Source organism: Pandoraea sp. PE-S2R-1, from assembly GCF_002179865.1.
GTDB lineage: Bacteria > Pseudomonadota > Gammaproteobacteria > Burkholderiales > Burkholderiaceae > Pandoraea.
Map to the genome: position 1 here is coordinate 630404 of NZ_NGUR01000015.1, position 56983 is coordinate 687386.

Below are 56983 nucleotides of genomic sequence, written 5' to 3' on the forward strand. Positions count from 1 at the left end.
CGACATGGTCTACCGCTCCAAAAAAACATCCCCGCACAGGCGGGGATTGGAAAAACGACGGCATCGGGCGAACCCGGCACCGCCGACGGTCATCAATGCTTTTCAGGTCAGCGCGCCGGTCACTGTGCCAGCAGCCACTTGCCGTTTTCGATCTTGACCATCACGCGGGCGCGCTGATCGAGCCCCAGGTGATCGGTCGCGCTCATGTTGATCACGCCATTCGTGACATGCACTTCCTTGCTCTGTTCGAGCGCGTCGCGCAGTGCCTTGCGGAATTCCGGCGTGCCCGGCTTGGCCTTTTGCGCTGCGATCGGAATCGCGCGTTGCAGCAGAATGCCGGCGTCCCACGCATACGAACCGAACGCCGCGACGGTACCGGCACCGTACTTGGCTTCGTACTTCTTGATGTAGTCGAGGGCGACGGTCTTGGCCGGGTGATCGGCCGGCAGTTGCGACGCCACCAGCACCGGGCTGGCCGGCAGGTAGGTGTTGTTGCAGTCCTTGCCGCAAACACGCAGGAAGTCGTTATTGCCCACACCGTGGTTGTGGTACACGAGGCCCTTGTAGCCGCGCTCGGCCAGCGCCTTCGGCGGCAACGCCGCCGGGGTACCGGCAGCACCCACGACGACGGCGTCAGGGTTGGCCGCCATGATCTTCAGGATCTGACCGGTCACGCTCGGGTCGGTACGCGCGAAACGCTCGTTGGCCACCATCTTGATCTTTTGCAGCGCGGCGAACTTGGCGACTTCGTCATAGAACGCCTCGCCCAGCGCGTCGCCCTGACCGATGAAGGCCATCGTCTTCACGCCATGACGGCTCGCATGCTCAGCGATAGCGGAAGCCATCTGCGCGTCGGTCTGCGGCGTCTTGAACATCCAGTACCGCTTGGCGTCGACCGGCTCGATGATGCGCGCGGACGAAGCGAGCGAGATCGTGGGCGTGGTGCCGCTGGCGATCACGTCGAGCATGGCCAGCGTGTTCGGCGTGATCGACGAGCCGATGATCGCGTCGACGTGGTTCTCGGAAATGAGCTTCTTGGTGTTCTGGACGGCGGTCGTGGTGTCCGAGGCGTCGTCGAGAATGATGTAGTCGACCTTCTGGCCACCGATTTCGGTCGGCAGCATGGTGATGGTGTTGCGCGCGGGAATGCCGAGTGAGGCGGCCGGGCCGGTGAGCGAAATGCTCACGCCGATCTTCACCTGAGCGGCGGCACCACCGGCCAACGCCAGCAACATCGCGCCCAGCAGTGCAGTGCGCACGGGGTTTCGCATGAAAAGTCTCCAATCCAATTCTGGTCGAGCCCGCGCTGTGTTGTTTTCTTGCGTAAAGCGCCCGGGACGGACACCTCGCGCCGCGCCGGCGAAAGTCAGAGCCAGCCCGTGATCCCGGTAGGGGTACGAACCGACTCAAGGAGACAAAGAATAGCGGAGCCAGAATTGCCAGCCATATCCGGGTTCACCCTATGCCGGTGACTTTCGACGCGTCGGGATAGGCCGGCGAGCGCGCTGAAGCACCCGCCGACACCGACCCGCATGCCACCGGCAACCCGCGATTACTCGTCGAGCGGCGCCACCGCCTGATCGATGGCCCCGAAGATCGACTTGCCCTGCGCGTCGAACATTTCAATGCGGACACGATCGCCATAGCGCATGAACTGCGTCTCGGGCGCACCCTTCTCGATGGTCTCGAGCATGCGCTTCTCGGCAATGCACGCGCTGCCCCGGCTGCGATCCTTGTTCGAGATCGTGCCCGAACCGACGATGGTGCCCGCGCGCGCATTGCGCGTCTTGCACACGTGCGCCACCAACTGGCCGAAGTCGAACACCATGTCTTCGCCGCATTCGGGCGCACCGTACTTCTTGTCGTTCCACTTCACCGTCAACGGACGATGAACGCGCCCGCCGCGCCACGCGTCGCCCAGTTCGTCAGGCGTGATGGCGACCGGCGAGAACGCCGTCGCGGGCTTGCTCTGGAAGAAGCCGAAACCCTTGGCCAGCTCGGCCGGAATCAGGTTGCGCAGGCTCACGTCGTTGACCAGCATCAGCAGGCGCACGCCTTCGAGCGCGCGGGCCGGGCTGGCGCCCATCGGCACCTCGGAGGTCACCACGGCAACTTCGGCCTCGAAGTCGATGCCGAAGTCTTCCGAAGCACACACGATGTCTTGCGTCGGCCCAATGAAGTCGTCGCTGCCGCCTTGGTACATAAGCGGGTCGGTCCAGAACTCGGGCGGCATTTCGGCACCGCGTGCCTTGCGCACCAGTTCGACGTGGTTCACATAGGCCGAACCGTCCGCCCACTGATACGCGCGGGGCAGCGGCGCCATGCAGTCGGCCGGGTCGAACGCGAAGGTGTTGCGGGCACGGTGGTGATTGAGCGCGTCGTACAGCGCTTGCAGTTGCGGCGCGTAGAAAGTCCAGTCGTCGAGCACGCGTTGCAGCGTGGGGGCCACGGCGTCGGCAATGCAAGCGCTCGACAGATCGCGCGACACGACGATCAGTTGACCGTCGCGCGTGCCGTCCTTACGGGTAGCGAGTTTCATGTGATGGTGTCTGCGGGCGGTCTCAGGCCCGATAGAATGGCGCGTGAAGCCGACGATTCTACCTGAGGGCATCGCCCGCGCTGCCCTTCGAAAATCCGGGGAAATCGCGCGGGCAGCACCGGTGGCCACCTCGCACAGCCACCGCGACGAGGAAAACAGAGACATGAAAACCAAGACTGCGGACACCCGTAGCGCCAAACGCACTGACCTTGCCGACGACGTCGATCACGCGGATCACGCCGATCAGGCCGACCACGGCGACGACACGAGCGCCGCCCCCGAAGAGGAGAAGGCGCGCTCGGGCATTCAATCGATCGAAGTGGGCTTCCGCCTCATCGAGGTACTGACCGACGCCTCGAACGCGATGATGCTGCGCGATCTCGCTCACGCGGCCGACATGAATCCGGCCAAGGCACATCGCTATCTCGTGAGCTTCCAGCGGCTCGGCCTCATCGTGCAAGACCCCGTGAGCGGACGCTACGACCTCGGCCCGTTCTCGCTGCGCATGGGGCTCGCCCATCTGGCCCGCATCGACGCGTTCAAGGCGGCGCGCTTTGCGTTGGGGGAATTGCGCGACGCCATCGACCAGACCGTGGGCATCGCCGTCTGGGGCAATTCCGGTCCGACCGTCGTCCATTGGCTCGATTCGACGTTCCCGATGCGCGTCCCGCTGCGCTTGGGCGATGTGATGCCGATGCTCGAATCGGCTGCGGGGCGCTTGTTTGCCGCCTATCTGCCCACCCGGCAGACGGCACCGCTCATCGATACCGCGCTGGCCACGCTGCAACACGCGTCGCGCCATCATCTGCCTGCCACGCGTGCGCAGTACGATGCCGTGCTCGATGATGTGCGCGCCCACCGCGCCGCCCGCGTGGAGGGCACGGTGCTGCCGTCGGTGAATGCCTTCTGCATGCCGGTGTTCGACGCGACCGGACAGTTGGTGATGGGCCTCATGGCGCTGGGCCCGGAAAGCCGGTTCGACGCCAGTTGGGGCGGTCCGATCGACACGGCCCTGCGCACGCTGGCACAACAACTCTCCGCCGATCTCGGACAGGCGCACGCGCCCCGGCACCCGGCTGCGACTTGACCGGAATTTGACCGGAATTTGACTGGAACCTGACCGGCGCGACGGCGGGCGGCGAACGCACGGTAATCATCCAGAACCGCAGGCGGGCGTGCCGGTCGAACCAGATGCAACGCAATATGAGATGCTGACGGCCTGACTATCCGTCATTCCGTCGTTCTGGCCTACTGATTCGTGTCCTTGCCTGCCAACCGCCCGCCTCGCCAAGCTGCGCCCGATGCCCCTGCCGACGCCGCCACCCGGGCACCGGCCGGTCCGACGCCGCCCGCACGGCCCCGCAAGCGCTGGCTGTTGTGGGTCTCGGTGGTGCTGGCAGTGTTTGCCGTGCATGTGCTCATCGCCCTCTGGGTGGCCGTGCATCGCACGACACTCGACGACACGCCGATCCCGAGCATTCCGATCACGCTGATTCCGCTCAAGCCCGTGGCGCCGCCCGCACCGCCTGCGCCACCCGAGCCGAAGCCCGCCCCCAAACCGCGCCCGAAGCCGAGCGCACCGCCCGCACGCCCCGACACGCTTGCCGCCCCGGAGACGACCGACGCCCCGGGGCCGCAGGCCGCGTCCACCACCGAAGCCGGCGAAGGCAACACGCCCGGCGCGCCGGCCAGTGGCGCCAGCGCCCCGCAGCCACCCGGCCCGGCTCTGACGGCCGCCGCCGCCAATGGCGACAAGTTCGACCCGCCGCCGTCGGTCACGCTCACGTACGACGCCCTCATGAACGGCGTGCGCAACCAGACCGGCGAGCTGCATTGGGTCAACAACAACGGCCACTATCAGTTGCGCGTCGCGGTGCCGATCATCTTCTTCGGCACGTTTGAATTCATCAGCGAAGGGGGTTACGACGTCAACGGCATCGCCCCATCGCGTTATGTGGAAAAACGGGGACGCCGCGCCGAATACACCACCGATTTTCACCGCGACGGCACGCCCACGCTGTCGTTCTCGCGCTCGGGCCAGTCGGTGCCGCTGGCCCCCGGCGCGCAAGATCGCTTCAGCGTGATGATGCAGTTGGCCGCCTACGCACGCGGCAACCCGGAGCGCTATACGCAAGTCGGCGTCACGCACGAGTTCACGGTCGTCGATACCGACAGCAGCGAGGTGTGGCCGGTGCAGTACGTCGGCAGCGAGACGCTGCAAACGCCGCAGGGGTATCTCGAAACCCGCCACTTCACGCGTCTGCCGCGCCGCAACGGCGACGAGCGGCGCGTCGACATCTGGCTCGCCCCGGCGCTCGACTGGCTGCCCGTACGGGTGAGGCAGGTCGAGCCGTCGGGCAACGAGTTCGAACTGATCTTCACGCAGAAGACGCAGCCCTGACACGCCCTACCTCGCCTGACATTCGCGACACTTCGTCCCAAACTGGCGACTCAATAGTGTTTAGATCGTCGAGTGATCTAGGATTGATGCGGCTTGTCGGGCGATCTGTTGCCGCACTGCTACGATTCGATGAGCATAAGTTCAACGTTCCTGACATAATCAGAAACATCCCACGGGATTGACGATAAAGGGCCGAACACGATGAAAGTAAGTGCTAACGGCGTATCGCTTCATTACGCGGTGGACGGCCACGGACCTTGGCTGACACTGGCGCATCCGTTGGGGGCGGACCTCACGGTCTGGGACGACCTCGTGCCGACCCTCGCCGCGCACTTCCGGGTCCTGCGCTACGACAGCCGCGGCCACGGCAAGAGCGACGCGCCGCATGGCCCTTACACCATCGCGCAGTTGGCCGCCGACGCGGCCGCCCTGCTCAATTCGCTGGAAATCCCGAGTACGCATTTCGTAGGCATCTCGATGGGCGGTGCCGTCGCGCAGCAGCTTGCGCTGGACGCCCCCGAGCGCATCGACAGCCTCACGCTGATCGACACGACGTCGGGCTACGACAAGGCCGATGCGGCGCTCTTTCGCGAGCGCGCGGTCAAGGCGCGCGACGGCGGCATGAAGGCGCTGGCCGACGGCACGATGGAGCGCTGGCTCGGCAAACGCTTTCGCAAGCACGAACCGGAAGTGACCGAACGCATTCGTCATCTGGTCGCCCATACCAACCCGGAAGGCTTTGCCGCCTCGTGCGAGGCCCTCGCCGCGTTCGACGTGCGGGCACGCCTGTCGGAAATCGCGCTGCCGACACTGGTCATCGTCGGTGAAAACGACCCGAGTACGCCGCCCGCCGTGGCCCGCCGCATCGTCGAAGGCATTGCGGGAGCACAGTTGGAGATCGTGCCCGACGCCGCCCACCTATCGATCGTGGAGCAGAAACAGTTAGTAACTAATGCGGTTGCAACGTTTTTGCAGGGAGCCGCATCTAACGTTTGAACCTGCACAAAGCAGGGGACTTCCTGAAATTGTGGAACTTGTCGATAAGGAGGACCAAAACCATTGAATTCGTCAGCCGGTGTGCCGATAAGCGAATCATGGGGTCATACCTCTTGAAATCGCGCCGCGTCGCCCCTATGTGGGTTACCAAGGACCATGCAGGAACACCAGGAGAGTTGCCATGCTCATGATTTACAACAGCCCGAATTACTATGTCGTCGAGTTTTCAGCCGATAACGGCAGTCACTCGCTGTCTGCGGGTGGGTATGAAATCGTGGACAAAACCGCTGGCCGTGAAATCTTTCTCGACGGCTCGCTTGCCCGGCAATTCCGTGAAGAAGTGCAGAAATTGATCGCCAGCGAGCCATCCGAGGACGAAGTCGATGAATTCCTCGGGCAGTTCGACACCTTCATGACGAACCCGGTCGTGCTCCACTGACGCAAACACCGTACGCGGTGCCGCCAGACGAAAAACCCTCGCCATGCGAGGGTTTTTTCATTCCGGCGAAGCTTGCTGCGATGTCAGAGTTTCTTCAGCGCATCAACATCTAAGCCGCTCAGCACTGTTCCCACGCCAGCCCATCGAAGCGCCAGCCGTTGACCGCATTGCGGTGATGGGTGGCGTTCAGATCGCCTTCGAAACCGTGCAGCACCCCGTAGACGTTCAGGAAGCCTGCCGCTTCGAGCGCCTCGCCCGCGGCCGAACTCCGGTTGCCGCTGCGGCAGATCAGCACGACGGGCCGGTCGCCACCGGCGCCTGCCAGCTTGCGCACGCTTTGCACGAAGTGCGGGTTGATCTCCCAGTCCGGGCCGTCGTTCCAGGCCACGTGGATGGCCCCTGCCGGATGCCCGACGAACAGGTACTCCATCTCGCTGCGGCAGTCGACGAACAGCGCGTTGGCGTTGGCTTGCAGAAACTTGTTGGCAGCACTCGGGAGCAGGAATTCCATGTCGTCGGGGTAGAGAGTCAATGTTTCAAGTCGCATTGCGGGCAGAAGCTCAAGTCACCGCAAGCGCGTGTGCGATATGTGTGCGAGGCGTCTGGCGCCCGCCCGGCGCGGCCCGCGAGCGAGCGGGATGCGCCAAAACCATTACAATTATAGGTTTTCCGGCCACTCCAAGGCGACGCTCGTCATGACCACCGCTTCCCCCTCCACCGCCAACGCTGGCGCTGGCACCACGCCGGCCGCCACCGTACAGCCGCCGACGCTCCGCTACACCCGTGGGCAAGCACTGCCGGCGTTGCTCGAATCGCGCATCCTGATTCTGGACGGCGCGATGGGGACGATGATCCAGCGCTACAAGCTCGACGAGGCACAGTATCGCGGCGAGCGCTTTGCCGACTTCGCGCACGACGTGAAGGGCAACAACGAGTTGCTCTCGCTCACGCGTCCCGAGGTGATCAGCGAAATTCACCGCAAGTACCTCGCCGCCGGCGCCGACATCCTCGAGACGAACACGTTCGGGGCAACGACGGTCGCGCAGAGCGACTATCACATGGAGCATCTGGCCGACGAGATGAACCGCGAGTCGGCGCGTCTGGCCCGTGAGGCCTGCGATGCTTACAGCACGCCGGACAAGCCGCGCTTTGCCGCCGGCGCCATCGGCCCGACGCCGAAGACCGCGAGCATCAGCCCCGACGTGAACGACCCGGGCGCACGCAATGTCGACTTCGACCAGTTGCGCGACACCTACTACGCGCAGGCCAAATCGCTGCTGGAAGGCGGCGTCGACCTGTTCCTCGTCGAAACGATTTTCGACACGCTCAACGCCAAGGCTGCACTCTTCGCCATCGACGAGCTGTTCGAAGACACGGGCGAGGTGCTGCCGATCATGATCTCGGGCACCGTCACCGATGCCTCCGGCCGCATTCTCTCGGGCCAGACGGTCGAAGCGTTCTGGAACTCGCTGCGCCACGCCCGCCCGCTCACGTTCGGCCTGAACTGCGCGCTGGGCGCCACGCTCATGCGTCCGTACATCGCCGAGCTGGCCAAGCTGTGCAACACCTACGTATCGGTGTATCCGAACGCAGGGTTGCCCAACCCGATGAGCGACACCGGTTTCGACGAGACGCCGGACGTGACCTCGGGCCTGTTGAAAGAATTCGCGCAGGCCGGTCTGGTGAATCTGGCCGGTGGCTGCTGCGGCACCACGCCCGAACACATCGCCGAGATCGCCAAGGCGCTCGCCGACGTCAAGCCGCGCCGCTGGCCGGCGCAGTACCGCAATGATGAGGATGATGCAGCATGAGCCAAACGCCCAACGTGCCACCGATGCGCCTGTCCGGCCTCGAGCCCTTCAATATCGGCGAGGGCACGCTCTTCGTGAACGTCGGTGAGCGTACCAACGTCACCGGCTCCAAGGCGTTCGCGCGCATGATCCTGAACGGCCAGTTCGACGAAGCGCTCGCAGTGGCCCGTCAGCAGGTCGAAAACGGCGCGCAGGTCATCGACATCAACATGGACGAAGCCATGTTGGATTCGAAGGCGGCCATGGTGCGCTTCATGAATCTGATCGCCTCCGAGCCCGACATCGCGCGCGTGCCGATCATGATCGACTCGTCGAAATGGGAAGTCATCGAAGCGGGTCTGAAGTGTGTGCAGGGCAAGGCCATCGTCAACTCGATCTCGCTCAAGGAAGGCAAGGAAGCGTTCCTGCATCACGCGAAGCGTATCCGCCGCTATGGCGCCGCCGCGGTCGTGATGGCGTTCGACGAGAAGGGGCAGGCCGACACCTACGCGCGCAAGACCGAAATCTGCCAGCGCAGCTATCGCGTGCTGGTCGACGAAATCGGTTTCCCGCCCGAAGACATCATCTTCGACCCGAACATTTTCGCGGTCGCCACCGGCATCGAAGAACACAACAACTACGCGGTCGACTTCATCAACGCCACGCGCTGGATCAAGGAACACCTGCCGGGTGCCAAGATCAGCGGCGGCGTGTCGAACGTATCGTTCTCGTTCCGGGGCAACGACCTCGTGCGCGAAGCGATTCACACCGTGTTCCTGTATCACGCGATTCAGGCCGGCATGGACATGGGCATCGTCAACGCCGGCCAGCTCGGCGTGTACGAAAACCTCGATCCCGAACTGCGCGAACGCGTGGAAGACGTGGTGCTCAACCGCCGCGAAGACAGCACCGAGCGTCTGCTCGAAATTGCCGACCGCTTCAAGGGCGGCGCGCAAAAGCGCGAAGAAAATCTCGAGTGGCGTAATCAGCCGGTCGAAGCCCGTCTGGCACATGCGCTGGTGCACGGCATCACGAACTTCATCGTCGAAGACACCGAGGAAGTGCGCCAGAAGATCGACGCCGCCGGTGGGCGTCCGATTCAGGTCATCGAAGGCCCGCTCATGGACGGCATGAACGTGGTCGGCGACCTGTTCGGCGCCGGCAAGATGTTCCTGCCGCAGGTGGTCAAGAGCGCGCGCGTGATGAAGCAGGCCGTGGCTCACCTGGTGCCGTTCATCGAAGAAGAAAAGGCGCGCATGGCCGCCGCCGGTGAAGACGTGCGATCGAAGGGCAAGATCGTGATCGCCACGGTCAAGGGCGACGTGCACGACATCGGCAAGAACATCGTGACCGTGGTGCTCCAGTGCAACAACTTCGAAGTCGTGAACATGGGCGTGATGGTGCCGTGCGCTGAAATTCTCGCCAAGGCGAAGGAAGAGGGCGCGGACATCATCGGCCTGTCGGGTCTCATCACGCCAAGTCTCGAAGAGATGGCCTACGTGGCCTCGGAAATGCAGCGTGACGAGTACTTCCGTCTGCGCAACATTCCGCTGCTCATCGGCGGCGCCACGACCTCGCGCGTGCATACGGCGGTGAAGATCGCGCCGCACTATGACGGCCCGGTGATCTACGTGCCGGACGCCTCGCGCTCGGTGTCTGTCGCCTCGAACCTGCTGTCCGACGACGCGGCGACCAAGTACCTCGCCGACGTGAAGGCCGACTACGAGCGCGTGCGCACGCAACACGCGAACCGCAAGGCCACGCCGATGGTGTCGCTCCAGACCGCACGCGAGAACAAGTTCAAGGTCGACTGGTCGACCTACGTGCCGCCCAAGCCGAAGTTCATCGGCCGGCGCGTGTTCAAAAACTACGATCTGGCCGAACTGGCGCAATACATCGACTGGGGTCCGTTCTTCCAGACGTGGGACCTCGCCGGCCCCTATCCCGCGATTCTCAACGACGAGATCGTCGGCGAATCGGCGCGCCGTGTGTTCTCCGACGGCAAGGCAATGCTCAAGCGCCTGATTCTCAGCCGCTGGATCACCGCCAACGGCGTGATCGCGATGCTGCCCGCCAACGTGGTGAACGACGACGACATCGAGATCTATACCGACGAGTCGCGCAAGGAAGTCGCCTTCACGTGGCGCAACCTGCGCCAGCAGAGCGAGCGCCCGGTGGTGGACGGTGTGCGTCGCCCGAACCGTTCGCTGGCTGACTTCATTGCGCCGAAGGACAGCGGTGTGGCCGACTATATCGGCGTGTTCGCCGTGACGGCCGGTCTGGGCGTGGACGCCAAGGAAGCGACCTTCCTCGCCGATCACGACGACTACAGCGCGATCATGCTCAAGGCGCTGGCCGACCGATTGGCCGAAGCCTTCGCGGAGTGCATGCACACGCGCGTGCGCCGCGACTTCTGGGGCTATGCAAGCACTGAGACGCTCGACAACGACGCGCTGATCAAGGAAGAGTACGTGGGTATTCGTCCCGCACCGGGCTACCCAGCCTGCCCGGAACACTCGGTCAAGGGACCGATGTTCCATTACCTGCAAGCCCACGAAATCAACATGAGCGTGACCGAATCGCTCGCCATGTTGCCGGCCGCGAGCGTGTCGGGCTTCTATCTCTCGCATCCGGACAGCACGTACTTCAGCGTGGGCAAGATCGGCCCCGATCAGGTCGAGGACTTCATGGAACGCATGGGCGTGGACGAAGCCACCGCGCGGCGTCTCCTCGCCCCGCAATTGTCGTAACGCGTCATCACGTCTGCATGGTCTGCATGACATAATCGCGGCGGCGTGCCCCGGCTCATCGATCTGACTCGTTGACCCGGGTGTCACGCCGCTGTCGCAACTTGGGCGTAGTGTCGCGCCCGATCAGGTTGCCGCATACCGGCCCTCTCGCCCCGCGCGGAGGGCCTGCACCGTGACCGTCATTTCGAGACGTCCCATGCACGCACTGCAAAACATCCAAAATTTCCAGCTCTATCCGCTGCTCAATACCCTGCTCTCGCTCACGGTCGCGTTTGTGCTCGGCAGCATCATCGGTGTCGAACGGCAGGTGCGCCAACGCACGGCGGGCCTGCGCACCAACGTGCTCGTGGCCGTGGGCGCCGCAGCGTTCGTCGACTTGTCGATGCGGCTGATGCCGGGCGACACGCGGGTGATCTCGTACGTGGTGTCGGGGGTCGGCTTTCTCGGCGCAGGCGCGATCATGAAGGACGGCGCCTCGGTGCGTGGCCTGAACACGGCCGCAACGCTCTGGGGATCGGCCGCCGTCGGCGCGGCGGCCGGCGCGAGCATGCTCTTCGAAGCAGTCATCGTCGCGGCCTTCGTGCTGGCGGCCAACACGCTGCTGCGCCCGGTGGTGAACCGCATCAACCGCGCGCCAATCAACGAAGCCACCGCCGAAGCCACTTACGCGCTGTCGGTCATCTGCGCCCGCACGACGCAACGCGAAGTGCTCGACAAGGTCGAAGCGTGGCTCGAAGCATCAAACTACCCGGTGCGCGCGCTCGACATCCACCCGTTTGGCGAAGCGGAAGTCGAAATCGAAGCGCTGCTGTTGCCCACGGCCGTCAAGGCGGGCGAACTCGATGCGCTCACCGACCATCTCGAGACGCTGCCGGGCGTGAATCAAGTGTTCTGGTCGAGCCGTTCGGACGACTGACGACTCCTCCCTTGCATCGCAATCTCCCACGCGAATTGCGGCCTTCGCGTGGGAAAAAGCCGAATTACAAACGATTACAAAGCCTTACAGCACCGTGGTTTGCGGACTCTTAGACTGAAATCTCACTAACGCAAGTGAGGCCTGCACCCAGTATCCCTACGATGTGCAGTGCAATGCAAAGGAGTCCATCTGATGAAAAAGCTGATCATTTCGGTTGCTGCCCTGACCCTCGCCGGTGCCTCGGCACTGAGCTTTGCCCAAGGTGCTGGCGGTGGCGGCGCAGCCGGCCCGGGCGGCGGCAGCACGACCGCACCGACGACGCCGATGCCGAGCCGGGCCGATCCGACTTCGCCGGCGGCCCCGACGCCGGGTGCACAGACCATGACGCCGTCGAACCCGCATCCGAATTCGCATGCGCAACAGCCGCGTCACAGCACCAAGAAGACGCCGAACAACGGCAACACCGGTAACGGTGCCACCAACGCGCCGGATAACGCACCGGGCAAGGCCCAGTAAGCATGCGGGGCGCTCGGGCGCCCCAATGCTTCCAGCCGGTCGAGCGTCACCACTGCATCATTGCGCCCCTCGCCCGGGGGTGACTTCTACCGGCCGGGCATAAAAAAAGCAGGCTCACGATTCGTGGCCTGCTTTTTTTTCGACCTCGCCGACGGGTTATCGGTTACCGGTTTCCCACATGACGGCGACGTTGAGCTTGTTGGCTTCGCGCAGCATGTCGAGCAACGGATACGCGCGTTGTGCGAGCCGCAGGCGGTTGTCTTCGTCGCGCTCGTCGGACTTCTTGCCCTCGCTTTCCTTCTTCGCCGCTTCGTTGTCTTCCGCAATCGCGGCTTCGAGCTTGGCGATCGCGCCGCTGGTTTCGTCATCCCCGATCGCCCCACGTTCGCCGAGCTTTTTGCCGACGAGACCGAGCAGATACTGTGCGAGATTTTCCAGCATGGTGATATTCGGTGACGCTTTCGACTTGAACGTTACCAGCATGGTTGCCTCCTTATTCGACTTATCCCCACTGCCGCTGCGCCCCCATGTCACGTAATGCGCGGGGCCGCGGGCACCGTGGAATCATCATACACCTGTTAAAATCCGGTGCTGACGATTCAATTGCCTGTCTGGACGCCGTCCGGACGCACCCGAAACACCCGCCATGCTACCCGCCCAAAAGAATGCTCTCGTCGCGCTGATCGGCGACGTCGTTACCGGCCTGCTGCCGACTGACGGCACCGCACCGGCCGCGCCGACGATCCTGCTGGAACGCCCGAAAGTCGCCGCTCACGGCGATCTGGCCTGTAACGTCGCGATGCAACTCGCCAAGCCGCTGCGCGCCAACCCGCGCGAGCTGGCGCAGAAGATCGCCGAAGCGATTCTCGCCGACGCACGCGCCAAAGGTCTGGTCGACGCTGTCGAAATCGCCGGCCCCGGCTTCATCAATCTGCGACTGGCCAATGCCGCCAAGCAGTCGGTGGCCAGCGCCATCCTGACCGAAGGCGCTGCGTTCGGCCGCCGTGCCGCCAGCAACGAAGCCGCTCCGGTGCTCATCGAGTTCGTCTCGGCCAACCCGACCGGCCCGCTGCACGTCGGTCACGGCCGTCAGGCCGCGTTGGGCGACACCATCTCGGCCCTGCTCGACACGCAAGGCCGCCCGGTGCACCGCGAGTTCTACTACAACGATGCCGGCGTGCAGATTCAGACACTGGCGACGTCGGTGCAGGCCCGTGCGCGCGGCTTCAAGCCGGGTGACGCCGAGTGGCCCGAGTCGGCCTACAACGGCGACTACATCGGCGACATCGCACAAGACTTCCTCGCCGGCAAGACCGTGCAGGCGTCCGACGGCGAGCCGGTCACCGGCAGCGGCAACGTGGAAGACATCGACTCGATCCGCGCGTTTGCGGTGGCGTATCTGCGCCGCGAGCAGGACATCGATCTGCAAACGTTCGGCGTGATCTTCGATCAGTACTATCTCGAGTCGTCGCTGTACGCCGACGGCAGCGTCGAGCGCACGGTACAGGCGCTCATCGATGCCGGCGTGACGTACGAACAGGACGGCGCGCTGTGGCTGCGCACGACCGACTACGGCGACGACAAGGACCGCGTGATGCGCAAGTCCGACGGCACGTTCACGTACTTCGTGCCCGACGTGGCGTATCACACGCGCAAGTGGGACCGCGGCTTCCACCAAGTCATCAACGTGCAGGGCTCGGACCACCACGGCACCATCGCCCGTGTGCGCGCCGGTCTGCAAGCGCTCGGCATCGGTATTCCGAAGGGCTACCCCGACTACGTGCTGCACAAGATGGTCACCGTCATGCGCAACGGCGAAGAGGTGAAGATCTCCAAGCGTGCCGGCAGCTACGTGACCGTGCGCGACCTGATCGAATGGTCGGGCGGCATCACGGCCGAGACGCCGGTCACCGACCCGGCCGCCCGTGAAGACGCGCTGCGCCGTGGCCGCGACGCCGTGCGGTTCTTCCTGATTTCGCGCAAGGCCGACACCGAATTCGTGTTCGACGTGGATCTCGCGCTCAAGCAGAACGACGAGAACCCGGTGTATTACGTGCAGTACGCGCACGCCCGCATCTGCTCGATCCTGACGCAGTGGGGCGGTGACGAGGCGCAACTGGCGAGTGTCGATCTGTCGCCGCTCGACAGCGAGCGCGCCCTCGCGTTGCTGCAATTGCTCGCCGAGTATCCGGACATGCTCACGCGTGCCGCCGAAGAACTGGCCCCGCACGCGGTGGCGTTCTATCTGCGCGATCTCGCGGGTGCGTTCCACTCGTTCTATAACTCGGACCGCGTGCTGGTCGACGACGCAACCGTCAAGCATGCGCGCCTCGCGTTGCTCGCGGCGACGCGTCAGGTGCTGCGCAACGGTCTGGCCGTGCTGGGCGTGTCCGCACCGGCCAAGATGTAACTCCAACCACTCCGGACCGGAAACGCAACGGAACTCTGTAAGGACGGAATCGACTCGATGGCAAACAAACGTCGTCAGCCCCGCCAGCGGGGCGGCACATTCCTGGGCATCGTGCTCGGCCTGATCGTTGGGCTGGCCGTTGCCGTCGTTGTTGCGCTCTACATTACGAAGACGCCGACCCCGTTCGTCGAAAAGACGCCGCCGCGCCCTGCCGACAACTCGCCGGCCGCGCAGCCGCCCGATCCGAACAAGTCGCTCCAGCCGCGAACCCCGCTGCCGGGCGCGGCCCCGGGTACTGTGACGCCGGACACCGCGTCGCAGCCGGCCGTCACGTCGCCGCTCGTCCCGGGCACGCCTGTCACGCCGGAAGCCACGGCACCAGCCGTGCCGGCCACGCCGGCCACCCCGCCGGCCAAGCCCTCGCCGGCCGACATCCTGAACGGCAAGTCGACCGTCCCGGTCGCGCCGCCGACGACGCCCCCGGCCAGCGCCACGGATAACGCCAGCACGGGTTATTACCTGCAAGTGGGTGCGTTCAAGTCGCAAAACGACGCCGAGCAACTGCGTGCCAAGCTGGCCCTGTCGGGCTTCGAAGCGAAGGTGACGCAGCGCGACGCCAACGGTCTCACGCTGTTCCGCGTGCGCCTTGGCCCGTACGGCAAGCTCGACGAGATGAACCACGTGCGTCAACGCCTGCAAGACGGCGGCTACGACACGGCAGTCATCCGTTTCACGAAGCAATGAACGAACGCAAGCGGCGTTGCGCCTGTCGCAACGCCGCTTGTTTTCCGATCGCCGAAGTCATGTGTCAAGCCGGTCGCGGGGGCATGCCGGTACAGCAAGTCATCGCAAAATGCCCCATCATGCGGGGGAATTTGGCACATTCGTCACGCTCGACACGTTGAACCCGGCGGATGCCGCCCGGTCATACGCAGTGGCGAATATGCCTTAATCCGGGATATGGTTTCGTAGATGCGCCGCAACACCAGCGCCGGCGCGCCTGCTTCACTCCTAAACAACGATCATGAAAAAACTTCTTGGTGCCGTTCTGATTTCTTTCGGGTTTCTCTCGGGTGCGGCCGTTGCCTCGCCGGAAGCCCCGGTCGCGGGGACCGACTATCTGACGATTCCGCAGCAACCGCTCACCGCGGGTGCCGGCAAAATCGAAGTGACCGAATTCTTCTGGTACGGCTGCCCGCATTGCAATGCGCTCGAGCCGACGCTTGAAAAGTGGGTCAAGGCGCAGGGCAAGGACGTCGTGTTCAAGCGCGTGCCGGTGGCCTTCCAGAGCCGCTTTGAGCCGCATACGCGCATGTTCATTGCGCTGACCGCGCTGGGCAAGGAAGCCGAACTCACGCCGAAGGTCTTCAACGAAATCCACGTCAAGCACAACTACCTGCTGACCAAGGAATCGCAAGCCGACTTCCTCGCGCAGTTCGGCATCGACAAGACGGCTTACATCAACGCCTACGACGCCGCCGGCAAGCCCGCCATGATGCGCAAGGAAACGCCGGTCGAACTGGCCAACAAGGCATGGCAGGACTACAAGATCGACGGCGTGCCGACGATTGCGATCCAGGGCAAGTACCTCGTCTCGCCGGCCACCTCGGGCGACGCGCTGCAAAAGGCCGGCAAGCCGGCCACGACCGAGCAGCAGACGTTCGACGCGGCCCTCAAGACGGCCGATTCGATCATCAATCAGATCCGCGCGAAGAAGCTCTAAGCTTCGCGCCTCACAAAGCCCGGCTCCGGCCGGGCTTTTGCGTTCATGGCGACACATACTGCATCACCGAAGGTCTTCATCACGGGCGCCTCCAGCGGGCTGGGCGAGGCGCTCACGCGGCATTACGCCGCCGAGGGCGCCATTCTCGGGCTGGTTGGACGGCGCGGCGACAAGCTCGCCGATCTGGCCGCCACGCTGCCGCATCCGCACGCCGTGCATTGCTATGCGCTCGACGTGCGCGATGCCATCGCATTGCGCGCCGCCGCCGAAGACTTCATGTCGCGCCATGGCACGCCGGACATCGTGATCGCCAACGCCGGCATCAGCCACGGCGTGAACACCGAAGACCCCGCCGACCTGCCGCATTTTGCGTCCGTCATGGACACGAACTGGATGGCGATGGTCGCTACGTTCAGCCCGTTTGTCGGGCCCATGCGCGCGGTGAAACGTGGCGCGCTCGTGGGTATCGGCAGCGTGGCGGGCGTACGCGGTCTGCCCGGGCACGGCGCGTACAGCGCGTCGAAAGCCGCGGCGATGACGTATCTGGAAAGCCTGCGGGTGGAGCTCCGCGCCGACAAGGTCGCCGTGGTGACGATTGCGCCGGGCTACATTCGCACGCCGATGACCGACGGCAATCCGTTCCCGATGCCATTCCTGATGGACGCCGACAAGTTCGCGCGCAAGGCCGCCAGCGCCATTGCGCGGCGCAAACGCTTTGTCGTGCTGCCGTGGCAGATGGGCCTGGTGGCCTGCCTGCTGAAGTGCCTGCCGCGCTGGCTTTATGACATGGCGTTCGCCAAAGCCCCACGCAAGCCGCGTATGGCAGACCGGCAGAAAGCGGCGGATGACACGCAAGCCGCGTCGAAATCGGACACCGATCCTTCCTGAGCCAGCGCTCACACGCGGGCGCCGCCTTACACGGCTTGGCACCCGCCCCCTCGCCTCTCCCCGCGCCCCATCCCTGAAACAGCCTCCCGCCAGCGGAATATTGACCCGTTGTGGTGCGTCGCGTACCTGCGCTAGAGTGGATAAGTCACTCAAACAGAGGTCACACACGGCGCACACACGTCACTGAACGGTTTTGCCGCCACCAGAGAGAGGCCATACCGGCGCGCGGATGCTGCCGGGTGAGGCTTCCAAGTGCGGCGCTCCCAACCAAGAGCAGGAGAGGCACATGCAGGCAACCCCCACCGGCACGCCGGTTATCGATCCGGCGCTGCGACGCAAGGCTGTGATCGGGTCTACGCTGGGCAACGCATTCGAGTGGTTCGACTTCACCGTCTACGGCCTTTTCGCCGTCGTCATTGCAAAACTGTTCTTCCCTGCCGTCGACGACACCAACTCGCTGCTCGCGAGCGTGGCATCACTCGGTGTCGCGTTCTTCTTCCGCCCGATCGGCGGTATTGCTTTCGGTCTCTATGCCGATCACGCGGGCCGCAAATCGGCGCTGTCGGTCATGGTGCTGCTCATGGCGCTGGGCACCGGCCTGATCGGTATCGCCCCGACCTACGCGACCATCGGCTTTGCGGCACCACTGCTGATTCTGCTCGCACGGGTGATTCAGGGCTTCTCCGCCGGGGGTGAATTCGGCGGCTCGACGGCCATGCTGATCGAGTTTTCGCCGCCGCACCTGCGTGGCTTCTACGGCAGCTTCCAGATGTGCTCGCAAGCGCTGGCCGTCGCACTCGCCGGGCTGTGCGCGTATCTGCTCAACACGGGGCTGACGAAAGAAGCGCTGGAATCGTGGGGCTGGCGTCTGCCGTTCCTGTTCGGGATTCTGATCGGTCCGGTGGGTTTCTACATTCGCCGCCGCATGACGGAATCGCCGGAGTTCCTCGCCTACGCCGCCGTGCGTGAACCCACGCGCCGCACGCCGCTCGCCGAAGTGTTCGCGAACCACTATCGCTCGCTGATCGCCGGCTTCGGTCTGACGGTGGCTGCAACGACGTCGTTCTACGTCACGCTGATTTACACGCCGATTTACGCTGTGAAGCAACTCGGTCTGTCGCAGGGTGCGGCCAGCTTGTCGACGTTTGTCGCCGCCATGCTGATCGCGTTCATGTGCCCGCTCACGGGCTGGATCTCGGATCGCGTGGGCCGCAAGCCGCTGATTCTGCTGTTCGTGCTGCTCTACGGGCTGGTGTCGTTCTGGATGTTCACGCGTCTGCACGGTGCGCCGTCGATGGGCAACTTGCTGCTCGCGCAGATTCTGCCGGCCGTTTGCATGGGCTTTGTGTGGGGTGCGTTCCCGACGGCCGTCACCGAGGTGTTTCCGGTGGGTGTGCGCTCGACGGGCGTGTCGATTCTCTACAACGTGTCGGTCATGCTCTTCGGTGGTCTGGCGCCGTTCTGGATCACCTACCTGATCAAGGCGACGCAAAACGAGCTGGCCCCGGCGTACTACATCCTGCTCACCGTGGCGATCAGCCTCGTCACGTACGGACTGCTCGGCCGCGATGGCCGTCACATTCCGTCGGCAGCACAGCACGCTTGATTGCCGCCAACGCGATGCCAGCGCCGCCACTGCGATGACTGACATGCGTTGTCGACCCGATACCCCGCTCTCGCGCCCGCGACAGCGGGGTTTTCTTTTTGGCCGCCGCAACGGCGCCCGGCACTGAGACGTCTGCCCCCATGTTCGAGTATCAGGATTGGCTGCCCTTCAAGTTTGCGTCGGCGCGACTGGATGGGAAGGTTCACGAGCGCACCGCCATCTTTATCGAGGCAACGCTGGCCGCGACCGGTCAGCGGGTGCGTTTTCAATGGGATACGGGAGCGCCGGCGAACCTGCTCTATGGGCGAGCCGCCGGTCCGGTGCTGGGTGTGGCTGACGATGCGTTGTCGACTTCATCCGCTGCATCGACCTCGTTGACCTCATCCACGCTACCCACGGAAATGGCGCTTATCTTCGACAGTGGACTGCGAATGCAAGTCCCGTTCGAAGCTCGGCCCGCATTGGGCAGTGCGCCGCGCTCGCCGGATGAGCCCCCGTTGATCGGCACGCTCGGCTACGCGTTCACGCGTGGGATGGCTATTGCAATCGACTATCGCGAGCAACGGATTTACTGGCTTAACCCGGAGCAAACGGACGCATTGATCTCGCGTTGGCCGGCACATTTCTCGCAATACCGGGAAAGCGCGGGCAACCTGCGCGACAAGATTCTGGTGGACTACGCCGCCCCGGCGTTCAGCGGGCTGGCGATTTTCGATACGGGGAGCAGCATGTTCGAGCTGGTGGTGCCGCCGGATCAATGGGCCTTGATCCCGGACACCGCCACGGCCGACGACCGGCCCGTGCCGATTACGGTGCCTGCGTGGGGGAATCCGCTGGTGATGCTGCCCAAACGCACCGACCTTGCACTGACGGTCGGCAGACACCCGGTGCATGTAACGCTGGCCTACACGTTGCGCGACGACGATCGCATGGCCCCGACGATTGGCAACGCGCCTTTCCTCGACCATATCGTGGTGATCGATACCGTAGGAAAACGCTTCGGCGTGTTGCCACGCCATCGAGGCAATTCAGAATGATCTGAAGCGACGCGATCATGGTCGCGTCGCTTCATGCGTGTCACGCCGGCGAGAATCGCCACACGCCTTTCTCGTCGCGCGCGCGCTTGAGTTCACCCTTGCGCCAGAGCATGTGCAAATGCGCCAGCGCCTCGCCCATGGCGAACGTGGTCTGGTGCGCATCGAGCTTGCGGTGGAACATGATCGGCACGATGTCGCCCGCGCTCTGCGGCGACTTGGCGCACGCCTCGCGCACTTCCTGCAAACGGGCGTCGTGGTGATCGCGAAGTTGCCGGATACGCGTATGCAAACCGGTGAACGGGCGGCCATGCGACGGCAGCACGAGGCAGTCTTCCGGCAGATCGAGATACACGCCCAGCGAATCGAGGAACAGTTGCAGCGAGTTGGCCTCGGGCTCGATGTCGAACACGCTGACGTTGGTCGAGATGCGCGGCAGCACCATGTCGCCGGAAATCAGCACGTTGTGCTGTTCGCTGTACAACGCCATGTGTTCCGGCGAATGCCCGAACCCGGCAATCATGCGCCAGTCGCTGCCACCGATGCGCAACGTGTCGCCATCGCGCAAACGGTAGAAGCGCGACGGCACTTCGGGCACGAGATCGCTGAAATAGGTCTTGCGATGGCGAATCTGATCGATCATCGCTTCGTCGGCGAGGCCATGCGCGATGAAGTGCGCCACGGCAAATTCGCCGCCGGCGTTCGAGCTGTTGTTGTTATCGCCCGACGACATCAACCGGCCCCACGCGTAGTCGCCCTGCGACATCGCGAGGCGGGCGTCCCAGCGCTGCTTGTCGCCGCCCTTGCAGATCCAGTGCGCGAGGCCGAGGTGATCGGGGTGGCAATGCGTGACGAGCACACGCAGCACCGGCTCGCCGCCGAGCGAGGTGTCGAACACCTGCTCCCAGTACGCCTTGATTTGCGGATGCGTGATGCCGCAATCGACAACCGTCCAGCCTTTGACGCCGTCCACTTCGTCGCGCAGCAGCCACAGATTGATGTGATCGAGCACAAACGGCAGCGGCATGCGCACCCAGAAGACGCCCGGCACGACTTCATGCACGGTGCCGCCGTCGGGCAGGAGTTCACCAAAGGGGTAATTCAGTTGTTGTTCGAGGGCATTCACGGGGGCCACGCTCCAGATGGGCTTGTTCTGTTGTTCTTGAAGTAGACGCCGTCACCGATTGCATACGATGCAACTTGACGCTAACGTAAACGGCAATTCTATCTGCAATGGTAAGCGCCCGCTTAAACGTCGCAGCCGCGCCATCGTCATGCATAGTCACGGATAGCCACGCCCACACCATGTCTGCCAACCCGATGCTGACTTACACGATTACCGACCTCGCCCGCGAGTTCGACATTACGCCCCGGGCGATCCGCTTCTACGAAGATCAGGGGCTGCTCACGCCCGCCCGCGAAGGCCCCGGCGGACGCCATCGCGTCTACACCGGTCAGGACCGCACGCGCCTGAAGCTCACCCTGCGCGGCAAGCGGCTCGGCCTGACGCTGTCCGAGATCAAGACGATTCTCGATCTCTACGAATCGCCCAAAGACACCGTGCCGCAGCTCAAGGTGTTTCTGGAAACGCTCTCTCAGCACCGCGAAGTTCTCGAACAACAACTCGAAGACCTCCACGCCACGCTCGACGAAGTCTCCCAGCACGAGGCGCAATGTCTGGCACTGCTCGAGGCGGCCGGAGAATCGGCACCGCCCGCCCTCGCGCGCCGTGTGAAGGTGCCGGCGACCTCGCATTAATCTGGAAAGTCCCTACTTTACGTTTACGTTAACGTAAAGTAGTATTTGCCGATCTGTGGTCTTGAAGCCGCCTATCGCCATGAACGTTTCCGTCTCCCATGCCGCGCCGCTCGACGATGCCGTCGCCGCGAAAATTCGCGCCAGTTTCGATGCGCAAGGCGTAATGACCCATTGGGGCGCACAAATCACGCATTTGGCCGACGGTCACTGCGAGATCACGCTGCCTTTCTCGGACAAGGTCAACCAGCAGCACGGCTTCTTCCACGGCGGCGTCATCGGCGCGATCGCCGACTCCGCAGGCGGCTACGCCGGTTACACGCGCATTTCGCCGGAACACGAACTGGTCACTGCCGAATACAAGCTGAACATTCTCGCGCCGGGCAAGGGCGATACACTGGTCGGACGCGGTCAGGTCGTCAAAGCCGGGCGCTCGCTCATCGTCGCGACCGCCGAACTCTTCGCCATCGACGGCGGCAAATGGACGCTGTGCGCACTCATGCAGCAAACGCTGTTCGTGCTGCCGCCCACGCGCTGATACCGGCTCGGGCGGCCCTGCTGGACGTCGCTTAGTTCGCTTACGTCGCTTACGTCGCTTACGTCGCTTACATCGATTAGGCCGATTACGTCGCGCCCACGCCGCCGCAACCTGCCGAATACTGCATTAGAAGCTACCCAACACCACCCCGAACATAAGCGCGAGCCACGAGCCACGCGCCCCTCTGGAGATTGCCTCATGACTATGCTGCCCGGCCTCAACTTCATGCTCGGCGAAGACCTGGACATGCTGCGCGATTCGGTCGCGAACTTCGCGGCGAAAGAAATCGCACCGCGTGCCGCCGAAGTCGACCGCACCGACCAATTCCCGATGGACCTCTGGCGCAAGATGGGCGACCTCGGCGTGCTCGGCATGACGGTCTCGGAAGAATACGGCGGTGCCAACATGGGCTACGTCGCGCACATGATCGCGATGGAAGAAATCTCGCGCGCCTCGGCGTCGGTCGGCCTGTCGTACGGCGCCCACTCGAATCTGTGCGTGAACCAGATTCACCGCAACGGCACGGCCGCCCAAAAGGCGAAGTACCTGCCGAAGCTGGTCTCGGGCGAACACGTCGGCGCACTGGCCATGAGCGAACCGAATGCCGGCTCGGACGTGGTGAGCATGAAGCTGCGCGCGGAAAAACGCGGCGACCGCTACGTGCTCAACGGCACCAAGATGTGGATCACCAACGGCCCGGACTGCGACACGCTGGTGGTCTACGGCAAGACCGACCCGGAAGCGGGCGCACGCGGCATGACGGCGTTCATCGTCGAAAAGGGCATGAAGGGCTTCTCGGTCGCGCAAAAGCTCGACAAGCTCGGCATGCGCGGCTCGCACACGGGCGAACTGGTCTTCGAGAACGTGGAAGTGCCGGAAGAGAACGTGCTGGGTCAGGTCGGCGGCGGCGTGAAGGTGCTGATGAGCGGTCTGGACTATGAGCGCGCCGTGCTCGCCGGCGGCCCGCTGGGCATCATGCAGGCCGCCATGGACGTGGTGGTGCCTTACATCCACGACCGCAAGCAGTTCGGTCAGTCGATCGGTGAATTCCAGCTCATTCAGGGCAAGGTCGCCGACATGTACACGATTCTGCAAGCCAGCCGCGCGTATCTGTACGCGGTGGGCCGCCAGCTCGATTCGCTGGGCAGCGATCACGTGCGTCAGGTCCGCAAAGACTGCGCCGGCGTGATTCTCTACACGGCGGAAAAGGCCACGTGGATGGCCGGCGAAGCGATCCAGATTCTGGGCGGCAACGGCTACATCAACGAATACCCGGTCGGGCGCCTGTGGCGCGACGCGAAGCTCTACGAGATCGGCGCCGGCACGTCGGAGATCCGCCGCATGCTGATCGGCCGCGAGCTGTTCGCGGAAACCATGTAAAAGGCGCATGTAACACGCGGAAATTCACGCAATATCAGGGAGATAGCAAGGGCGACGCCATATCGATACGGGGGCAGACCGGAAGGCTACAATCAGCCGGAGATCGCCCCCTGCGCCCTTCCCGACCGGTATGAATCACTTTCCGAAACTCCTGTCGTCGCAGATCGCTTACGACGTCGCCCGCACAATGCTGGACGGCTTCGACAAGCACTACCGCATCTTTCGCGAGGTGTGCGTGGCGGCACAGGCATGTTTCGAAGCCGGTGACTTCACCGGCATCCAGAAGCTCCAGCGCAATCGCATTGCCTATTACGACGAGCGCGTGCGCGAATGCGTCGAGACGCTGTCGAGCCGCTTCGATGCGCAAGCGCTCGACGACGATGTCTGGCAGCAGGTGAAGCTGCACTACATCGGGCTGCTCACTGAGCATCGTCAGCCGGAACTCGCCGAAACGTTCTTCAACTCGGTCTGCTGCAAGATCCTGCACCGCTCGTACTTCAACAATCGCTTCATTTTCGTGCGGCCCGCCATCGCGACGGAATACATCGAGAACGATGCGCCCGCCGCGAAGCCGACGTACCGGGTCTACTACCCGGCGCAGGACGGCATGGCCGCGACGCTCTCGCGCATCGTCACGAACTTTCAGCTCACGCGCCCGTTCGCCGATCTGCCGCGCGACGTGGCCTATGTGATGCGCGCCATCCACGAAGCGTTCGGTGAATTCGAACAGGCCCCGAATTTCCAGATTCATGTGCTCGCATCGCTGTTTTTCCGGAACAAGGCGGCATACGTCGTCGGCCGGATCGTCAACGGCGATGTGACTACGCCGTTCGCGATGCCGATCATGCACGACGCCGACGGGTATCTGGCACTCGACACGGTACTGCTGCGACGCGACGAGTTGCGCGTGGTGTTCAGCTTCACGCACGCGTACTTCATGGTCGACATGGAAGTGCCGTCGGCCTACGTGCAGTTTCTGCGCACGATCATGCCGAGCAAGCCGAAGGCGGAGATCTACACCTCGGTCGGCCTGCAAAAGCACGGCAAGAATCTGTTCTATCGCGATTTTCTGCATCATCTGAAGCATTCGAGCGACAAATTCGTCACCGCCCCCGGCATTCGCGGGCTGGTGATGCTGGTCTTCACGCTGCCCTCCTACCCGTACGTCTTCAAGGTCATCCGCGAGCGCTTTGCGCCGCCCAAGGAGACGACGCGCGAGCAGGTGAAGGCGAAGTATCTGATGGTCAAACAGCATGATCGCGTCGGCCGCATGGCCGATACGCTGGAGTTCTCGAGCGTGGCGTTCCCGCTCGCGCGTTTCGACGACGCGCTGCTCGCCGAGCTTCAGTCGGAAGTGCCGTCGCTGCTGGAGATCGACGGCGACGCGCTGGTGATTCGCCATTGCTATATCGAGCGCCGCATGACGCCGCTCAATCTCTGGCTGCACCAAGGCGCGTCGGACGCCGAGATCGATCATGCGATGCGCGAGTACGGCAATGCGGTCAAGGAACTGATGGCGGCGAACATCTTCCCGGGCGACATGCTGTACAAGAATTTCGGTGTGACCCGCCATGGCCGGGTGGTCTTCTACGATTACGACGAACTGGAATACCTGACGGATTGCCACATCCATCGAGTGCCGGAACCCCGTAACGAAGAAGAGGCGATGTCGGGGGAAGTCTGGTACCGTGTAGGCCCGCACGACGTGTTTCCGCAGACGTTTGAGACGTTTTTGACCGGCGACCCGCGCGTGCGGCACTCTCTGAGCCAGCATCATCCGGACTTCTTCGACCCGGCCCTGTGGCAAAGCCATCAGGAACGGGTACAAGCCGGACAGATGCACGACTTCTATCCGTACGATGTCTCGCTGCGTTTCGTCAATCGCTACGGCACCGGCAGCGGTGCCACGCACGCCACAGCCCGCCCCGCCCGGGCGGCCGCGGCTTGAGCGAATGACGCCACACAGCGCACGACACGCCCACCGGATGACACGATCATGACTGAAGACAAAGACCAACCCCTGATCCATCTGCTCGACAACAACCGCGCCTGGGTCGCCAGCGTGAACGCGGAAGATCCCGCATTTTTCGAGCGATTGGCCAAACAACAAGCCCCGGAATATCTGTGGATCGGCTGCTCGGACTCACGCGTCCCGGCCAACCAGATCACAGGGCTCGCACCGGGCGAGGTGTTCGTTCACCGCAACATCGCCAACGTGGTGGTGCACAGCGATCTGAACTGCCTCTCGGTGCTGCAATTCGCCATCGAAGTGCTCAAGGTGCGCCACATCATGGTGGTGGGCCACTACGGCTGCGGTGGTGTGGGTGCAGCGCTCGACGGCGCCAAGATGGGTCTCGTCGACAACTGGCTGCGCCATGTGCGCGACGTCTACGAGCGCCACCTCGACCAGATCGACGCCTTGCCCTCGCGCGACGCCCGCCACGACCGCCTGTGCGAACTCAACGCCATCGAACAAGTAGTGAACATCTGCCACACGACGGTATTGCGCGACGCGTGGGCCCGCAACCAGCCGGTCACGGTGCATGGCTGGGTGTACGGCCTGCGCGACGGTCTGGTGCGCGACCTGCGCATGTCGGTCAACAGCCTTGAAGCCTTGCCGCGCGTGTATGAACGCTGCGTCTCGGCATTTGCAGAACTGCGTAATCCGCGCGCGTAATTCAAGCGCATAAGCCTCACTCGCGGGTGCCTTAGGGCACCCGCCAGCCCTTGCAGCGCTCGCGGACGACGGAACGACTGAAGCATTGGATATCCCAGTGCCGGCGGCAAGCGCCGACGGCACCGGTCACCGATTACAGGAGAACTGCCATGCAAGACCCGATCGTTATCGTTTCCGCTGCCCGTACCCCGATGGGTGGCCTGCAAGGGGTGTTCGGCGACGTTGCCGCCCCGCAACTGGGCGCTGCCGCCATTCGTGCGGCCGTTGAGCGCGCCGGACTCAAACCCGAACAAATCGACGAAGTCGTGATGGGCTGCGTACTGCCCGCCGGTCAGGGCCAAGCGCCTGCCCGTCAGGCCACGCTCGGCGCCGGGCTGCCGCTCGCTGCCGGTGCCACGACGGTCAACAAGATGTGCGGCTCGGGCATGCGCGCGGCGATGTTCGCGCACGACATGCTCGTTGCCGGCAGCGCCGACGTGATCGTCGCCGGCGGCATGGAAAGCATGAGCAACGCACCGTACCTGCTGCCCAAGGCCCGTGCCGGCATGCGCATGGGACACGGTCAGGTCATCGATCACATGTTCTTCGACGGTCTGGAAGACGCCTATGACAAAGGCCGTCTGATGGGCACGTTTGCCGAAGAATGCGCCGACCGCTACGCCTTCACGCGCGAAGCACAAGACGCCTTCGCCATCGCCTCGCTGGAGCGCGCACAGAACGCCACCAAAGACGGCTCCTTCGCATGGGAAATCACCGCCGTGACGGTGCCGGGCCGCAAGGGCGACACGGTGGTCGAGCACGACGAACAGCCGTTCAAAGCCAACCCCGAAAAGATTCCGACGCTCAAGGGCGCCTTCCGCAAGGACGGCACCGTGACGGCCGCCAACTCGTCGTCGATCTCCGACGGCGCCGCCGCGCTCGTGCTCATGCGCGAGTCCACCGCCAAGCGCCTCGGCCTGACGCCGCTCGCACGCATCGCCGGGCACAGCACGTTTGCGCAGGCCCCGGGCCTGTTCACGACGGCCCCGGTCGGCGCAATTCGCAAGCTGTTCGAGAAAACCGGCTGGTCGGCGAGCAACGTCGACCTGTACGAAATCAACGAAGCCTTTGCCGTCGTCACGATGGCCGCCATGCACGAATTCGATCTGCCGCACGACAAGGTGAACATTCACGGCGGCGCCTGCGCCCTCGGTCACCCCATCGGCGCTTCGGGTGCGCGTATTCTGGTCACGTTGATCGGCGCGCTGCGCAAGACCGGCGGCAAGCGTGGCGTCGCCAGCCTGTGTATCGGCGGCGGCGAAGCGACGGCCATGGCGATCGAGCTCGTCTGATCATTTCCGGCTGCCGTTCGTTGTGGGCCACCAAGCTCACCGACCCACGGCAGCCCTCCAACTTAGGACTCACGCGTCATGAAAACTGCCCTCATCATCGGTGCTTCCCGCGGTATCGGTCTCGAATTCGTGCGGCAATACCGGGAAGACGGCTGGCGCGTGATCGGCACGGCGCGCAATGACGAGGGTCTGGCCGCGTTGCGCGATCTCGGTGCCCAACCGCTCAAACTCGACGTCACCCGTATCGAGTCGGTCGCGGGCCTCACGTGGCAGCTCGATGGCGAAGCACTCGATGTCGCCATCTACAACGCCGGTGTGAATTCCGAGCGCACGACCGGACTCGCGCCGATTACCCGCGAAGCATTCGACCGCGTGTTTCACACCAACGTGCTCGGGGCGATGCAGGTCGCGCCGCTGGTGTTGCCGTTCGTCGAAGCGGCCAAGGGATCGTTCGGTTTCCTGTCGAGCCGCATGGGCAGCGTGGCATTGATGGATTCGAACGGCAGCTGGTTGTATCGCGCCAGCAAGGCCGCCGTGAACTCGGTGGTCAAGGCTGCCTCGCTCGAAGCGCAGCAGGCCACGTGCGTAGCGATGCACCCGGGCTGGGTGCGCACGGACATGGGCGGCGAGAACGCCGACATCGACGTGCAGACGAGCGTTGCCGGCATGCGCCGCGTGTTGGCCCGTGCCCCGGGCGAGCGCGCCACGCACAACGGCGGGTTCTTCAATTACGACGGCAACGCGCTCACTTGGTAAGCCGGCACGTTGCAGAGCAGCACCGGAATCACTGTAGTCAACGAATAACAAGCTGTACGCCCTACCGCCGTATCTTTTGATAAGCGGGCCAGAAACGTCATTCTGAAACGGAGCCACCATGACGTCCGCCATCGACTTTTATTTCGACTTCGCATCCCCGTACGGGTATTTTGCGAGCACCTGCATCGACGAGATTGCCAACAAGTACGGACGCGGTGTCGCCTGGCATCCGATCCTGCTCGACATTGTCTACAAGGTGAACGGCACAGGCGCGCCGGTGCAGCATCCGATCAAGACCGAGTACATGCGTCGCGACGTCGAACGCACGGCCCGCTTCAAGGGCATTGCGTACAAGCGTCCGTCGCACTTCCCGATCCCGACGCAATGCGCCGAGCGCGCCGTGCTCTGGGTGGCGGACCATCGCGGCGGCGATCTCGCCGCAGAGTTCGCCAAATTGATCTACCGCGCGCTCTACGTCGACGACGTGAACATCGGTGAGCCCGCCGAACTCGTCAGACTTGGCGAGACCCTCGGCATCGACGGCGCGGCACTCGACAAGGGCATGCACTCGCCCGCAGCCAAGGACCACCTCAAGGCGGAAATCGATCTGGCGATGGCGCGCGGCGTGTTCGGCTCGCCCTTCGTGATCGTGGACGGCGAGCCGTTCTGGGGCTACGACCGTTTCGGTCAGGTAGAAGCCTGCCTGCAAAACGGCAAGGTCTGACGGGGCACGACGACATGGCAAGCCCCAAATCGCCCCGCGCCAATGCGGCATCGACTGCATCCAACACAGCGCCCGACCTCGATCGCGAAGGCTGCCCCTGCGGCGGCCTCGCGTTCGACTCGTGCTGCGGACGCTACATCGACGGCGGTGAGCTGCCGCCGACGGCCGAGGCACTGATGCGCTCGCGATACACCGCGTTCGTGCGTCAGAACGCGCCCTATCTGATCGACACGTGGGCGGCGCGCACGCGCCCCGCGACGCTCGATTTCGACGACGCGCCGCAGTGGCTGGGCCTGCAAGTCAAAGCGCATTTGCAACGCGACGACGCGCACGCCGAAGTGGAATTCGTCGCGCGCTACAAAGTGGGTGGCCGCGCACACCGGCTGCATGAGCGCAGCCGCTTCGAGCGCACCGACGACGGCCGCTGGCGCTATATCGACGGCGATCTGTTCGACTGACCACAAGTCACGTTCGCACGCTCGCCGCCGACAAGTTTTTGATCCGAACCTAACGACAACTCACTCTCCACCGGATTTCGTCACATGCCGATTCTCGAAAGCAAGCTCAACCCGCGCGGCGAGGAATTTGCCCGCAACGCGGCCACGATGCAGACGCTGGTCGACGACCTGCGCGAGCGCATTGCGCAACTCTCGGGCGGCGGCGGCGAAGCCGCACGCAAGAAGCATGTGGCCCGTGGCAAGTTGCTGCCGCGCGAGCGTGTGCAGCAACTGCTCGATCCGGGCTCGCCGTTTCTCGAACTCTCGCAACTTGCCGCGATCGGCATGTATCACGACGACGCGCCGGGCGCTGGCATCATCACCGGCATCGGCCGTGTGTCGGGTCAGGAGTGCGTGATCGTCTGCAACGACGCCACGGTCAAGGGCGGCACCTACTACCCGATGACGGTCAAGAAGCACCTGCGCGCGCAGGAGATTGCCGAGCAGAACCATCTGCCGTGCATCTATCTGGTCGACTCGGGCGGTGCCAACCTGCCGAATCAGGACGACGTCTTCCCCGATCGCGATCACTTCGGCCGCATCTTCTACAACCAGGCGACGATGTCTGCACAGGGCATCCCGCAGATCGCCGTGGTGATGGGTTCGTGCACGGCCGGTGGCGCGTATGTGCCCGCCATGAGCGACGAGTCGATCATCGTGAAGGATCAGGGCACGATTTTCCTCGGCGGCCCGCCGCTGGTGAAAGCCGCCACGGGCGAAGAAGTCAGCGCCGAAGACCTCGGCGGCGCCGATGTGCACACGCGTCTGTCGGGCGTCGTCGATCACTTTGCACAGAACGATGCCCACGCGCTGTCGATCGCGCGCAGCATCGCCGCGAATCTGAATCGCCGCAAGCCGGCCACCGTGGCCGTGAAGACGCCGGTCGAGCCGAAGTACGACCCGCGCGAAGTGTATGGCGTGATTCCCGCCGACACGAAGAAGCCGTTCGACGTGCGCGAAGTCATCGCGCGTCTGGTCGACGGCTCGGAGTTCGACGAATTCAAGGCACGCTACGGCACCACGCTCGTGTGCGGCTTCGCGCACCTGTGGGGCTATCCGGTCGGCATCGTTGCGAACAACGGCATTCTGTTCTCGGAGTCGGCGCAAAAAGGCGCGCACTTCATCGAACTGTGCTGCCAGCGCAAGATTCCGCTGATCTTCCTGCAAAACATCACCGGCTTCATGGTCGGGCGCAAGTACGAAAACGAAGGCATCGCCAAGCATGGCGCCAAGATGGTGACGGCCGTCGCCACGGCCAACGTGCCGAAGTTCACGGTCATCATCGGCGGCTCGTTCGGTGCCGGTAATTACGGCATGTGCGGGCGCGCGTATTCGCCGCGCTTCCTGTGGATGTGGCCGAATTCGCGCATCTCGGTGATGGGCGGCGAGCAAGCGGCGTCGGTGCTGGCGACCGTCAAGCGCGACGGCATCGAAAGCAAGGGCGGTCAGTGGAGCGCCGCCGAAGAAGACGCGTTCAAGCAGCCGATTCGCGATCAGTACGAGCGCCAGGGGCATCCGTACTACGCCAGCGCCCGCCTGTGGGACGACGGCGTGATCGACCCTGCCGATACGCGCACGGTGCTCGGGCTCGGCTTGTCGGCCGCCCTCAATGCGCCGATTCCGGAAACGCGCTTCGGCCTGTTCCGCATGTAACGAACACACCGGCCCCTTCCCTATATCGCTTGTTGCGTGAAAGGGGCCGTCGAGGATTTGCCGCCATGAACCTTGCCACGCTAAAACTCAGCGTCGACGCCCACGTCGCCACGGTCACGCTCAACCGTCCCGACGTTCGCAATGCTTTCAACGAAACGGTCATCGAAGAACTGACCGGCACGTTCCGCGCGCTCGCCGATAACGACGACGTACGCGTGATCGTGCTGGCCGCCGAGGGCGTCGCCTTCTGCGCCGGTGCCGATCTGAACTGGATGAAGAAGATGGCCGGTTACTCGGACACCGAGAACCGTGCCGACGCGATGACGCTCGCCGTCATGCTTAACACCATCTACCGTTGCCCTAAGCCGGTCATCGCGCGCGTGCAGGGCGATACGTATGCGGGTGGCGTGGGCCTCGCGGCCGTGGCCGACATCGTGGTGGCCGTCGACACGGCCCACTTCTGCCTGTCGGAAGCTCGCCTCGGGTTGATTCCCGCGACCATCGGGCCGTATGTGATTCGCGCGCTTGGCGAGCCCGCCTCGCGCCGCTACTTCCTCACCGCCGAGCGCTTTACGGCGGCCACCGCGCAGCGTCACGGTCTGGTGCATGAAGTGGTGAGCGCCGACGCGCTCGACGCCACCGTGCAAGCCCTCGCCAAAGCGCTGGCCGATAACAGCCCGAATGCCGTGAAGGAGTGCAAGCGCCTCGTGCAGGACTTCGCCAGCCGCACCATCGATGACGAGGCCATTGCCGAAACGGCCGATCGTATCGCCACGATCCGGGCATCTGACGAAGGCCGCGAAGGGGTGCGCTCGTTCCTAGAGAAGCGCTCGCCGTCGTGGCGCGAGGCGTCCTGAGCCTGAAAAAACCGGCAATTTCGTCGCGTGCCGTCAAAACATCGCGACATTGCCCGCAACACGGTTACAAATTTATTTTGGGAGGGGTGACGGCGGAGATGCCGCAACGTTATCGACAGGTTTTAAGAATTTATCGATAACGTCGAGCTATAGCTCGCAAGAGCACGATATTTCACGCCATTTCCGCCTATTGCCCTGCCAAATTGCTTTGCCTACCATGCGCCCATCCCCCACCTCCGGCCCCGTCCAGCAACGCACCTTGCGTATGCCTGACGACGGCCAGCCGGGCGAGTCGACGACGGTGCATCCGCACCCGTGTCGCCCGCCTCGGCGCATGAAGGAGTCAATGATGGACGCCCCTATCCGGCAAGCTCAAGGGCACCCCCCCACCATCGCCGAACCCGCTGCACGCGTTGACGCGTCAGGCCCCGGCAATCTCGCGGCACGTAGTCAGCGGCAGGTCTGGCACCCCTGCACGCAGATGAAGCAGCAAGCGAAGCTTCCCCTCGTCGCGCTCTCGCATGGCGAGGGCCCGTGGCTGGTCGATACCGACGGCCAGCGCTACCTCGACGCAATCAGTTCGTGGTGGGTCAATCTGTTCGGTCACGCGAATCCGCGCATCAACGCGGCGCTGATCGATCAGCTCGGCCGTCTGGAGCACGCGATGCTCGCGGGTTTCACGCACGAGCCCGTCGTCGCGCTCGCCGAACGCCTGTCGGCACTGACCGGCGGCGTGCTCGGCCATGCGTTCTTCGCGAGTGACGGCGCGTCTGCCGTCGAAATCGCACTCAAGATGAGTTTTCACGCGTGGCGCAATCAGGGCCACAGCGACAAGCGCGAATTCGTTTGCGTGAAAAACGGTTATCACGGCGAGACGCTCGGCGCACTGGCCGTCACCGATGTCGCTCTCTTCCGCGACGCGTATGACCCGCTGCTGCGTCATGCCCACGTGGTCGCGTCTCCCGACGCACGTCTCGCCCGCGATGGCGAAACGGCGGAGGATGCCGCACACCGCGCGGCCGCCGAACTCGATTCGCTGCTCACGCAGTGCGAGGGCCGTGTCGCCGCCGTCATCGTGGAGCCGTTGGTGCAGTGCGCCGCCGGCATGGCGATGCACGACCCGGCGTATCTGCGCGAAGTGCGCGCGCTGTGCGATCGTCACGGCGCGCACATGATCGCCGATGAAATCGCGGTCGGCTGTGGCCGCACCGGCACGTTCTTCGCGTGCGAACAGGCCGGCATCTGGCCCGACCTGCTCACGCTCTCGAAGGGCATCAGCGGCGGCTATCTGCCGCTCTCGCTGGTGCTCTCGCGCGACGCCATCTACGACGCGTTCTACGACGACGACACCGCGCGCGGCTTTTTGCATTCGCACTCGTACACGGGCAATCCGCTCGCGTGCCGTGCGGCACTCGCCACGCTCGATATCTTTGCCGACGACGATGTGCTGGCACGCAATGTCACGCGCGCCGAGCGTCTGACGCAAGCCCTCGCGCCGCTGGCCGACGATGCGCGCGCCATGCACTTCCGCCAACGCGGCATGATCTGGGCCTTCGATGCGAAGCTGCCGGATACCGCCGGTGCAGCGGGCGCATTCGCCAAGCAGTTCTACAGCGAAGCGCGTGCCCGAGGCGTGCTGCTGCGCCCGCTCGGCGCAACGGTGTATCTGATGCCGCCGTACGTGCTCGACGACAGCACCAGCGACTGGCTGGCGGAACAAACCATCGCGGCGTTCGATGCCACGATGCGTCAGGGCTTCGACAGCATGGGGAGGGCCGCATGAGCGCACATCCCTTGCTCGAACGCCTTGAAGCCGGTCTCGCCGAGATCGACCGCGCGCACCTGCGCCGCACGCATCGCGTGGTCTCCACGCCGTGCCAGCCGCATTTGCGCGCCGATGGCCGCGACGTGCTCGCCTTCGCCAGCAACGACTATCTCGGTCTCGCGGCGCACCCGAAGATCGTGGAAGCGCTGATCGACGGGGCACGGCGCTACGGCGCAGGCAGCGGCGCCTCGCACCTGATCAGCGGTCACTCGCAGGCGCACGCAGAACTCGAAGCCGCGCTCGCCGACTTCATGTCGCCCCATCTGGTCGAAGGCCGCGCGCTGTACTTCTGCACGGGCTACATGGCCAATCTGGCGACGATTTCCACGCTCGCCACCAAAGGCGCCGAGATCTTCTCCGAAGAACTCAATCACGCATCGCTCATCGATGGTGCGCGTCTCTCTCGCGCCCGCACGCATGTCTACCCGCACGGTGACGTGAAGGCACTCGCCGCGCTGCTCGAAGCGAGCGAGGCCGAGACGAAGCTGATCGTGACCGACGGGGTGTTCTCGATGGATGGCGATATCGCGCCGCTGCCGCAGTTGCTGGCGCTCGCCGAGAAGCACAACGCGTGGCTCATCGTCGACGATGCGCACGGCTTTGGCGTGGTCGGTGAAAACGGCCGCGGGGTGTTCGAGCCCTTCGACCTGCGCTCGCCGAACCTCGTCATCATCGGCACGCTCGGCAAGGCGGCGGGTGTCGCGGGTGCCTACGTAGCTGCGCACAAGAGCGTGATCGAATGGCTCATCAATCGCGCCCGGCCCTACATCTTCACCACGGCAGCCGCTCCTGCTCAAGCGCAAGCGTTGCTCACCAGTCTCGCGTTGATTCGCGGCGACGAAGGCCGTGAACGGCGCGCGACGTTGCAGGCGCGCATCTTCCAACTGCGCAGCTCGCTCAAGCTCAAGCACTGGCGGCATATCCCGTCGCCGACGGGTGTGCAGCCGATCATCCTTGGCGAGAACGCCGCAGCCTTGCATGCGCAAGCCGGGCTCGCAGAAGCCGGCCTCTGGGTGCCTGCCATCCGGCCACCGACCGTGGCCCCGGGGACCTCACGCCTGCGCGTGACGCTCTCGGCCGCTCACACGCAGGACGACGTCGCACGGCTCGTGACGGCGATCAACCAACTCGACCGCGACTGGACCGCTCACGCCCATGGCTAATCAAGACCTCATGACGCCGGTCACCGAGCGCCCCACGCCCGCCCGCCACGCCTTCTTCGTCACCGGCACCGACACTGAAATCGGCAAGACGCTCGTCTCGTCGGCGCTGCTGCACGCGTCCGCACGCCGTGGCCTCGTCTGCGCCGGACTGAAGTCGGTCGCAGCGGGGGCTATCGAAAGCGATGGCCGTTACGTCAATGACGATGTCGAACAGTTGCACGACGCGAGCAACCTCAAGCTGCCCGACGACTGGTACTGCCCGTACGTGCTCAAGGACGCCACGGCACCGCACATCGCCGCCGCGGAGGAAGGCATCGACCTCGACTGTGAAGTCATTCGCGCCGGCTACGCCCGCGTGGCCGCACGCGCCGATCTGGTGATCGTCGAAGGCGTCGGTGGCTTCCGTGTGCCGCTGGGCGCTGGCAGCAACGCGCTCGACACCGCCGATCTGGCCCGTCAACTCGGCCTGCCGGTCATTCTCGTAGTCGGCCTGCGACTCGGCTGTATCAACCACGCGTTGCTCACGGCCGAAGCCATCGCAGCGCGCGGTTTGACGCTGGCCGGCTGGGTTGCCAATCACGTCGATCCGGAGATGCGCCACGCGGAAGCCAACATCGACGCCATTGCGCAACGACTGCCGGCACCGCTGCTCGGCCGCATTCCGCATCTGTCGCACCCCGACGCGGCCACCGCCTCCGGTTATCTCGACATCACGCCGCTGCTCGATCACACGCCCGCGCCGCGCTAATTGCCGAATCGACAGAAATTACACAGAATTCAAGGAAACACACCATGCAAGTTCATGCCCACACCGCCGCTCACGGTCACGACGAAGCCCTGCGCCAGAACGACAAGCCTTGGCGCGTCGACGAGATCGAAGCGCTGTTCGAGTTGCCGTTCAACGACCTGATCTTCCGCGCCCAGCAAGTGCATCGCGAACACTTCGATGCCAACGCAGTGCAGCTCTCGTCACTGCTCTCGATCAAGACGGGTGGCTGCCCGGAAGACTGCGCGTACTGCCCGCAGTCGGCCAAGTACGACACCGGCGTGGACGCCGAGAAGCTCATGCCCATCGCCGAAGTGCTGTCCGCCGCGCAAGCCGCCAAGGACGCCGGTGCGACGCGCTTCTGCATGGGCGCCGCATGGCGCAGCCCGAAGCCGCATCAGGTCGATGCCGTGGGCGAGATGGTGCGCAGCGTGAAGGCGCTCGGTCTGGAAACGTGCGTCACGCTCGGCATGCTGCGTGACGGTCAGGCCGAACAACTGCGCGAGGCCGGTCTCGACTACTACAACCACAACCTCGATACGTCGCCCGAGTTTTACGGGCAGATCATCACGACGCGTACCTATCAGGACCGTCTGGACACGCTGGCTCGCGTGCGTGAAGCCGGTCTGAAGGTCTGCTGCGGCGGCATCGTCGGTCTGGGTGAAACGCGTCGCGAGCGCGCCGGTTTGATCGCGCAACTGGCGAACATGTCGCCGTACCCGGAGTCGGTGCCGATCAACAACCTGATCAAGATCGACGGCACGCCGCTCGAAAACAACGAGAGCGTCGATCCGTTCGATTTCGTGCGCATGATCGCCGTGGCGCGTATCACCATGCCGCGCGCAATGGTGCGCCTGTCGGCCGGCCGCGAAGAGATGGACGAAGCGCTGCAATCGCTGTGCTTCCTCGCGGGCGCTAACTCGATGTTCTACGGCGACAAGCTGCTCGTCACGCAGAACCCGCAGGCAGAAGCCGACCGTCAGTTGCTCGCGCGTCTGGGCATGCGCACGTCGACCGAGGCGAAGCTGGGTGCCGAGGCCGACACCGGTTGCGGCGAGGCCGAGGGCACGTTGTCGGCTTGCAAAACACACTGATGCACTGATGCAGCGAGTTGCTGACGGCAGCAATGGCAGCAATGGCCGCGATGACGGTGATGGCTTCGACGTAAGGATGAAACGCCGGTGACGCGACAAGCATCGCATTCGACGATGCCGCGACGCTGGCGGAGATGGATAGCAAGAAAGTAGCGATATAGCAGCAGGACAGAAGCAGGCGCGAGTGCGCCGGCGGTTCGCCACAAGCGAGCCTGCCGGGTGCGAACGTCGCCCCAATCGATCATTATCCGGAGGCAATATGTTCGACAAGATCCTCATCGCCAACCGCGGCGAAATCGCCTGCCGTGTGGCAGCCACCGCCGCACGTCTGGGCATTCGCACGGTCGCCGTCTATTCCGATGCGGACGCGCAGGCCAAGCACGTTGCCGTGTGCGACGAGGCCGTTCACGTGGGCGGTGCCGCCGCACGCGACAGCTATCTGCGCGTCGACGCCATCATCGCCGCCGCCAAGGCCACGGGCGCGCAAGCGATCCACCCGGGGTATGGCTTTCTGTCCGAGAACGAAGCGTTCGCGAAGGCCTGCGACGACGCCGGTATCGTCTTCATCGGCCCGCCGGTCGGTGCCATCCACGCCATGGGCAGCAAGAGCGCCGCGAAAACGCTGATGGAAGGCGCTGCCGTGCCGCTCGTGCCGGGCTATCACGGCGAGAATCAGGATGCCGCCTTCCTGCACGCCCGCGCCGACGAGATCGGCTACCCGGTACTGCTCAAGGCCAGCGCCGGGGGCGGTGGCAAGGGCATGCGCGTGGTCGAGCGCAGCGACGACTTCCGCAGCGCACTGGCGTCGTGCCAGCGCGAAGCGGCCAGCAGCTTCGGCGACGAGCGCGTGCTTGTCGAGAAGTACCTGACGCGTCCGCGTCACATTGAAATTCAGGTGTTTGCCGACACGCACGGCAACTGCGTCTATCTTTTCGAGCGCGACTGCTCGGTGCAGCGCCGCCATCAGAAGGTGCTGGAAGAAGCCCCGGCGCCGGGCATGAGCGCCGAGCGCCGTCAGGCTATGGGCGACGCCGCGTGCAACGCTGCACGTGCGGTCGGTTATGTGGGCGCGGGGACGGTCGAGTTCATCGCCAATCAGGACGGCTCGTTCTACTTCATGGAGATGAATACGCGCTTGCAGGTCGAGCACCCGGTCACCGAAATGATCACCGGCCTCGATCTGGTCGAATGGCAACTGCGCGTAGCCGCTGGCGAAGTGCTGCCGCGCAAGCAGGACGAACTGCGCATTCACGGCCATGCGCTCGAAGCGCGTATCTACGCCGAGAACCCCGACAACAACTTCCTGCCGTCCACGGGCACGCTCTCGACGCTGCGCCCGCCCGCGGCCGTGCAGTTCGAGATCGGCAGTGGCGCGACGCCGGCCGCCGTACGTATCGACTCCGGCGTGCGCGAAGGCGACACGATCTCGCCGTTCTACGACCCGATGATCGCCAAGCTGATCGTGTGGGGGCAGGACCGCGACGAAGCGCTCGCCCGCATGCGCCGCGCGTTGGGGCAATACCGTGTGGTGGGCGTGCAGACGAATATTGCGTTCCTCGGACGGCTGGTCGCGAGCGAACCGTTTGCCGGTGCCGATCTCGACACGGGCCTGATCGAGCGCCATCGCGATACGCTGTTCCCCGGCGCGGCGCCCGTGCCCGCCACGACGCTGGCGCTGGCCGTGGCCGCACAACTGGCTCGCGAGGCCATCGTCGGCCGTCGCAAGTATCAGGACAGCATCGATCATCACTCGCCGTGGCAACTCGCGACCGGCTGGCGTCTGAATGGCGACTACCGCCGCACGCTGTCGTTCGATCAGGGCGAAACGCGTCACGACGTGGTGCTCACGAGCGGCGCGCAGGCCAGCACGCTCACGGTCGATAGCGAAACGTATCCGTATCGCTACACCCATGACGGCGGCGTGTATCGCGTGACGCTCGGTGAGCGCCGCGTGCAAGGACACGTCGACTTCGAACATGCCCTCGCTCACGTGTTTGCCGACGGTCAGTCGTGGGCGTTGCGCTGGCATGACCCACTCGCGCAGGCCGGGGCACAGGAGGGTGGCGAAGGCCGCCTGACCGCACCGATGCCGGGCAAGGTCATTGCGGTGCTCGCACCGGCCGGTACGAAGGTCGAGAAGGGGGCACCGCTGCTCGTGATGGAGGCGATGAAGATGGAGCACACCATCAGCGCGCCCGCCGACGGCGAGATCGAGGAAGTGCTGTACGCCGTGGGCGATCAGGTACCCGAAGGCGCGCAGTTGCTGGCGTTCAAGCGGTAAGTGAAGCGGTAGGCCGGGGGCGGGGTCGGGGCGGCATCAGACCGTCCCGCCGTGCCCCTCGCCGAGAATCGTCTGACGCCGGAATTGCTCCGGCGTCAGTCCCGACTGGCGGGTGAACATTTCGATGAATGCCGACGGTGTGGCGTAGCCCAGATCGAACGCAATCGACTTCACCGTGTGCCCGGCTTCCAGCCCTTCGATGGCACGCAGAAAGCGCAACCGCTGCCGCCATTGCCCCAGCGTCATCCCCAATTCCACCAGACAGTGACGGGCCAGCGTGCGCTCGGTCAGCGATGCCGTCTGCGCCCATTGCGCGAGCGTACGGTTGTCACCGGGCTCACTTTGCAACGCTTGCAAGATGCGCACGAGCGCCGGTGAATTCGCCTGCGGCAGAAAGCGCGGTTCGGCCGGCGCGAGGGCCAGTTGATCGACGAGCACCTGCGCCAGACGTTTGTCGGCATCGGTGCGGGGGGATGCCACGCCCCGCTCGGCAAAGTCCGACAGAATCGCCCGCAGCAGGCCGCTGATGCGTAAGGTGGCCGCATGCGATGGCAGTACATTCGCGAGCGACGCATCGATGTACACCGACCGGTAGATCACGGCATGCGCGTTGAAGCTGGCGTGCGCGGCTTTCGGCGGAATCCAGACAGCGTACTGGGGCGGTGAAAGGTAACGCGCGCCTTCGATTTCAAGCTGCATCACTCCATTCGCCACGTAGTTGAGCGTGCCCCAGTCATGACGATGCGGCACCCACGCCGTCTGCGCGTCGAACTCGTCGTAGCGGAAGTACACCGGATACGGCAGCGTCTTGAAGGTGGGCCAGTTGTAGCGGACGGTCATGGCGCAGGGGAAGGAAGTTCGGGTCGGTCGAGACGGCAACGGCAATGGCAATGGCAAGTGACAACTTGAATGCCGCCGTGCGACGGTTCGGTCAGGCAAACGTGCGCGGCGCGTCAGACATCCGCGCCACTGCATCGCACGCCGGTGCATCTTACCCGCTCCGCGCGGCGCCCTCGCAGGCGCCGTACGCGTGCGCTGCATCGACCTGTGTTCGGTGTCATGCTCTCGGTTGATACGTGGCCAAAGCGGTTTCGGACGCCACGTTGCACGCACCTGGAGAACATATGACTATCGGATTTCTCGGCCTCGGCACCATGGGCTCGCCCATGGCGATCAATCTCATCAAAGCGGGTTTTTCGCTGCAAGTCTGGAATCGCTCGCGCGGTCCGGTCGACACCGTCGCGAAGGTTGGCGCACAAGCTTGCGACACGCCGGCAGACGCGGCACGTGGCGCCGACGTGCTCATTGCGATGCTGGCCGACGACGACACGAGCCGCGTCGTACTGAACGACGGCGGTGCCCTCGCTGCGCTGGCGCGCGGCGGCATCGTCGTGAACATGGCCACGGTGTCACTCGACTTCGCGCGCGAGATGCAGGCGAAATGCGACGCGCTCGGCTTGCGCTACATCGCCGCCCCCGTACTCGGCCGCGTGAACGTGGCGCAAGCCGGCAAGCTCAACATTCTCGCCGCCGGCGCCCCCGATACCCTCGCGCAGGTGCAGCCGATCTTCGACGTGCTCGGTCAGCGCACGTGGCGTTTCGGCGACGTGCCCGAGCAAGCCAACGTCGTGAAGCTCGCGTCGAACTTCATGATCGCGAGCGCCATCGAGACGATGAGCGAAGCCGCCGCCCTCACGCAAGGCCACGGCGTACCCGGTGCCGACTTCCTCGACATGATCACGACGGCCGTGTTTGCGGTGCCGGCCTACACCGGTTACGGCGGTGCGATTGCCAAACAGGTTTTCGAACCGGCCGGCTTCAAGCTCGCACTCGGGGCGAAGGATGTGCGCCTGGCGTTGCTCGCCGGCGAAGCGGCCAACGTGCCGATGCCGTTCGGCACCGTGCTGCGCGACAACCATCTCGATAGCCTCGCGCACGGCGAGGGACATCTGGACTGGGCTGTGCTGTCGAAGGTGGCCGCGCGCCGCGCCGGACAGGAAGACGCCGCTGCCGACTAACGTGGTTGCCCGCAAGACAAACAACACAACACGTCACAAATACGAAACGCCGCAAATCGCGGCGTTTTGTATTTTATTTGGGGATCGTTCTTAGAAACGCGATAGGTGATCGCGTGATGTCGTCGCAGCGACGGGCATCTGACGACAATGGGAATTTTCATCAGGATTCCGAACCGGTATTCAACAATATTCTCGGTGTCGATATCAACCACGCGCAGCCACGCTGCCCGACACCATGACACAACGTCTCCCTCTGCTTACCGGTCCGCGTGCCCTTGCGCTCGCGGCCAGCCTCGCTCTGTCCACGCTGCCGGCCGGCGTTCATGCGCAGAGCAACGTCACCCTTTACGGCACACTCGACTCGGGTTTTGTTCACGCCAACCACGTCGCCAGCAATAACGGCCCGGTCGGCCTATCGCAAATCACCAGCAACATCTTGTCCGGCAGCCGCTGGGGCCTGCGCGGCACCGAGTCGCTCGGCAGCGGCCTTACGGCGCTCTTCCAGATCGAAAGCGGCTTCGATGCCGTCAACGGTAAACAAGGCAATGGCGGCCTCGCATTCGGCCGTAAGGCCATCGTCGGCCTGAAGGCGAATCAATGGGGCGAGGTCACGATCGGCCGTCAGTACGACCCGGTCGTCAACCTTGTGCAGGGCCTCACCGCCGACGGCTATTTCGGCGGGTTCTTCGCGACCCCGGGCGATGTCGACAACTACGACAACGGCGCACGCATCAACAACTCGATTCGCTATGCCACGCCGAACTACGGCGGCCTGCAATTCGAAGGCATGTATGCGCTGGGCAACGTCGCAGGCAAGACGGGTTCCGGCCGCTCGTATGGTCTGGCTGGCGCGTATAGCAACGGACCGATCGCCCTTGGCGCCGGCTTCTTCTTCGCCGACGGTGGCGGCAAAATCGATGAAAAGGCCGATTCGGCGAGCCGAGGCTTTCGCCAGTGGTCCGGCAGCGCCGGTTCGCTGTTCAACTCGCCGATCAATCGCGGCTTAAGCACGGCAAGCAAGGTGCGAATCGTGCGCGTGGGCGGCAAGTACGCTATCGGGCCGGCCATTCTCGGTGTGTCTTACTCGCACGCCCAATACGCCAGTGACGGCCTTTCGGCATTCAGCGGCACGGCCAAGTTCGACACCGTCAATCTGTTCACCAGCTACGCGCTGACGCCCGCCCTGAGCACCGGTCTCGGCTACAGCTACACGCGGCTGCGCGGACCGAGCCAGACGGCGGCGCATTACAACCAGTTCAATGCCGGCGTCACCTACGCCCTGTCCAAGCGGACGGCCACGTATGTCATCGGCGGATACCAGCAAGCGACCGGCAACACGCTCGACGCCTCGGGATCGAAAACCGTCGCAGCAAACGCGTCGGTCGGTTCATACGGCATCGATGCGGGGGCTCGCACGCAACTGTTGCTCGGCATGGGGCTGAAGCACAGCTTCTGACCTGACGTTGCACGATCGGCCCAACCTCGTTTATTCATGCGGGTTTGGGCCGATTTCCCCAATGAAATAAGCCATTTACCATTCAAACGATCGTTTGGATGTTTTCAACTTATTAGCTAATGAAAATTCATTATTTCGAATTTTCAGGGTTTACCCTATTCGGGAAAGTATTTAGAATTCGTCTCTATCAAAAGTTGATGCAGACGCAACCGGCAGTCCCCCAAGCTTTCGAAGTCATTGAGAAATCGATTTGCGGCGGTTTGTCTTGTCGCGAGTCAATAAGTGAATTCGGGAGAAGGGTTGTGAGTTTCGTCAGTTGGTCGTTGATTGCCCTCGTCGCCATTGCTATTTCGGCGGCGCGTGTGAATCAACTGCATCGCAAAGCCACACGGCTGGCAGCCTCGGCGCACATCGACCGCGTATTGCGTTATCGCCGTAGTCATCGCCGCACGCCGTGTTCGCGCATTCAGTTCAAGGACGCCGCGTAAGCGTTTTCGCGCAGTGTCCTGACGCAGTAGCAGTAGCAGTAGCAGTAGCAGTCTTTGGTAATTCAGTAGTTGGCAGTTCGGCTTTATCGCTGTACTCGCATCACCCGCAGTCCTGTCGTTCAGAAGGTCTTGCATCACCGCAGTCCCCGTCGCAGTCCGACGGCTTCAGCAGTCGTAGTGAAATCAAGCTTTACTCGCAGTGGTAGTCCGCAGTACTCATTGCTGTTTTCCGGCGCTCATGTCATGGCCGGATGGAGAGTCATCCCTCCCTGCTGTTACGAGGCATCGCTCCCACGCGTCGAAGCCGTACCGCCGCCAGTTATTCGAGCGGTGGAGCGCGCGCCCACAGCCTCGTATTGCCCACGCGTTGCATCAAACAACCTGACGCCCCGGTTCCCGGATCGCGCGTTCGTCCGCCTCACGCTGGTACGTCAGCGTCCGGCCACGAATTCGCCATGCACTGTCTTCCGAGCGATCCCGTGCGTTTGTGGTCACGCACGCCCCCGTTATCGCGTGGGCGCCCCGGCATGTGCCTACCCGCGCAACATGCCCGACGTATTCGTTAAAGAGAAGATTGTTGTCATGAACACCGACCCAGAGCGCATTACCGTCACCCTCAAGCTGCACCCGAACGACCTGAAGCAACTCGACAAGGCCTGCCAACGCGTGGGCATGAAGCGCGAAGATTTTTGCGTGCTCGCCACGCATCTGGAAGGCTCGCGCGTCCTCAACGGCGAGGGACTGGCGACGCTGGCCCGCCCGTTCGGCTTTGCCGCCGCCATTCCGGCCGTCCTGCGCTCGGCGTTCTCGCGCCTGTGCGTGCGCTGATCGAAGACACGATCGATAGTTGCGGTGCCGATTTGGTGCCCAAACGCGCCGATGGGCAATGACCTGATCCGGCGCGCATTCGGCGAGCCGGTCATCGCGCCGTCAACGATCTGGCTAGCTCACCTCGAACACCACCATGCCGTCGCGCCCGTCACGCTTGGCGCGATAGAGCGCACGGTCGGCCTGTTGCAGCCACGCCTGCGGGCTATCGAAGCTCACCGAGAACGGCACCAAGCCGATGCTGACAGTGCATTCGGCCAGCGATAGCGACTGGCCGTCCGTATCCGGCATTTGAAGCTGCAACTGGGCTTCGGCCTGTGCCACCCGCGCGCGCAGGTCTGCCAGCAGGTGGTGCATCAAATCCTGCCCGGCGACGCCACCGGTGTTCACCAGCACCGCGCCGAACTCTTCCCCGCCATATCGGCCCACGGCATCGATGTCGCGCAGCCGTTGCCGAAGCAAGCCCGAAAAGCGCCGCAACGCCGTGTCGCCCGCCGCATGACCCAGCGTGTCGTTGATGCGCTTGAAATGGTCGAGATCCATCAACACCAGACAGGCCGGTTGCCCCGTCGCCGCACAATGCGTGTGAATGTCTGCGAGCCGCTGCTCCCACGCGCGGCGATTGAGCAAGCCCGTGAGGCCGTCGTGCTGTGACAGATATTCCATCTCGCGCGATCGATTGGCGAGTTTCTGGGCGAGATCGTAGGTGACCTTACCGAGCGCAATGGGATACAGGATGATCATCGGCAGACACGTGATCACGTTGAACGTGTCCGACGCCGGCGCCCACGCGAAGCCCAACAGCGCAATGCCGACCAGCACGCCCGCCACGTTGGCGAGCACCCCCTGCAAGAACAACCTCACCCCGCCGGCACTGATGTTGTCCATCGACATCATCGCCAGCACGACCACACTGGGCAGCAGGTTGAAATGCATCGCGGCGACCCAGAAGCCGCCGAACGCCGAATCGATCAGCAGATTCCAGCGCTCGGCACGATAGGGCACCGGGCGCGAGAGCGCCAGCGCGCAGGCCACATGGGGCCACACAAAGCCATTGAAGATGAGCAGCGCCCAAAGCCAGGACGCGATGGGCGGGTCATGACGGTAAAAGACACCGGCGACGCAGAAGAAGCCGATCGCGAGGCCGATGGTGCGCAAACGGTAGATGCGGCGCACGAAGCGCTTGCCCTTGCCCGCGACGGCAGAATCAACCCCGAAAGAAGACGCCGCATTACGACGCTGTGGCGAGCCGTCGGCTTGCACCGGACGACCTTGTGGACTTGCTGACACCATGCTGCTCCGATCACCTGTCACGAAACGCGCACGATGCGAGTGCACCGTGGGGCTGCCGATGGCCATCCGTTGCGCCGCTACTGCCCGGCGACGGCACGCCAATCCCCGCCTCGCGCCATTCTACCTGCGGCAGATGGTCTTCCGGCAATAGCAAAGTGACCCAGTTTGGGGTAGCAGCCGCGTGGCGAAGAAAAACTACGGCGTCGACGACGCGTCCGAAACCCCGCATCAATTGTCTTAAATTCGCTATGTCGAAACGATACATCGGGCGGACAATTCGTCCCGTACCTTGCCGCGCGATGGTGTCGCGTTAACGCCGGGCCGCGCTGGTTGGTGGATCTGGCGACGCCCCGACAAATCGTCATGACACCGCACACGGCATCGCAAGACTTCGTTCAACGCCCCGCGCCGCCAGTGCTTCCGGTCGGCCAGGCAACCGGCAACCCGCCATCGACTCATGTCCAATTTCATCCTGCCGTTGATCGCCGTCCTCATCTGGTCGGCCAACGTGATCGTCAACAAACTCGCCGTCGGTCATATCTTTCCCGCCGAAATCGCGTTCCTGCGCTGGTTTGCCGCCGCACTGATCCTCACGCCTTTCGCGTTGCCGGCGCTCTGGCGCCACCGCCAGCAGTTTCTGCCCCATCTCGCGCAATACGCCACGCTGGGCGTGCTCGGCATGGCGATCTATCAAGGCCTCGCCTACTCGGCGGCGCACTACACCAGCGCCACCAACATGGGGATCATTCTGTCGCTGCTGCCGCTCACCACGCTCACGCTGGCGGTCGTGGTGTTGGGCGACGTACTCACTGCCGGCGCCGTCGCGGGCGGCCTGCTGTCGATCTTCGGTGTGCTGTTTGTCGTGGGGCACGGCTCAGTCACACATCTGGCCGATCAGGGTATCGGCGTCGGCGACGCCATGATGTTCTTCGCCATGCTCGCTTATGCGATCTACTGCGTGCTGCTTCGCAAGTGGCATCTGCCGCTCGCGCCGCTGCCGTCGCTGTATGCGCAGATCGTCAGCGCCGTCGTGGCGCTGCTGCCCTTCTACCTCGCGTCGCAGAAGGCCGGTATCTCGATGGACAATTTGCCCCAGCTGGCCTTCGCCACCATTCCCGTGTCGATTGCCGCCCCCTTCATCTGGATGATCGGCGTCGCCCGTATCGGGCCGCGACGCGCGACGGTCGTCATCAATCTGGTGCCGATTTTCACGGCGTTGATTGCCGCATTCGGCCTCGGCGAACACCTCGCGGTCTATCACCTCGCAGGCGGCGCCCTCATTCTCGCGGGGGTCGCATTGGGCGAGTTCTGGCATCTGCCGATTCGAAAATCCCGAGAACTGGCGCCGAAATTGCAATAAGACTTGGGAAGCGTCCGATAAATTTTGTGCGCATAAAGTGGCCCACTCTTTATAGAGGGCCGCCTGTCACGCATGGGGAGGAATGCGATATAACGTCGCAAGACGCGGGGGGATTGATTAGGCTGTGTGACTCGTCAACGGAGTTCCGCCATGCAAACGAATCCACTCGCGCTGTTTGGAGACCATCTGGCGCACTTGCGTAAAGCACGTGGCTGGTCGCAGGAAAAGCTTGCCCTCGAGAGCGGTCTGGCCCGCTCGTACGTCAGCGGTATCGAGCGTGGCCGGCGCAATGTCGCGCTGGTGAATATCTGTGTGCTCGCCGACACGCTCGGAGTACCCACTTCCGAGATGTTGCGGTTCTCGCAAGCTATCGCCGGTACCGACACTTCTGCCATCACCGCCGGACGCACGCCACTGCCACAAATCAGCCGCTCGCTCGGGCGGCTCGAAAACCGCGATCAGGTCTGGCTCGCGGAAATCATTCGCAGTCTGAGTTCGCGGTTGAGCCACGCCAACGTACCGGCTGCCGCATCGAGCATCGATCACGGCGTCGACCCGGATTTCGACGGCAACCTCGACGGACACCGCCCGACGTCCATCGCCGCCGACAACGATGCCGCCTATCTCGATGAAGACGACGAAGCGGGCGAGGGTCAGGTCGAGCGGAACCGGGCGAGTGACCGTGATGGTGAGCGTAGCGACATCGGCGACGACGACGACGACGACGACACTGTCGACACCCTTCATCCCCCGGTCATCGAACCGCGCTTCGACCATCGTCACCCGACACCGCATCAGGCCTCTGCGCCAGCGCACGGATATCGCGCCTCAGGTGACAATGCGCCGCCCCGGCGCGAGCCCGACGGCAATCGCCCGATAGTGCACGACGTCTCACGTGACACCGATCACGACGACGCACAACGCTCCCCCGCAGTCGACGAGGAATGATCCAGCGCGCTGCCGGCGCCGTATAGGACATCGCGCAAAGTCCGATCGTGTTGCGACGACTTTGCGTGATAGTTCGTCTTGTTCGCGTGTCGTCGCGACGATGAAAATCGTCTCTCATGCGCACCCGGACGTTACGCCAATCACGTCAAACGCCACCGTTGTTTCGCCACGCCGGCAATCGAAACGCCCCCCCGGAAATCGCGAGACATCCGCGGCGTTCTTTCCGACACGCACGTCGTATCAAAACCCATTCGCATTGCGCGGCATCACACGCGGCACACCGACACTGAGTGACATCCCGAAAGAAAATAAAGAGAGTCATCTCCCTGCGTCACGCACGCCTCGCAATGTCACACTTCGCGTTTCTCATTGACCGGAAGCGCGACTACGCACGTCACCGCACCCACGTGACCACCGCAATACTACGCAGCGTAGCGTGACCCAAGCCTTCGGAACCCCGCACTGCTTGTGCCTTCTCCGAAAGTCAGTTCAGAGGCGACGTTGCACACTATGCAGTCCGTGCCTCGCGAACGGGTATACCCAAGAGGCCGTCCCCGATGCCGGTTTTTTGCTTCAATCTTCCTGTCCCCAACAAGGAAATTTTTAGTATGGACTCCAATTTATTCAGATTCGGCAGGCACCTGGCCGGCTTACGCAAGAAATACAACTGGGCACAGGACAAGCTCGCACTGGAAAGTGGACTCGCCCGTTCGTATCTCAGTGGCGTGGAACGGGGCAAGCGCAACATCTCGTTACGCAATATCTGCATTCTGGCGGACACGCTCGGGTTGCCGCCGCACGAATTGCTCGCGTTCGATGGTGCGCACGCGACGGCCGCCGACGGCACGATGTCGATTCCCTGCGACCCGTATCCGTCGCTCAACCGGGCCATGCAGAAATTGTCAGATCGCGATCAGGCGTGGATGGCCGATCTCGTGCGCACGCTCAGCTTGCGACTGGGGCATGGCCTGTTGCGCGAAGAGTGAGCCTCAGCGATGAAAGCAGCGCGTGGGCGCGTGGGCCGATCCGGTGGCTTCAGTCATTCCCGAGGAACGCATCCACGGCAAGATGAAAAGCGATCGGATTGGCCAGATTCATGCCGTGCGAGGCATCCTGAATCAACATGCGGCGCGCCTCGGGCATGGCATACGCCAGTGCATTGAGCACATCGGGATAGGGTGCCGGGCTCTCCGCCCCACCCATGAGCAACACCGGGGCGTGCAACGCGCCCAGCGCATCGATGGGCAGCGGCGTGCGCGGCTCAGCCACTTGCCCGATCAACGTCCGGGCGTTGTCCCTCACCATCTGTTTGAACCACGGCACCATGCGGCGCCACGTGTCCGGACCACTGACCGTGTCGATGAAGATGGCGAGTCCGCCATCGATATCACCGGCCTCGATGGCGGCCAGCGCCTGTTCGCGGAAATTGCCGCGTTCGCTGTCGAGCGGCACCTGAACGGGGCCGCCGCTGATTTCCACCCCCGGGTCGGCCAGAATCAACGAACGAACCGTATCCGGCGCCAGCAGCGCCGTGCGCAGGGCGACGTAGCCGCCGCGCGAGTGACCGAGCACATGCACCGGACCGTCACCGAGCGCCGTAATGAACGCCGCGAGGTCTTCCGCATGCTGCTCACCGGAGAACGTGCCTTCGTGACCGTCCCATGCTTCAGGCCAGTAATGGCGCAGGCTCACCGAGATGACGCGCCGGCGTTGCCCCAGCGGGGCCATGTTCGGCTTGAAATAACGCAGATCGCAAAGCGAACCGTGAACCAGCACGAGGGGTGCGCCGACGGCATCGTCGGGGGCTGGCGTTTCGACATACGCCATCGGGTAGCCGTTGACGTCGATCGTTTGCGGGATAGGGGCCGGCATGGGGGTGACACTTCTGGTGAGACAGGCCCGCCAGTATACCGAGCTTGCCGGGGCCTTGCCGGCGGGAGACGCTGGTGTATCCTTGCGACTCTTCTCATTCCCGCGGCACGACGTCATGGCACTCAAAGCCACCATTTATAAGGCCGAGGTGCAAATCACCGACCTCGATCGTCACTACTACGCCACCCACAACCTGACCCTGGCCCGCCACCCGTCGGAGACCGACGAGCGGATGATGGTGCGCCTGCTCGCCTTCATGCTCTACGCAGCGGAGCGCCTGTCGTTCGGCAAGGGCATTTCGACGGCGGACGAACCCGATCTGTGGGAGCTCGATTACGGCGACGACATCGTGCGCTGGATCGACGTCGGCCAACCCGACGCGCGACGCCTCATCAAGGCCGCCGGCCGGGCAGAACACGTCGACGTCATCGCCTACGGCGGCAAACCCGCCGCCATCTGGTGGCAAGCCACGGAAACCCAGATCACCCGCCTCTCGAATCTGACCGTGCGCATGCTCGACGAAGCCTCGGCCGAAGCCCTGACCGCGCTCGCCGCACGCAGCATGCGTCTGCAATGCACGCTTCAGGATGGCGAAGTCTGGATCGCGGACGACAGCCACAACTTCGCCGTGAACCTCACGACGCTGCGCGAAGCCAAGCGCGACTGAGCCCGGACCGGGGGCTCTCCCGACTACGCGGGGTACCACAAGCTGCGTTACACTTGACGTTAACGTAAATCGAGTGAACCCGCCCGCACGCGGCGGCGTGCCTACCACGCTGCCTCGCGCTTGCCCCGTGCCCCGCTAGCCGCTGCTCATGGATATCCTGATCTTTTCGCCCGACGGCAAGACTGCCCCCTATGAAGCGGGCATCGCCGAACACCTGCCGCACGCCAACATCCGTAGCTGGCAACCGGGCGACAGCGCCCCGGCCGACTATCTGGTGCTTTGGAAGCCGAACGCCGAGGTGTTGCAACCTCGCGCCAATCTGAAAGCCATCTTCAATATGGGGGCCGGTGTCGACGGCGTACTCGGTACGCGCGGCGAAGGTGCCGAGCGCCTGCCCGCCGGTGTGCCGCTCGTGCGTCTCGAAGACGCCGGCATGGCCGACCAGATGGCGCAGTACGTCAGCGCCGCCGCGCTGCGTTATTTCCGCCGTCTCGACGAATTCGACGCGTTTCAGGCGCAAGGTCAGTGGAAGTTTCTCAAGCCGAACCGCCTCGCCGATTTTCCCGTCGCCGTCCTCGGCTACGGCACGCTCGGCGCGCACGTGGCGAAGGCCCTCGCGAGCTTCGGCTTTCCGGTGCGCGCATGGAGCCGCAGCCAGCGTGACGACGACAGCGGTATCGCCCTGCATCATGGCGACGCGGGCTTCGATGCCTGCGTCTCGGGTGCACGCATCCTCGTCAATCTGCTGCCGCTCACGCCGCAAACCGTCGACGTCCTGAACGCCGGCCTGTTCGCCAAACTGGCCACGGGCGCGTTCCTGATCAACGTGGCGCGCGGTGCGCATCTGGTGGACGACGACCTGCTCGCCGCACTCGACAGCGGGCAGATTGCCGGCGCCACGCTAGATGTGTTCCGCACCGAGCCGCTGCCGGCCGAGCATCCGTTCTGGCGTGCACCGCGCGTGACGGTCACGCCCCATATTTCTGCCCTCACGCTGCGCGACGAAACGGTGGCACAGATCGCCGGCAAGATCGCCGCGCTCGAGCGTGGTGAAACCATCACAGGCATCGTCGACCTGACGCGCGGGTACTGACACGCACCGCTCGCCACTCGCGCCCAGCCTTTGCCAGGACAACACCGAGGAGACACCCCCATGACACAACCTCAACTGCCTCAATTGCCGCGACGCGTGAAAGTGGTCGAAGTCGGCCCGCGCGACGGTCTTCAGAACGAGAAGCAACTGGTCCCCGCCGACGTGAAGATCGCGCTGGTCGATCAACTCTCGGCAGCGGGTTTCGCCAACGTGGAGACGACCTCGTTCGTCTCGCCGAAGTGGGTGCCGCAAATGGCCGACGGCGCCGAGGTGATGGCCGGCATTCAACGCCACCCCGGCACGGTCTATTCGGTGCTGACGCCCAACATGCGCGGCTTTGAAGGCGCGGTTGCCGCCAAGGCCGACGAAGTCGTGATCTTTGGCGCCGCCAGCGAAGCGTTCTCGCAACGCAATATCAATTGTTCGATCGAAGAAAGCATCGAGCGCTTCGCCCCGGTGGCCCGTGCCGCGAAAGACGCGGGACTGCGCCTGCGCGGCAGCATCTCGTGTGCGCTCGGTTGCCCGTATCAGGGCGAAGTGCCGATCGCCAGCGTGGTCGACGTAGTGAAGCGCATGGCCGCGCTGGGCTGCGACGAGATCGACATTGCCGACACCATCGGCGTGGGCACCCCGACGCGCACCCGTGAAGTCATGGAAGCCTGCGCGCGCGCGTTCGCGATCGAGCGCCTGTCCGGCCACTTCCACGACACCTACGGACAAGCCACCGCGAACATCTACGCCGCGCTGCTCTCGGGCATCTCGATCTTCCACTCGTCCGTGGCCGGCCTCGGCGGCTGCCCGTATGCGAAGGGCGCCACCGGCAACGTTGCCACCGAAGACGTGCTGTATCTGCTGCACGGTCTGGGGATCGAGACGGGAATCGACCTCGAAGCCGTCGTGCGCACGGGCGACTTCATTTCGAAGTCCATCGGCCGCACCAACGCCTCGCGCGTCGGCCGGGCGATGCTCGCCAAGATGCAAGACGCCGCGACGTCTGCGGCCTGACCCTCACGCGCCCACGCGCCCACGCCACGCCGATCATGAGCCAGACACCTCACCAGACGCCTCAAATCGCTGCCCCTGCCGACGAGCAGGATCTCCCCGACGGTGCACGCCACGTCGCACGCCTGCTGGCCGGCATGGGACACGATCAATCGATCGTGCTGCTGCCGGCCACCGGCAAGACGTCGGCCGAAGCCGCGGCGGGGCTGGGCTGCGAAGTCGCGCAGATTGCCAAGTCGATCATCTTCCGCCGTGCCGCCGACGACACGCCCGTGCTGGTCATTGCCAGCGGCGTCAATCGCGTGGACGAGAAGAAGGTCGCTGCACAAGTCGGTGCGCTCGCCCGCGCCGACGCCAAGTTCGTCAAAGAAAAGACGGGCTACTCGATTGGCGGTGTGAGCCCCATCGGTCACGTCGTCTCGCCAGTCACACTGATCGACGAAGACCTGCTCAAACTGGCCAGCCTCTGGGCCGCCGCCGGCCACCCGCACGCCGTGTTCAACCTGACACCGAAACAACTCGTCGCCATGACGGGCGCACCGGTGGTGGACGTCGCGCTGCGGGACTGACGATTTCGTGAGCGCGCCGCCCATCGCGCACCTCGCGACACAACAACATGAATAGCGGAGACCTGCCATGCCGAGTCCTGAACTTGTCCCTGGCCTGACATTCGAGTGGACGTACCGGGTGCCCAAGAAGGCCGTGGTGCCCGAGCTCTACGATGATGTGGAATTGTGCCGCGACATGCCCGCCGTGCTCGCCACCGGCTATCTCGCCGGGATTCTCGAATGTGCGTGTCTTCAGGCGATTCGTCCGTATCTCGACTGGCCGCGCGAGCAATCGCTCGGCACGCTCGTGTCGTTCTCCCATCTCGCCGCCACCCCGGCGGGCGACACGTTGCGCATTCACGGCAAGCTGGTCGACGTCACCGGCCGTACGCTGCGCTTCGAAGTCGCCGCGTGGGATGGCCTCGACAAAGTGAGCGCAGGCATCCACGAGCGCGTGATCGTCGATCAGGAACGATTTCAGACCAAGCTGCGCGCGAAAGCCGACAAGCTCGGCTTACCGCTATAGGAATGCCAATGCCCCTCCCGCGCTCGGTCGCCGCTTCGGATGACGTGCCGTCCCCCTGCACCAACATCTGCCGCATGAACCCGGCGACCGGCTGGTGTTCGGGCTGCTGGCGCACGCTCGCGGAAATTGCCGCCTGGTCGACCATGGCCGCCGACGACAAGCGTCACGTGTGGTCGCTGTTGCCGGCGCGGCGCGCCGAACACACCGAGCCACCCGTCATGCATCGCCGTGTTCGGGCCAATGAGGTTGATGCGGTCCGTGCCGAAGTCGTCGGCAGCCACGACGACAACCGCACGGATGGCAATGACAGCAACGCCGGCCCCCGTTAGCACGCGCCCCCCTATTCACTACACCCGCCCTCGTCATCACCACACATGGGAAAAATCGTTACTGTCGGCGAAACGTTCAGCGCCACTCACGCGTTCACGCCAGCATCGATCCGCGAGTTCTCGACGCTCGCTCACGACCTGAACCCGCTGCATCACGACGCCGAATACGCGGCGGCCGATCCGCGCTTTGGCGGCCTGATCTCGTCGGGTACGCAGCAAATGTCGTACCTCGCGGCGCTGCTGGCCACGCATTACTCGAAGACGGCGCAGCCGCTTGGGCTCGAGTTCGACATGAAGTTGCGCCGCGCCGTGCGCGCAGGTGACGACATCACCGTGCGCTGGACGGTCACTGACAGCCAATGGAAAGAGAAGCTCGCAGGCGACATCGTCTCGCTCGACGGCGAGGCCGTGAATCAACGCGGTGAGACCGTGATTGCCGCCACGGCGAAGATTCTCGTGTGCGCAAAACCAGAGATACGTTCATGACCTCGCCTTCACTGCCCGCGCCGTCCGGCCTTCCGAACGAGATGCGCGTCTTCGAGCGCGGCTGGCTGTCCTCGAACAACATCCTGTTTCTCGGCGACGAGCCCGCACTGGTCGACAGCGGCTACGTCTCGCATGCCGCGCAGACCCTTGCCCTCGTCCAGCACGCGCTGCCGGCCGGCCAGCCGCTCGCGCGCCTGATCAACACGCATTTGCACTCCGATCATTGCGGCGGCAATGCGGCCTTGCAGGCGCATTACGGTTGCCGCACGTGGGTGCCCGCCGCCGAGGCCGATCCGGTCCGGCATTGGGATGAAGCGCGTCTGTCCTACCGCGCCACGGGTCAGCAGTGCGCGCGCTTCGCCTTCGACGACACGCTCTCGCCGGGCGACGCCGTGACACTCGGTGAGCGCGAATGGCTCGTGCTCGGCGCGCCCGGACACGATCCGCACGCGCTCATGCTGTACAGCGCCGCCGACGGCATCCTGATCTCGGCCGATGCCTTGTGGGAACGCGGCTTCGGCGTGATCTTCCCCGAACTCGACGGCGAGTCGGGATTCGCCGAACAAGCGGCGGTGCTCGATCTCATCGAACAACTCGACGTGTCGCTGGTCATTCCCGGCCATGGCAAGCCGTTCGACGATATCAACGGTGCGCTCGACGCCGCGCGCAGCCGGCTCGACTACCTGCGCAGCGACCCGGCGCGCAACGCCCGCAACGCCCTGAAAGTGCTGATCGTGTTCCGGCTGATGGCCGAGACAGAGATGACATGCGCCGCGCTCAAGACAACGCTCGATACGGCACGCGCGTGGCGAGGCGCGGCGGCGATGCTGGCACCACCGTCAGCGTGGCCGGAATTGCTCGACACGCTCATCGCGGAACTGGCCAAGGCCGGTGCGCTGCGCCACGACGCGGCGCAAGGCAAGTTGTATTCGGTGTGATGGGGTGTGGGGGTACGTCAGAACGCGTCACTGGAAAAAAACAACGCCGAGTGCCGGTGAAGGCAAACGGCGTTTGAGGACGTGACGTGCCGGCCGAGTGCCGCGGTCGCTAACGCGGCGCCCGTCCTGCGGCGCCGTGTTACCGGCACCGCGTGGCACGCGAATTCATACTAGTCGGGTCGCGAAGTCGCTCCAAGAGGACTTTCCCTGATGCCGGTCCGAACAACCTTCGGCGCACCATCCATCCGCCACCAATCCGAAGCTTTCTTCGAGTCTGTTCACCCCGGGTGACAAACGAATCCCCCTATAATCGAACGATCGTTCGCGAAAGTGGCGAACGCACGTAGCGAACACACATAGCCACCGGCATTCCCAGCCAATGTGCCACTCCGCTCCCCTCAGGAGCGTCCCGCACAAGGAGACTTCATGGCGCTTCCCAAGATTCTGCAAAACCTGGCGCTGCCCGTCGTGGCCTCGCCGATGTTCATCGTGAGCTATCCGGAACTGGTGCTCGCGCAGTGCAAGGCCGGCATCGTCGGATCGTTCCCCGCGCTCAACGCGCGCGAACCGCAGATCCTCGAAGACTGGCTCGCCCGCATTACCGAAGAACTCGCGTCGTACCAAGCGGCGAACCCCGATGCCGTGGTCGGCCCGCTCGCCGTCAACCAGATCGTGCATCAGTCGAACCAGCGGCTGGAGCACGATGTGCGCGTGTGCGTCGAACACCGCGTGCCGATCTTCATCACGAGCCTGCGCGCGCCGCCCAAGGAAGTGCTCGACGCCGTGCACAGCTATGGCGGCATCGTGCTGCACGACGTCATCAACCTGCGCCATGCGAACAAAGCCCTCGAAGCGGGCGTCGACGGGCTGATTCTCGTCGCGGCCGGTGCGGGTGGCCATGCAGGCACGCTCTCCCCCTTCGCGCTGGTGGGCGAAGTGCGCAAGATCTTCGACGGCCCGCTCGTGCTCTCCGGCTCGATTGCCAACGGCGGTTCGATTCTCGCGGCGCAGGCGATGGGCGCCGACCTCGCCTACATCGGCACACGCTTCATTGCATCGAGCGAAGCCAACGCGAGCGACAGCTACAAACAAGCCATCGTCGATGCGAGCGCCAACGACATCGTCTACACGAACCTCTTCACCGGGGTGTCCGGCAACTACATCCGCCAGAGCATCGTGAAAGCCGGGCTCGATCCCGATGACCTGCCCACCGCCGACAAGACCGCGATGAACTTCGCCAAGGCGAAGGCGTGGAAAGATATCTGGGGTGCCGGACAAGGCGTGGGCCTGATGGACGATGTGCGCCCGGCCGCCGAGATCGTCGCCCGTCTCAAACAGGAATACGACGAGACTCGCCAGCGACTTGCGCGCTGACGGGTCACGCATGAACCGAACGAAAGCCACAGGGTGCCCCTCGGGCACACAAGCCTGATCGTCACATCGGGCTGAGGCTCTCCGAACCGGGCCGCGCAATGCGCGAGTGTCGTCGCCAAGGCAACAAACTGGCGAGCACCGTGCAGGCGCGGCTCTTCTTTCGGAGAGTCCACCATGACGCATGTCCCGCACCGGCGTGCCATTGCCGTAGCACCGCACTACGGATTGCCCCTCAACGCGCAACGCCGCCCCTCACCCCGCACCAGACACCCGCCCACACCGCCCCGCTCAATACCCGCGAACTTGCGCGCACGCGCCGTCACTCGGCCCCTTGCGCCGGGTCCGGCCGAAGCACACCCAGCGACACCGGCGGTGCCCCGAACCTCGACCAACGCGCCATGGCAAGTGGCGTGGACACTGCTGCTGGTGGCCAACGTGGCGGCCCTCGCACT

The 56983-nt window shown here is 64.1% G+C and carries 56 protein-coding genes (2 of these 56 cut by a window edge); 47 read left to right on the forward strand and 9 right to left on the reverse strand.

The genetic code is table 11. The annotated features are described in order from the left end of the window. The 3 genes from CDV44_RS20305 to CDV44_RS20315 all read right to left on the reverse strand — a co-directional run. Positions 1 to 6, reverse strand: partial view of an enoyl-CoA hydratase/isomerase family protein gene (locus CDV44_RS20305; RefSeq protein WP_058377029.1) — the start only. The gene continues 816 nt to the left of window position 1, outside the view; 6 of the gene's 822 nt are visible here — the first part of the coding sequence; the start codon lies at positions 4 to 6; its stop codon lies off the left edge, out of view. Positions 7 to 119: 113 nt separating this feature from the next. After that, positions 120 to 1271: an ABC transporter substrate-binding protein gene (locus CDV44_RS20310; RefSeq protein ID WP_087690013.1), complete on the reverse strand. Its 1152-nt coding sequence runs from the start codon at positions 1269 to 1271 to the stop codon at positions 120 to 122. Between the two features lie 281 nt (positions 1272 to 1552). Continuing rightward, complete coding sequence (locus tag CDV44_RS20315) at positions 1553 to 2539, reverse strand: fumarylacetoacetate hydrolase family protein (RefSeq protein ID WP_087690015.1); 987 nt, start codon at positions 2537 to 2539, stop codon at positions 1553 to 1555. Between the two features lie 163 nt (positions 2540 to 2702). Here CDV44_RS20315 and CDV44_RS20320 point away from each other — a divergent pair, with 163 nt between their 5' ends. The 4 genes from CDV44_RS20320 to CDV44_RS20335 all read left to right on the forward strand — a co-directional run bounded on the left by CDV44_RS20320 (position 2703) and on the right by CDV44_RS20335 (position 6375). After that, positions 2703 to 3626, forward strand: coding sequence for an IclR family transcriptional regulator (locus tag CDV44_RS20320; protein ID WP_087690017.1), 924 nt, complete (start codon positions 2703 to 2705; stop codon positions 3624 to 3626). Positions 3627 to 3797: 171 nt separating this feature from the next. Next, the gene (locus CDV44_RS20325; protein WP_140413416.1) at positions 3798 to 4940 is read left to right on the forward strand and encodes a DUF3108 domain-containing protein; all 1143 of its coding nucleotides are present in this window, start codon (positions 3798 to 3800) and stop codon (positions 4938 to 4940) included. 201 nt (positions 4941 to 5141) lie between these two features. Further along, the gene (gene pcaD / locus CDV44_RS20330) at positions 5142 to 5936 is read left to right on the forward strand and encodes a 3-oxoadipate enol-lactonase (RefSeq protein WP_087690021.1); all 795 of its coding nucleotides are present in this window, start codon (positions 5142 to 5144) and stop codon (positions 5934 to 5936) included. Between the two features lie 181 nt (positions 5937 to 6117). Continuing rightward, positions 6118 to 6375 (forward strand): DUF3567 domain-containing protein, encoded by a 258-nt coding sequence (locus CDV44_RS20335; protein WP_058377023.1) that lies wholly within the window; start codon positions 6118 to 6120, stop codon positions 6373 to 6375. A gap of 118 nt (positions 6376 to 6493) precedes the next feature. Here the strand turns inward: CDV44_RS20335 and CDV44_RS20340 are convergent, their stop codons facing one another. Beyond that, complete coding sequence (locus CDV44_RS20340; RefSeq protein ID WP_058377022.1) at positions 6494 to 6886, reverse strand: rhodanese-like domain-containing protein; 393 nt, start codon at positions 6884 to 6886, stop codon at positions 6494 to 6496. Positions 6887 to 7070: 184 nt separating this feature from the next. Between CDV44_RS20340 and CDV44_RS20345 the strand changes: the two genes are divergently transcribed. From CDV44_RS20345 to CDV44_RS20360, 4 genes are all read left to right on the forward strand, one after another. Further along, positions 7071 to 8186 (forward strand): homocysteine S-methyltransferase family protein, encoded by a 1116-nt coding sequence (locus CDV44_RS20345; RefSeq protein WP_087690023.1) that lies wholly within the window; start codon positions 7071 to 7073, stop codon positions 8184 to 8186. 23 nt (positions 8187 to 8209) lie between these two features. Further along, entirely contained in the window at positions 8210 to 10915 is a 2706-nt protein-coding gene (gene metH / locus CDV44_RS20350) for a methionine synthase (protein ID WP_087690772.1), read from the forward strand. 205 nt (positions 10916 to 11120) lie between these two features. After that, on the forward strand, positions 11121 to 11831 hold the full coding sequence (locus tag CDV44_RS20355; RefSeq protein WP_058380039.1) for an MgtC/SapB family protein: 711 nt from the start codon (positions 11121 to 11123) through the stop codon (positions 11829 to 11831). A 192-nt stretch (positions 11832 to 12023) separates the two neighbouring features. Then, positions 12024 to 12347, forward strand: a complete 324-nt coding sequence (locus CDV44_RS20360; protein ID WP_058377020.1) for a hypothetical protein — start codon at positions 12024 to 12026, stop codon at positions 12345 to 12347. A gap of 156 nt (positions 12348 to 12503) precedes the next feature. Here CDV44_RS20360 and CDV44_RS20365 read toward each other — a convergent pair whose 3' ends face one another. Continuing rightward, positions 12504 to 12830 carry a DUF1840 domain-containing protein gene (locus CDV44_RS20365; RefSeq protein ID WP_087690025.1) on the reverse strand — a complete coding sequence of 109 codons (327 nt, stop codon included), beginning with the start codon at positions 12828 to 12830 and terminating at the stop codon, positions 12504 to 12506. Positions 12831 to 12993: 163 nt separating this feature from the next. Here CDV44_RS20365 and argS point away from each other — a divergent pair, with 163 nt between their 5' ends. The 6 genes from argS (at position 12994) to CDV44_RS20395 (ending at position 20011) form a co-directional block, all read left to right on the forward strand. Next, positions 12994 to 14757, forward strand: coding sequence for an arginine--tRNA ligase (gene argS / locus CDV44_RS20370; protein ID WP_087690027.1), 1764 nt, complete (start codon positions 12994 to 12996; stop codon positions 14755 to 14757). Positions 14758 to 14814: 57 nt separating this feature from the next. After that, entirely contained in the window at positions 14815 to 15501 is a 687-nt protein-coding gene (locus CDV44_RS20375; RefSeq protein ID WP_087690028.1) for an SPOR domain-containing protein, read from the forward strand. 280 nt (positions 15502 to 15781) lie between these two features. After that, on the forward strand, positions 15782 to 16480 hold the full coding sequence (locus CDV44_RS20380) for a thiol:disulfide interchange protein DsbA/DsbL (protein ID WP_087690030.1): 699 nt from the start codon (positions 15782 to 15784) through the stop codon (positions 16478 to 16480). 45 nt (positions 16481 to 16525) lie between these two features. Beyond that, the gene (locus tag CDV44_RS20385; protein WP_087690032.1) at positions 16526 to 17368 is read left to right on the forward strand and encodes an SDR family oxidoreductase; all 843 of its coding nucleotides are present in this window, start codon (positions 16526 to 16528) and stop codon (positions 17366 to 17368) included. 286 nt (positions 17369 to 17654) lie between these two features. After that, the gene (locus tag CDV44_RS20390) at positions 17655 to 18974 is read left to right on the forward strand and encodes an MFS transporter (RefSeq protein ID WP_058377013.1); all 1320 of its coding nucleotides are present in this window, start codon (positions 17655 to 17657) and stop codon (positions 18972 to 18974) included. A gap of 140 nt (positions 18975 to 19114) precedes the next feature. Further along, positions 19115 to 20011 (forward strand): hypothetical protein, encoded by an 897-nt coding sequence (locus CDV44_RS20395; protein ID WP_087690034.1) that lies wholly within the window; start codon positions 19115 to 19117, stop codon positions 20009 to 20011. A gap of 40 nt (positions 20012 to 20051) precedes the next feature. Here the strand turns inward: CDV44_RS20395 and CDV44_RS20400 are convergent, their stop codons facing one another. Then, positions 20052 to 21134 carry an MBL fold metallo-hydrolase gene (locus CDV44_RS20400; RefSeq protein ID WP_087690036.1) on the reverse strand — a complete coding sequence of 361 codons (1083 nt, stop codon included), beginning with the start codon at positions 21132 to 21134 and terminating at the stop codon, positions 20052 to 20054. A gap of 179 nt (positions 21135 to 21313) precedes the next feature. Here CDV44_RS20400 and CDV44_RS20405 point away from each other — a divergent pair, with 179 nt between their 5' ends. The 16 genes from CDV44_RS20405 (at position 21314) to CDV44_RS20480 (ending at position 39305) form a co-directional block, all read left to right on the forward strand. Beyond that, a complete protein-coding gene (locus tag CDV44_RS20405; protein ID WP_087690038.1) occupies positions 21314 to 21766 on the forward strand; it encodes a MerR family DNA-binding transcriptional regulator in 453 nt (150 codons plus the stop codon). A 61-nt stretch (positions 21767 to 21827) separates the two neighbouring features. Next, entirely contained in the window at positions 21828 to 22301 is a 474-nt protein-coding gene (locus tag CDV44_RS20410) for a PaaI family thioesterase (protein ID WP_249277635.1), read from the forward strand. Between the two features lie 198 nt (positions 22302 to 22499). After that, the gene (locus CDV44_RS20415; RefSeq protein ID WP_058377009.1) at positions 22500 to 23681 is read left to right on the forward strand and encodes an isovaleryl-CoA dehydrogenase; all 1182 of its coding nucleotides are present in this window, start codon (positions 22500 to 22502) and stop codon (positions 23679 to 23681) included. Between the two features lie 130 nt (positions 23682 to 23811). After that, positions 23812 to 25629 carry a bifunctional isocitrate dehydrogenase kinase/phosphatase gene (gene aceK / locus CDV44_RS20420; protein ID WP_087690042.1) on the forward strand — a complete coding sequence of 606 codons (1818 nt, stop codon included), beginning with the start codon at positions 23812 to 23814 and terminating at the stop codon, positions 25627 to 25629. A gap of 48 nt (positions 25630 to 25677) precedes the next feature. Next, entirely contained in the window at positions 25678 to 26358 is a 681-nt protein-coding gene (can, locus tag CDV44_RS20425; RefSeq protein WP_087690044.1) for a carbonate dehydratase, read from the forward strand. A gap of 149 nt (positions 26359 to 26507) precedes the next feature. Then, complete coding sequence (locus tag CDV44_RS20430) at positions 26508 to 27689, forward strand: acetyl-CoA C-acetyltransferase (protein ID WP_087690046.1); 1182 nt, start codon at positions 26508 to 26510, stop codon at positions 27687 to 27689. A gap of 78 nt (positions 27690 to 27767) precedes the next feature. Then, positions 27768 to 28445, forward strand: a complete 678-nt coding sequence (locus CDV44_RS20435; RefSeq protein WP_087690048.1) for an SDR family oxidoreductase — start codon at positions 27768 to 27770, stop codon at positions 28443 to 28445. A 118-nt stretch (positions 28446 to 28563) separates the two neighbouring features. Continuing rightward, complete coding sequence (locus CDV44_RS20440) at positions 28564 to 29169, forward strand: 2-hydroxychromene-2-carboxylate isomerase (RefSeq protein WP_058377004.1); 606 nt, start codon at positions 28564 to 28566, stop codon at positions 29167 to 29169. Positions 29170 to 29183: 14 nt separating this feature from the next. Beyond that, positions 29184 to 29627: a YchJ family protein gene (locus CDV44_RS20445; RefSeq protein WP_087721675.1), complete on the forward strand. Its 444-nt coding sequence runs from the start codon at positions 29184 to 29186 to the stop codon at positions 29625 to 29627. 84 nt (positions 29628 to 29711) lie between these two features. Next, complete coding sequence (locus tag CDV44_RS20450) at positions 29712 to 31319, forward strand: carboxyl transferase domain-containing protein (RefSeq protein WP_087690050.1); 1608 nt, start codon at positions 29712 to 29714, stop codon at positions 31317 to 31319. 65 nt (positions 31320 to 31384) lie between these two features. Beyond that, on the forward strand, positions 31385 to 32176 hold the full coding sequence (locus tag CDV44_RS20455) for an enoyl-CoA hydratase/isomerase family protein (RefSeq protein ID WP_087690052.1): 792 nt from the start codon (positions 31385 to 31387) through the stop codon (positions 32174 to 32176). Positions 32177 to 32525: 349 nt separating this feature from the next. Continuing rightward, entirely contained in the window at positions 32526 to 33959 is a 1434-nt protein-coding gene (bioA, locus tag CDV44_RS20460) for an adenosylmethionine--8-amino-7-oxononanoate transaminase (RefSeq protein ID WP_249277636.1), read from the forward strand. After that, positions 33956 to 35164, forward strand: a complete 1209-nt coding sequence (gene bioF, locus CDV44_RS20465) for an 8-amino-7-oxononanoate synthase (protein WP_087690054.1) — start codon at positions 33956 to 33958, stop codon at positions 35162 to 35164. The genes bioA and bioF overlap by 4 nt, the downstream gene beginning before the upstream one ends. Further along, positions 35157 to 35912, forward strand: a complete 756-nt coding sequence (bioD, locus tag CDV44_RS20470; RefSeq protein ID WP_058376999.1) for a dethiobiotin synthase — start codon at positions 35157 to 35159, stop codon at positions 35910 to 35912. The genes bioF and bioD overlap by 8 nt, the downstream gene beginning before the upstream one ends. Positions 35913 to 35956: 44 nt before the next feature. Beyond that, entirely contained in the window at positions 35957 to 37024 is a 1068-nt protein-coding gene (bioB, locus tag CDV44_RS20475; RefSeq protein ID WP_087690056.1) for a biotin synthase BioB, read from the forward strand. Positions 37025 to 37283: 259 nt separating this feature from the next. Further along, positions 37284 to 39305, forward strand: a complete 2022-nt coding sequence (locus CDV44_RS20480) for an acetyl/propionyl/methylcrotonyl-CoA carboxylase subunit alpha (protein ID WP_087690058.1) — start codon at positions 37284 to 37286, stop codon at positions 39303 to 39305. A gap of 36 nt (positions 39306 to 39341) precedes the next feature. On the opposite strand, the gene CDV44_RS20485 is transcribed toward CDV44_RS20480, so the two are convergent. Then, positions 39342 to 40145 carry a helix-turn-helix domain-containing protein gene (locus tag CDV44_RS20485; RefSeq protein ID WP_087690060.1) on the reverse strand — a complete coding sequence of 268 codons (804 nt, stop codon included), beginning with the start codon at positions 40143 to 40145 and terminating at the stop codon, positions 39342 to 39344. A 284-nt stretch (positions 40146 to 40429) separates the two neighbouring features. On the opposite strand from CDV44_RS20485, the gene CDV44_RS20490 reads away from it, so the two are divergent. From CDV44_RS20490 to CDV44_RS20505, 4 genes are all read left to right on the forward strand, one after another. Further along, the gene (locus CDV44_RS20490) at positions 40430 to 41323 is read left to right on the forward strand and encodes an NAD(P)-dependent oxidoreductase (protein ID WP_087690062.1); all 894 of its coding nucleotides are present in this window, start codon (positions 40430 to 40432) and stop codon (positions 41321 to 41323) included. Between the two features lie 235 nt (positions 41324 to 41558). Beyond that, a complete protein-coding gene (locus CDV44_RS20495) occupies positions 41559 to 42779 on the forward strand; it encodes a porin (protein WP_087690064.1) in 1221 nt (406 codons plus the stop codon). 302 nt (positions 42780 to 43081) lie between these two features. Further along, positions 43082 to 43267, forward strand: a complete 186-nt coding sequence (locus CDV44_RS20500) for a hypothetical protein (RefSeq protein WP_058376994.1) — start codon at positions 43082 to 43084, stop codon at positions 43265 to 43267. A gap of 582 nt (positions 43268 to 43849) precedes the next feature. Continuing rightward, positions 43850 to 44095, forward strand: coding sequence for a hypothetical protein (locus CDV44_RS20505; RefSeq protein WP_058376993.1), 246 nt, complete (start codon positions 43850 to 43852; stop codon positions 44093 to 44095). Between the two features lie 114 nt (positions 44096 to 44209). Here CDV44_RS20505 and CDV44_RS20510 read toward each other — a convergent pair whose 3' ends face one another. After that, entirely contained in the window at positions 44210 to 45388 is a 1179-nt protein-coding gene (locus tag CDV44_RS20510; RefSeq protein WP_087690776.1) for a diguanylate cyclase, read from the reverse strand. Between the two features lie 457 nt (positions 45389 to 45845). Here CDV44_RS20510 and CDV44_RS20515 point away from each other — a divergent pair, with 457 nt between their 5' ends. From CDV44_RS20515 to CDV44_RS20525, 3 genes are all read left to right on the forward strand, one after another. Beyond that, positions 45846 to 46748: a DMT family transporter gene (locus tag CDV44_RS20515; protein ID WP_087690066.1), complete on the forward strand. Its 903-nt coding sequence runs from the start codon at positions 45846 to 45848 to the stop codon at positions 46746 to 46748. A gap of 150 nt (positions 46749 to 46898) precedes the next feature. After that, a complete protein-coding gene (locus CDV44_RS28480; RefSeq protein WP_249277637.1) occupies positions 46899 to 47696 on the forward strand; it encodes a helix-turn-helix domain-containing protein in 798 nt (265 codons plus the stop codon). A gap of 608 nt (positions 47697 to 48304) precedes the next feature. Continuing rightward, positions 48305 to 48682 (forward strand): helix-turn-helix domain-containing protein, encoded by a 378-nt coding sequence (locus CDV44_RS20525; protein WP_084655979.1) that lies wholly within the window; start codon positions 48305 to 48307, stop codon positions 48680 to 48682. 49 nt (positions 48683 to 48731) lie between these two features. On the opposite strand, the gene CDV44_RS20530 is transcribed toward CDV44_RS20525, so the two are convergent. Beyond that, positions 48732 to 49568: an alpha/beta fold hydrolase gene (locus tag CDV44_RS20530; protein ID WP_087690068.1), complete on the reverse strand. Its 837-nt coding sequence runs from the start codon at positions 49566 to 49568 to the stop codon at positions 48732 to 48734. 115 nt (positions 49569 to 49683) lie between these two features. Between CDV44_RS20530 and CDV44_RS20535 the strand changes: the two genes are divergently transcribed. The 10 genes from CDV44_RS20535 to CDV44_RS20580 all read left to right on the forward strand — a co-directional run. Then, positions 49684 to 50235: a YaeQ family protein gene (locus tag CDV44_RS20535; RefSeq protein WP_058376990.1), complete on the forward strand. Its 552-nt coding sequence runs from the start codon at positions 49684 to 49686 to the stop codon at positions 50233 to 50235. Between the two features lie 148 nt (positions 50236 to 50383). Further along, positions 50384 to 51328: a glyoxylate/hydroxypyruvate reductase A gene (locus CDV44_RS20540; protein ID WP_087690070.1), complete on the forward strand. Its 945-nt coding sequence runs from the start codon at positions 50384 to 50386 to the stop codon at positions 51326 to 51328. A 60-nt stretch (positions 51329 to 51388) separates the two neighbouring features. Then, on the forward strand, positions 51389 to 52333 hold the full coding sequence (locus tag CDV44_RS20545; protein ID WP_087690072.1) for a hydroxymethylglutaryl-CoA lyase: 945 nt from the start codon (positions 51389 to 51391) through the stop codon (positions 52331 to 52333). Between the two features lie 35 nt (positions 52334 to 52368). Further along, entirely contained in the window at positions 52369 to 52899 is a 531-nt protein-coding gene (locus CDV44_RS20550; RefSeq protein WP_058376987.1) for a YbaK/EbsC family protein, read from the forward strand. A 67-nt stretch (positions 52900 to 52966) separates the two neighbouring features. Then, entirely contained in the window at positions 52967 to 53404 is a 438-nt protein-coding gene (locus tag CDV44_RS20555; protein ID WP_058376986.1) for a thioesterase family protein, read from the forward strand. An 8-nt stretch (positions 53405 to 53412) separates the two neighbouring features. Then, positions 53413 to 53733 (forward strand): DUF1289 domain-containing protein, encoded by a 321-nt coding sequence (locus CDV44_RS28760; RefSeq protein ID WP_087690074.1) that lies wholly within the window; start codon positions 53413 to 53415, stop codon positions 53731 to 53733. Between the two features lie 45 nt (positions 53734 to 53778). Further along, positions 53779 to 54219, forward strand: coding sequence for a MaoC family dehydratase (locus CDV44_RS20565; RefSeq protein ID WP_087690076.1), 441 nt, complete (start codon positions 53779 to 53781; stop codon positions 54217 to 54219). After that, a complete protein-coding gene (locus tag CDV44_RS20570) occupies positions 54216 to 55157 on the forward strand; it encodes an MBL fold metallo-hydrolase (protein WP_087690078.1) in 942 nt (313 codons plus the stop codon). Before CDV44_RS20565 ends, CDV44_RS20570 begins: the two co-directional genes overlap by 4 nt. Positions 55158 to 55583: 426 nt before the next feature. Further along, positions 55584 to 56531, forward strand: coding sequence for a nitronate monooxygenase family protein (locus tag CDV44_RS20575; RefSeq protein ID WP_087690080.1), 948 nt, complete (start codon positions 55584 to 55586; stop codon positions 56529 to 56531). A gap of 372 nt (positions 56532 to 56903) precedes the next feature. Then, positions 56904 to 56983: the 5' end (the start) of a hypothetical protein gene (locus tag CDV44_RS20580; protein WP_141118775.1), read on the forward strand. 1756 nt of this gene lie beyond the right edge of the window; the window shows 80 of its 1836 coding nt (coding positions 1-80); it begins with the start codon at positions 56904 to 56906; its stop codon lies beyond the right edge, outside the window.

What these genes read in the sequence shown, in the direction of transcription:
- CDV44_RS20310 (WP_087690013.1), bottom strand. Translation starts at nt 1,271, where the DNA reads ATGCGAAACCCCGTGCGCACTGCACTGCTGGGCGCGATGTTGCTGGCG.
- CDV44_RS20315 (WP_087690015.1), bottom strand. Translation starts at nt 2,539, where the DNA reads ATGAAACTCGCTACCCGTAAGGACGGCACGCGCGACGGTCAACTGATC.
- CDV44_RS20320 (WP_087690017.1), top strand. Translation starts at nt 2,703, where the DNA reads ATGAAAACCAAGACTGCGGACACCCGTAGCGCCAAACGCACTGACCTT.
- pcaD (WP_087690021.1), top strand. Translation starts at nt 5,142, where the DNA reads ATGAAAGTAAGTGCTAACGGCGTATCGCTTCATTACGCGGTGGACGGC.
- CDV44_RS20335 (WP_058377023.1), top strand. Translation starts at nt 6,118, where the DNA reads ATGCTCATGATTTACAACAGCCCGAATTACTATGTCGTCGAGTTTTCA.
- CDV44_RS20340 (WP_058377022.1), bottom strand. Translation starts at nt 6,886, where the DNA reads ATGGAATTCCTGCTCCCGAGTGCTGCCAACAAGTTTCTGCAAGCCAAC.
- CDV44_RS20345 (WP_087690023.1), top strand. Translation starts at nt 7,071, where the DNA reads ATGACCACCGCTTCCCCCTCCACCGCCAACGCTGGCGCTGGCACCACG.
- metH (WP_087690772.1), top strand. Translation starts at nt 8,210, where the DNA reads ATGCGCCTGTCCGGCCTCGAGCCCTTCAATATCGGCGAGGGCACGCTC.
- CDV44_RS20360 (WP_058377020.1), top strand. Translation starts at nt 12,024, where the DNA reads ATGAAAAAGCTGATCATTTCGGTTGCTGCCCTGACCCTCGCCGGTGCC.
- CDV44_RS20365 (WP_087690025.1), bottom strand. Translation starts at nt 12,830, where the DNA reads ATGCTGGTAACGTTCAAGTCGAAAGCGTCACCGAATATCACCATGCTG.
- argS (WP_087690027.1), top strand. Translation starts at nt 12,994, where the DNA reads ATGCTACCCGCCCAAAAGAATGCTCTCGTCGCGCTGATCGGCGACGTC.
- CDV44_RS20375 (WP_087690028.1), top strand. Translation starts at nt 14,815, where the DNA reads ATGGCAAACAAACGTCGTCAGCCCCGCCAGCGGGGCGGCACATTCCTG.
- CDV44_RS20380 (WP_087690030.1), top strand. Translation starts at nt 15,782, where the DNA reads ATGAAAAAACTTCTTGGTGCCGTTCTGATTTCTTTCGGGTTTCTCTCG.
- CDV44_RS20385 (WP_087690032.1), top strand. Translation starts at nt 16,526, where the DNA reads ATGGCGACACATACTGCATCACCGAAGGTCTTCATCACGGGCGCCTCC.
- CDV44_RS20390 (WP_058377013.1), top strand. Translation starts at nt 17,655, where the DNA reads ATGCAGGCAACCCCCACCGGCACGCCGGTTATCGATCCGGCGCTGCGA.
- CDV44_RS20395 (WP_087690034.1), top strand. Translation starts at nt 19,115, where the DNA reads ATGTTCGAGTATCAGGATTGGCTGCCCTTCAAGTTTGCGTCGGCGCGA.
- CDV44_RS20405 (WP_087690038.1), top strand. Translation starts at nt 21,314, where the DNA reads ATGTCTGCCAACCCGATGCTGACTTACACGATTACCGACCTCGCCCGC.
- CDV44_RS20415 (WP_058377009.1), top strand. Translation starts at nt 22,500, where the DNA reads ATGACTATGCTGCCCGGCCTCAACTTCATGCTCGGCGAAGACCTGGAC.
- aceK (WP_087690042.1), top strand. Translation starts at nt 23,812, where the DNA reads ATGAATCACTTTCCGAAACTCCTGTCGTCGCAGATCGCTTACGACGTC.
- can (WP_087690044.1), top strand. Translation starts at nt 25,678, where the DNA reads ATGACTGAAGACAAAGACCAACCCCTGATCCATCTGCTCGACAACAAC.
- CDV44_RS20430 (WP_087690046.1), top strand. Translation starts at nt 26,508, where the DNA reads ATGCAAGACCCGATCGTTATCGTTTCCGCTGCCCGTACCCCGATGGGT.
- CDV44_RS20435 (WP_087690048.1), top strand. Translation starts at nt 27,768, where the DNA reads ATGAAAACTGCCCTCATCATCGGTGCTTCCCGCGGTATCGGTCTCGAA.
- CDV44_RS20440 (WP_058377004.1), top strand. Translation starts at nt 28,564, where the DNA reads ATGACGTCCGCCATCGACTTTTATTTCGACTTCGCATCCCCGTACGGG.
- CDV44_RS20445 (WP_087721675.1), top strand. Translation starts at nt 29,184, where the DNA reads ATGGCAAGCCCCAAATCGCCCCGCGCCAATGCGGCATCGACTGCATCC.
- CDV44_RS20450 (WP_087690050.1), top strand. Translation starts at nt 29,712, where the DNA reads ATGCCGATTCTCGAAAGCAAGCTCAACCCGCGCGGCGAGGAATTTGCC.
- CDV44_RS20455 (WP_087690052.1), top strand. Translation starts at nt 31,385, where the DNA reads ATGAACCTTGCCACGCTAAAACTCAGCGTCGACGCCCACGTCGCCACG.
- bioA (WP_249277636.1), top strand. Translation starts at nt 32,526, where the DNA reads ATGGACGCCCCTATCCGGCAAGCTCAAGGGCACCCCCCCACCATCGCC.
- bioF (WP_087690054.1), top strand. Translation starts at nt 33,956, where the DNA reads ATGAGCGCACATCCCTTGCTCGAACGCCTTGAAGCCGGTCTCGCCGAG.
- bioD (WP_058376999.1), top strand. Translation starts at nt 35,157, where the DNA reads ATGGCTAATCAAGACCTCATGACGCCGGTCACCGAGCGCCCCACGCCC.
- bioB (WP_087690056.1), top strand. Translation starts at nt 35,957, where the DNA reads ATGCAAGTTCATGCCCACACCGCCGCTCACGGTCACGACGAAGCCCTG.
- CDV44_RS20480 (WP_087690058.1), top strand. Translation starts at nt 37,284, where the DNA reads ATGTTCGACAAGATCCTCATCGCCAACCGCGGCGAAATCGCCTGCCGT.
- CDV44_RS20485 (WP_087690060.1), bottom strand. Translation starts at nt 40,145, where the DNA reads ATGACCGTCCGCTACAACTGGCCCACCTTCAAGACGCTGCCGTATCCG.
- CDV44_RS20490 (WP_087690062.1), top strand. Translation starts at nt 40,430, where the DNA reads ATGACTATCGGATTTCTCGGCCTCGGCACCATGGGCTCGCCCATGGCG.
- CDV44_RS20495 (WP_087690064.1), top strand. Translation starts at nt 41,559, where the DNA reads ATGACACAACGTCTCCCTCTGCTTACCGGTCCGCGTGCCCTTGCGCTC.
- CDV44_RS20505 (WP_058376993.1), top strand. Translation starts at nt 43,850, where the DNA reads ATGAACACCGACCCAGAGCGCATTACCGTCACCCTCAAGCTGCACCCG.
- CDV44_RS20510 (WP_087690776.1), bottom strand. Translation starts at nt 45,388, where the DNA reads ATGGTGTCAGCAAGTCCACAAGGTCGTCCGGTGCAAGCCGACGGCTCG.
- CDV44_RS20515 (WP_087690066.1), top strand. Translation starts at nt 45,846, where the DNA reads ATGTCCAATTTCATCCTGCCGTTGATCGCCGTCCTCATCTGGTCGGCC.
- CDV44_RS28480 (WP_249277637.1), top strand. Translation starts at nt 46,899, where the DNA reads ATGCAAACGAATCCACTCGCGCTGTTTGGAGACCATCTGGCGCACTTG.
- CDV44_RS20525 (WP_084655979.1), top strand. Translation starts at nt 48,305, where the DNA reads ATGGACTCCAATTTATTCAGATTCGGCAGGCACCTGGCCGGCTTACGC.
- CDV44_RS20530 (WP_087690068.1), bottom strand. Translation starts at nt 49,568, where the DNA reads ATGCCGGCCCCTATCCCGCAAACGATCGACGTCAACGGCTACCCGATG.
- CDV44_RS20535 (WP_058376990.1), top strand. Translation starts at nt 49,684, where the DNA reads ATGGCACTCAAAGCCACCATTTATAAGGCCGAGGTGCAAATCACCGAC.
- CDV44_RS20540 (WP_087690070.1), top strand. Translation starts at nt 50,384, where the DNA reads ATGGATATCCTGATCTTTTCGCCCGACGGCAAGACTGCCCCCTATGAA.
- CDV44_RS20545 (WP_087690072.1), top strand. Translation starts at nt 51,389, where the DNA reads ATGACACAACCTCAACTGCCTCAATTGCCGCGACGCGTGAAAGTGGTC.
- CDV44_RS20550 (WP_058376987.1), top strand. Translation starts at nt 52,369, where the DNA reads ATGAGCCAGACACCTCACCAGACGCCTCAAATCGCTGCCCCTGCCGAC.
- CDV44_RS20555 (WP_058376986.1), top strand. Translation starts at nt 52,967, where the DNA reads ATGCCGAGTCCTGAACTTGTCCCTGGCCTGACATTCGAGTGGACGTAC.
- CDV44_RS28760 (WP_087690074.1), top strand. Translation starts at nt 53,413, where the DNA reads ATGCCCCTCCCGCGCTCGGTCGCCGCTTCGGATGACGTGCCGTCCCCC.
- CDV44_RS20565 (WP_087690076.1), top strand. Translation starts at nt 53,779, where the DNA reads ATGGGAAAAATCGTTACTGTCGGCGAAACGTTCAGCGCCACTCACGCG.
- CDV44_RS20570 (WP_087690078.1), top strand. Translation starts at nt 54,216, where the DNA reads ATGACCTCGCCTTCACTGCCCGCGCCGTCCGGCCTTCCGAACGAGATG.
- CDV44_RS20575 (WP_087690080.1), top strand. Translation starts at nt 55,584, where the DNA reads ATGGCGCTTCCCAAGATTCTGCAAAACCTGGCGCTGCCCGTCGTGGCC.